63 protein-coding genes and 2 riboswitches (1 of these 65 cut by a window edge) are annotated in these 57671 nt (G+C 26.9%); of the genes, 53 read left to right on the top strand and 10 right to left on the bottom strand.

The features are described from left to right. Nucleotides 1–354: 354 nt before the first annotated feature. Nucleotides 355–1239 carry a mechanosensitive ion channel family protein gene (locus I1959_RS06155; RefSeq protein ID WP_330383719.1) on the top strand — a complete coding sequence of 295 codons (885 nt, stop codon included), beginning with the start codon at nt 355–357 and terminating at the stop codon, nt 1237–1239. Nucleotides 1240–1421: 182 nt separating this feature from the next. Continuing rightward, the gene (locus tag I1959_RS06160; RefSeq protein ID WP_195237444.1) at nt 1422–2015 is read left to right on the top strand and encodes a TVP38/TMEM64 family protein; all 594 of its coding nucleotides are present in this window, start codon (nt 1422–1424) and stop codon (nt 2013–2015) included. 37 nt (nt 2016–2052) lie between these two features. On the opposite strand, the gene I1959_RS06165 is transcribed toward I1959_RS06160, so the two are convergent. Both I1959_RS06165 and I1959_RS06170 read right to left on the bottom strand, forming a co-directional pair. Beyond that, on the bottom strand, nt 2053–2589 hold the full coding sequence (locus I1959_RS06165) for a metal-dependent hydrolase (protein ID WP_092924970.1): 537 nt from the start codon (nt 2587–2589) through the stop codon (nt 2053–2055). Nucleotides 2590–2736: 147 nt separating this feature from the next. Further along, nucleotides 2737–3429 carry a superoxide dismutase gene (locus I1959_RS06170; RefSeq protein ID WP_092924972.1) on the bottom strand — a complete coding sequence of 231 codons (693 nt, stop codon included), beginning with the start codon at nt 3427–3429 and terminating at the stop codon, nt 2737–2739. Between the two features lie 187 nt (nt 3430–3616). Then, nucleotides 3617–3792: riboswitch (Lysine riboswitch) on the top strand. A gap of 290 nt (nt 3793–4082) precedes the next feature. On the opposite strand from I1959_RS06170, the gene I1959_RS06175 reads away from it, so the two are divergent. Beyond that, on the top strand, nt 4083–5822 hold the full coding sequence (locus tag I1959_RS06175) for a Na+/H+ antiporter NhaC family protein (RefSeq protein WP_195237446.1): 1740 nt from the start codon (nt 4083–4085) through the stop codon (nt 5820–5822). A 131-nt stretch (nt 5823–5953) separates the two neighbouring features. Then, nucleotides 5954–7144, top strand: a complete 1191-nt coding sequence (locus tag I1959_RS06180) for a pentapeptide repeat-containing protein (protein WP_092924976.1) — start codon at nt 5954–5956, stop codon at nt 7142–7144. A gap of 50 nt (nt 7145–7194) precedes the next feature. Here the strand turns inward: I1959_RS06180 and I1959_RS06185 are convergent, their stop codons facing one another. Next, nucleotides 7195–8244, bottom strand: coding sequence for a PTS sugar transporter subunit IIC (locus I1959_RS06185; RefSeq protein WP_330383720.1), 1050 nt, complete (start codon nt 8242–8244; stop codon nt 7195–7197). Between the two features lie 400 nt (nt 8245–8644). On the opposite strand from I1959_RS06185, the gene I1959_RS06190 reads away from it, so the two are divergent. From I1959_RS06190 to I1959_RS06220, 7 genes are all read left to right on the top strand, one after another. Next, nucleotides 8645–9214 (top strand): DNA-binding protein, encoded by a 570-nt coding sequence (locus I1959_RS06190; RefSeq protein ID WP_195237448.1) that lies wholly within the window; start codon nt 8645–8647, stop codon nt 9212–9214. Between the two features lie 94 nt (nt 9215–9308). Continuing rightward, the gene (locus tag I1959_RS06195) at nt 9309–9488 is read left to right on the top strand and encodes a hypothetical protein (protein ID WP_092924980.1); all 180 of its coding nucleotides are present in this window, start codon (nt 9309–9311) and stop codon (nt 9486–9488) included. A 261-nt stretch (nt 9489–9749) separates the two neighbouring features. Further along, nucleotides 9750–10421 (top strand): response regulator transcription factor, encoded by a 672-nt coding sequence (locus tag I1959_RS06200; RefSeq protein ID WP_195237449.1) that lies wholly within the window; start codon nt 9750–9752, stop codon nt 10419–10421. Beyond that, the gene (locus I1959_RS06205; protein ID WP_092924984.1) at nt 10411–11631 is read left to right on the top strand and encodes a sensor histidine kinase; all 1221 of its coding nucleotides are present in this window, start codon (nt 10411–10413) and stop codon (nt 11629–11631) included. The genes I1959_RS06200 and I1959_RS06205 overlap by 11 nt, the downstream gene beginning before the upstream one ends. A gap of 120 nt (nt 11632–11751) precedes the next feature. Continuing rightward, entirely contained in the window at nt 11752–12066 is a 315-nt protein-coding gene (gene trxA, locus I1959_RS06210; protein WP_092924986.1) for a thioredoxin, read from the top strand. A gap of 17 nt (nt 12067–12083) precedes the next feature. Continuing rightward, nucleotides 12084–12977: an NAD(P)/FAD-dependent oxidoreductase gene (locus tag I1959_RS06215; protein WP_166505718.1), complete on the top strand. Its 894-nt coding sequence runs from the start codon at nt 12084–12086 to the stop codon at nt 12975–12977. A gap of 448 nt (nt 12978–13425) precedes the next feature. After that, complete coding sequence (locus I1959_RS06220; RefSeq protein ID WP_092924990.1) at nt 13426–14856, top strand: alanine/glycine:cation symporter family protein; 1431 nt, start codon at nt 13426–13428, stop codon at nt 14854–14856. 65 nt (nt 14857–14921) lie between these two features. Here the strand turns inward: I1959_RS06220 and I1959_RS06225 are convergent, their stop codons facing one another. After that, complete coding sequence (locus tag I1959_RS06225) at nt 14922–15326, bottom strand: hypothetical protein (protein WP_243240001.1); 405 nt, start codon at nt 15324–15326, stop codon at nt 14922–14924. Between the two features lie 255 nt (nt 15327–15581). On the opposite strand from I1959_RS06225, the gene recQ reads away from it, so the two are divergent. The 12 genes from recQ to I1959_RS06285 all read left to right on the top strand — a co-directional run bounded on the left by recQ (nt 15582) and on the right by I1959_RS06285 (nt 25468). Continuing rightward, nucleotides 15582–18041, top strand: a complete 2460-nt coding sequence (gene recQ / locus I1959_RS06230) for a DNA helicase RecQ (protein ID WP_195237450.1) — start codon at nt 15582–15584, stop codon at nt 18039–18041. A gap of 228 nt (nt 18042–18269) precedes the next feature. Continuing rightward, nucleotides 18270–19118, top strand: coding sequence for a DegV family protein (locus I1959_RS06235; protein ID WP_195237451.1), 849 nt, complete (start codon nt 18270–18272; stop codon nt 19116–19118). 212 nt (nt 19119–19330) lie between these two features. Further along, entirely contained in the window at nt 19331–20092 is a 762-nt protein-coding gene (locus I1959_RS06240) for a threonine/serine ThrE exporter family protein (RefSeq protein WP_092924998.1), read from the top strand. A gap of 1 nt (nt 20093) precedes the next feature. Continuing rightward, nucleotides 20094–20588, top strand: coding sequence for a threonine/serine exporter family protein (locus I1959_RS06245; RefSeq protein ID WP_092925000.1), 495 nt, complete (start codon nt 20094–20096; stop codon nt 20586–20588). Nucleotides 20589–20719: 131 nt separating this feature from the next. Next, nucleotides 20720–21037 carry a heavy metal-binding domain-containing protein gene (locus I1959_RS06250; protein WP_092925002.1) on the top strand — a complete coding sequence of 106 codons (318 nt, stop codon included), beginning with the start codon at nt 20720–20722 and terminating at the stop codon, nt 21035–21037. Further along, entirely contained in the window at nt 21030–21182 is a 153-nt protein-coding gene (locus tag I1959_RS06255) for a hypothetical protein (protein WP_176698662.1), read from the top strand. Before I1959_RS06250 ends, I1959_RS06255 begins: the two co-directional genes overlap by 8 nt. 204 nt (nt 21183–21386) lie before the next feature. Further along, on the top strand, nt 21387–22187 hold the full coding sequence (gene yqeB / locus I1959_RS06260) for a selenium-dependent molybdenum cofactor biosynthesis protein YqeB (protein WP_240275685.1): 801 nt from the start codon (nt 21387–21389) through the stop codon (nt 22185–22187). Between the two features lie 26 nt (nt 22188–22213). Next, entirely contained in the window at nt 22214–23014 is an 801-nt protein-coding gene (locus I1959_RS06265; RefSeq protein WP_195237452.1) for an XdhC family protein, read from the top strand. Nucleotides 23015–23034: 20 nt separating this feature from the next. Further along, nucleotides 23035–23544 (top strand): MogA/MoaB family molybdenum cofactor biosynthesis protein, encoded by a 510-nt coding sequence (locus tag I1959_RS06270; RefSeq protein WP_092925008.1) that lies wholly within the window; start codon nt 23035–23037, stop codon nt 23542–23544. Nucleotides 23545–23583: 39 nt separating this feature from the next. Continuing rightward, on the top strand, nt 23584–24537 hold the full coding sequence (moaA, locus tag I1959_RS06275; RefSeq protein WP_166505712.1) for a GTP 3',8-cyclase MoaA: 954 nt from the start codon (nt 23584–23586) through the stop codon (nt 24535–24537). Between the two features lies 1 nt (nt 24538). After that, complete coding sequence (gene moaC / locus I1959_RS06280) at nt 24539–25006, top strand: cyclic pyranopterin monophosphate synthase MoaC (protein ID WP_176579610.1); 468 nt, start codon at nt 24539–24541, stop codon at nt 25004–25006. A gap of 15 nt (nt 25007–25021) precedes the next feature. Further along, a complete protein-coding gene (locus I1959_RS06285; RefSeq protein ID WP_176579609.1) occupies nt 25022–25468 on the top strand; it encodes an MOSC domain-containing protein in 447 nt (148 codons plus the stop codon). Here I1959_RS06285 and I1959_RS06290 read toward each other — a convergent pair. Then, nucleotides 25465–26226: a lysophospholipid acyltransferase family protein gene (locus I1959_RS06290; RefSeq protein ID WP_195237453.1), complete on the bottom strand. Its 762-nt coding sequence runs from the start codon at nt 26224–26226 to the stop codon at nt 25465–25467. The two genes, I1959_RS06285 and I1959_RS06290, sit on opposite strands and share 4 nt — an antisense overlap. 231 nt (nt 26227–26457) lie before the next feature. Here I1959_RS06290 and I1959_RS06295 point away from each other — a divergent pair, with 231 nt between their 5' ends. The 4 genes from I1959_RS06295 to I1959_RS06310 all read left to right on the top strand — a co-directional run bounded on the left by I1959_RS06295 (nt 26458) and on the right by I1959_RS06310 (nt 29440). Next, nucleotides 26458–26733, top strand: coding sequence for a hypothetical protein (locus tag I1959_RS06295; protein ID WP_195237454.1), 276 nt, complete (start codon nt 26458–26460; stop codon nt 26731–26733). A 317-nt stretch (nt 26734–27050) separates the two neighbouring features. Continuing rightward, entirely contained in the window at nt 27051–28475 is a 1425-nt protein-coding gene (locus I1959_RS06300; RefSeq protein WP_195237456.1) for an SH3 domain-containing protein, read from the top strand. A 173-nt stretch (nt 28476–28648) separates the two neighbouring features. After that, the gene (locus tag I1959_RS06305; protein WP_092925022.1) at nt 28649–29185 is read left to right on the top strand and encodes a biotin transporter BioY; all 537 of its coding nucleotides are present in this window, start codon (nt 28649–28651) and stop codon (nt 29183–29185) included. 63 nt (nt 29186–29248) lie between these two features. Beyond that, nucleotides 29249–29440: a hypothetical protein gene (locus I1959_RS06310; RefSeq protein ID WP_092925024.1), complete on the top strand. Its 192-nt coding sequence runs from the start codon at nt 29249–29251 to the stop codon at nt 29438–29440. Between the two features lie 20 nt (nt 29441–29460). Here I1959_RS06310 and I1959_RS06315 read toward each other — a convergent pair whose 3' ends face one another. After that, nucleotides 29461–30006: a helix-turn-helix domain-containing protein gene (locus I1959_RS06315; RefSeq protein WP_092925026.1), complete on the bottom strand. Its 546-nt coding sequence runs from the start codon at nt 30004–30006 to the stop codon at nt 29461–29463. A 197-nt stretch (nt 30007–30203) separates the two neighbouring features. Between I1959_RS06315 and I1959_RS06320 the strand changes: the two genes are divergently transcribed. The 4 genes from I1959_RS06320 to I1959_RS06335 all read left to right on the top strand — a co-directional run bounded on the left by I1959_RS06320 (nt 30204) and on the right by I1959_RS06335 (nt 34141). Next, entirely contained in the window at nt 30204–31457 is a 1254-nt protein-coding gene (locus I1959_RS06320) for a GntP family permease (RefSeq protein WP_195237457.1), read from the top strand. 204 nt (nt 31458–31661) lie between these two features. After that, nucleotides 31662–32222, top strand: a complete 561-nt coding sequence (locus tag I1959_RS06325) for a hypothetical protein (protein WP_092925030.1) — start codon at nt 31662–31664, stop codon at nt 32220–32222. A gap of 21 nt (nt 32223–32243) precedes the next feature. After that, on the top strand, nt 32244–32666 hold the full coding sequence (locus tag I1959_RS06330; protein WP_092925032.1) for a MarR family winged helix-turn-helix transcriptional regulator: 423 nt from the start codon (nt 32244–32246) through the stop codon (nt 32664–32666). 218 nt (nt 32667–32884) lie between these two features. Beyond that, nucleotides 32885–34141, top strand: coding sequence for a cation:proton antiporter (locus I1959_RS06335; RefSeq protein WP_092925034.1), 1257 nt, complete (start codon nt 32885–32887; stop codon nt 34139–34141). A 173-nt stretch (nt 34142–34314) separates the two neighbouring features. On the opposite strand, the gene I1959_RS06340 is transcribed toward I1959_RS06335, so the two are convergent. The 3 genes from I1959_RS06340 to I1959_RS06350 form a co-directional block, all read right to left on the bottom strand. After that, nucleotides 34315–34620 carry a DUF1540 domain-containing protein gene (locus tag I1959_RS06340; protein WP_166505706.1) on the bottom strand — a complete coding sequence of 102 codons (306 nt, stop codon included), beginning with the start codon at nt 34618–34620 and terminating at the stop codon, nt 34315–34317. Between the two features lie 72 nt (nt 34621–34692). Further along, entirely contained in the window at nt 34693–35910 is a 1218-nt protein-coding gene (gltS, locus tag I1959_RS06345) for a sodium/glutamate symporter (RefSeq protein ID WP_240275690.1), read from the bottom strand. Between the two features lie 80 nt (nt 35911–35990). Then, the gene (locus I1959_RS06350) at nt 35991–36497 is read right to left on the bottom strand and encodes a thioredoxin family protein (protein WP_195237459.1); all 507 of its coding nucleotides are present in this window, start codon (nt 36495–36497) and stop codon (nt 35991–35993) included. Between the two features lie 147 nt (nt 36498–36644). Continuing rightward, nucleotides 36645–36703, top strand: a riboswitch (Fluoride riboswitch). Nucleotides 36704–36755: 52 nt separating this feature from the next. Here I1959_RS06350 and I1959_RS06355 point away from each other — a divergent pair. From I1959_RS06355 to I1959_RS06365, 3 genes are read left to right on the top strand one after another with little or no spacing between them, the layout of a single operon-like run. Next, complete coding sequence (locus I1959_RS06355) at nt 36756–38006, top strand: cation:proton antiporter (protein ID WP_195237461.1); 1251 nt, start codon at nt 36756–36758, stop codon at nt 38004–38006. 27 nt (nt 38007–38033) lie between these two features. Further along, nucleotides 38034–38783 (top strand): nitroreductase family protein, encoded by a 750-nt coding sequence (locus tag I1959_RS06360; protein WP_195237471.1) that lies wholly within the window; start codon nt 38034–38036, stop codon nt 38781–38783. 6 nt (nt 38784–38789) lie between these two features. Then, nucleotides 38790–39647, top strand: coding sequence for a potassium channel family protein (locus I1959_RS06365; RefSeq protein ID WP_092925044.1), 858 nt, complete (start codon nt 38790–38792; stop codon nt 39645–39647). Nucleotides 39648–39713: 66 nt separating this feature from the next. Here I1959_RS06365 and I1959_RS06370 read toward each other — a convergent pair whose 3' ends face one another. Beyond that, complete coding sequence (locus tag I1959_RS06370) at nt 39714–40778, bottom strand: hypothetical protein (protein WP_207733539.1); 1065 nt, start codon at nt 40776–40778, stop codon at nt 39714–39716. A 474-nt stretch (nt 40779–41252) separates the two neighbouring features. On the opposite strand from I1959_RS06370, the gene I1959_RS06375 reads away from it, so the two are divergent. The 19 genes from I1959_RS06375 to murJ all read left to right on the top strand — a co-directional run. Then, the gene (locus I1959_RS06375) at nt 41253–42197 is read left to right on the top strand and encodes a protein kinase domain-containing protein (RefSeq protein ID WP_195237478.1); all 945 of its coding nucleotides are present in this window, start codon (nt 41253–41255) and stop codon (nt 42195–42197) included. Between the two features lie 214 nt (nt 42198–42411). Continuing rightward, entirely contained in the window at nt 42412–42618 is a 207-nt protein-coding gene (locus I1959_RS06380; protein ID WP_092925050.1) for a TOBE domain-containing protein, read from the top strand. Nucleotides 42619–42633: 15 nt separating this feature from the next. Next, entirely contained in the window at nt 42634–43275 is a 642-nt protein-coding gene (locus I1959_RS06385; RefSeq protein ID WP_092925052.1) for an ABC transporter permease, read from the top strand. 9 nt (nt 43276–43284) lie between these two features. Further along, the gene (locus tag I1959_RS06390) at nt 43285–43971 is read left to right on the top strand and encodes an ATP-binding cassette domain-containing protein (RefSeq protein ID WP_166505700.1); all 687 of its coding nucleotides are present in this window, start codon (nt 43285–43287) and stop codon (nt 43969–43971) included. An 18-nt stretch (nt 43972–43989) separates the two neighbouring features. After that, the gene (locus I1959_RS06395) at nt 43990–44820 is read left to right on the top strand and encodes a substrate-binding domain-containing protein (protein WP_243240002.1); all 831 of its coding nucleotides are present in this window, start codon (nt 43990–43992) and stop codon (nt 44818–44820) included. Between the two features lie 250 nt (nt 44821–45070). After that, complete coding sequence (locus I1959_RS06400; RefSeq protein WP_092925056.1) at nt 45071–45658, top strand: 3D domain-containing protein; 588 nt, start codon at nt 45071–45073, stop codon at nt 45656–45658. Between the two features lie 140 nt (nt 45659–45798). Next, nucleotides 45799–46998 carry a D-alanyl-D-alanine carboxypeptidase family protein gene (locus I1959_RS06405; RefSeq protein WP_242977243.1) on the top strand — a complete coding sequence of 400 codons (1200 nt, stop codon included), beginning with the start codon at nt 45799–45801 and terminating at the stop codon, nt 46996–46998. A 249-nt stretch (nt 46999–47247) separates the two neighbouring features. Then, the gene (rpsB, locus tag I1959_RS06410) at nt 47248–47970 is read left to right on the top strand and encodes a 30S ribosomal protein S2 (RefSeq protein WP_092925060.1); all 723 of its coding nucleotides are present in this window, start codon (nt 47248–47250) and stop codon (nt 47968–47970) included. Between the two features lie 72 nt (nt 47971–48042). Continuing rightward, nucleotides 48043–48948, top strand: coding sequence for a translation elongation factor Ts (gene tsf / locus I1959_RS06415; RefSeq protein ID WP_092925062.1), 906 nt, complete (start codon nt 48043–48045; stop codon nt 48946–48948). Between the two features lie 139 nt (nt 48949–49087). Further along, entirely contained in the window at nt 49088–49792 is a 705-nt protein-coding gene (gene pyrH, locus I1959_RS06420; RefSeq protein ID WP_092925064.1) for a UMP kinase, read from the top strand. A gap of 86 nt (nt 49793–49878) precedes the next feature. Further along, nucleotides 49879–50436, top strand: a complete 558-nt coding sequence (gene frr, locus I1959_RS06425; RefSeq protein WP_092925066.1) for a ribosome recycling factor — start codon at nt 49879–49881, stop codon at nt 50434–50436. A 2-nt stretch (nt 50437–50438) separates the two neighbouring features. Further along, entirely contained in the window at nt 50439–50642 is a 204-nt protein-coding gene (locus I1959_RS06430) for a hypothetical protein (RefSeq protein ID WP_092925068.1), read from the top strand. A 29-nt stretch (nt 50643–50671) separates the two neighbouring features. Next, complete coding sequence (locus tag I1959_RS06435; RefSeq protein ID WP_092925070.1) at nt 50672–51394, top strand: isoprenyl transferase; 723 nt, start codon at nt 50672–50674, stop codon at nt 51392–51394. A gap of 12 nt (nt 51395–51406) precedes the next feature. Next, on the top strand, nt 51407–52186 hold the full coding sequence (locus I1959_RS06440) for a phosphatidate cytidylyltransferase (protein ID WP_195237484.1): 780 nt from the start codon (nt 51407–51409) through the stop codon (nt 52184–52186). A gap of 156 nt (nt 52187–52342) precedes the next feature. Next, nucleotides 52343–53494 carry a 1-deoxy-D-xylulose-5-phosphate reductoisomerase gene (locus tag I1959_RS06445; RefSeq protein WP_195237568.1) on the top strand — a complete coding sequence of 384 codons (1152 nt, stop codon included), beginning with the start codon at nt 52343–52345 and terminating at the stop codon, nt 53492–53494. A gap of 44 nt (nt 53495–53538) precedes the next feature. Further along, on the top strand, nt 53539–54552 hold the full coding sequence (gene rseP / locus I1959_RS06450; protein ID WP_166505696.1) for an RIP metalloprotease RseP: 1014 nt from the start codon (nt 53539–53541) through the stop codon (nt 54550–54552). A 110-nt stretch (nt 54553–54662) separates the two neighbouring features. Further along, nucleotides 54663–55715: a flavodoxin-dependent (E)-4-hydroxy-3-methylbut-2-enyl-diphosphate synthase gene (gene ispG / locus I1959_RS06455; protein ID WP_195237489.1), complete on the top strand. Its 1053-nt coding sequence runs from the start codon at nt 54663–54665 to the stop codon at nt 55713–55715. A 144-nt stretch (nt 55716–55859) separates the two neighbouring features. Then, entirely contained in the window at nt 55860–56312 is a 453-nt protein-coding gene (locus I1959_RS06460; protein ID WP_092925080.1) for a VanZ family protein, read from the top strand. A 364-nt stretch (nt 56313–56676) separates the two neighbouring features. Further along, nucleotides 56677–57671, top strand: partial view of a murein biosynthesis integral membrane protein MurJ gene (gene murJ, locus I1959_RS06465; protein WP_195237492.1) — the 5' portion only. 553 nt of this gene lie beyond the right edge of the window; the window shows 995 of its 1548 coding nt (coding positions 1–995); the start codon lies at nt 56677–56679; its stop codon lies off the right edge, out of view.

Here is a 57671-nt window from a genome sequence, read left to right on the forward strand (position 1 = left end):
TTGATGCTATACATGATACAGTACATGAAATGTGTAAAGATGAAGCAAGACATGGTAAAGCATTCTTAGGTTTATTACAAAGACATTTTGATGCTAAATAAATTATAATATATTTAAAGGTTGTCTAAACTTAGGCAACCTTTTTTTACGCTTAAGGAAATTATGATATTTTAAAAATGTGGATAAATATTGTAGTTAGGTAATATGTGAGTTAAAGTTACAATAGCTAATTAAAAGGACCTATAATTTTAAATAGTTATATTTTTGAAATAATTGTATTATATAGACATATTGCAAAAAATAAGGTAATATGTATGAGTAAAAAGTCGAAAGTTTTAAAAGAGGTGGTTATAAATGACAAATCCAGATGCAATAGCAAAAGAAGTGTCGAGTAAGGTACAACAAATGAGTAAAATGCCACTTGATACACTTATTGAAAAATTTATAGGATGGGTTACTGAATATGGAATAAAGCTTATAATAGGTCTTATAGTTATATCTATAGGATTAAAGATTATAAAAAAGGTAGTAAAACAATTTGGAGTATTTTTAGAAAAAAGAGATGTTGATATAACATTAAGAAGATTCATACAGTCATTAACAGCAGGTGTGTTAAAAGTTATATTATTTATAGGAATTCTTGGCTATTGGGATGTTAAATTGACAGGTCTTGCAGCGATTGTAGCTTCTGGTGGGGTTGCCATAGGTTTAGCCCTTCAAGGCAGTTTATCTAACTTTGCAGGTGGTTTTATAATATTATTACTTAGACCATTTAAAGTAGGGGATTATATACAAACTGGAGTTTATGAAGGTACAGTTGAAGAAATAGGGTTATTCTATACTAAATTGACAACTATAGACAATAAGTTAATATTAATACCAAATGGAACATTGTCAAATGGTAGTTTAATAAACTATTCAGCAAAGGAAGAAAGAAGAGTTGATTTAACATTTAGTGTAGGATATGAAAATAATATACTCCATGTTAAGGAAGTATTAACGGATATCGTAAAAAAACAAGAGTTTGTTTTAGATAATCCTAAACCATTTATAGGTGTTAGTGCTCATAGTCCAAGTTCTGTTGACTTTATAGTTAAAGTATGGTGTAAATCGGAACATTATTGGGATATACATTTTAGCCTATTAGAGAAGGTCAAATTAAGATTTGATGAAGAAAATATAAGCATACCTTATCCACAAATGGATTTACATGTGAAAAAGGAAGATTTAGGTCTATAAATAAAAGCTAATACGGAAGTTTATCTGTATTAGCTTTTATTTATTTTAATTAATATATTAGAAGGAGCTATTTAAAGGTTAAATGGCAGCAATTGTTATATGAAGTTTTAGTCAAAATATGGTGAATTTAAGTGAAAATAGTGTATACTATAATATATAATAGACATAAGGAGAAATAGATTATGGAATATATTCAAGAATTAAATCATTTTGCACAAAACTATTGGATTTTAACCATGATAATAGGATTACTAGCAAGCTTTATTGAAAGCTTTTTACCTATACTTCCTCTTATGGCTATAGTAGGAGCTAATGCACTTTTACTTGGGCTATTTGGAGGTCTTGTACTATCTTGGATAGGATCTGGTTTAGGTACTGCATTGCTATTTTTAATTATTAGTAGATTTAACGATAATAAGTTATTTAATAAATTTAGAAATAAAAAAGTAGATAAAGCAATAAAATGGATGGACAAAAAAGGATTTAAGTTACTATTTTTTGCTTATTCTTGTCCCTTTGTACCAAGTTTTTTAGTAACAATAGCATCTGCATTTTGTAAAGTGGATCCTAAATGTTTTATACCTGCAATGCTATCAGGAAAGTTTATAATGTTTTTATTTATAAGTTATCCAATGAGTGACATAAAAGGTTTTATAAACAGTCCTGTTAAAATATTAGTATTTTGTTTATTAGTATTTTTATCATGGACTATAGGTAATAAAGTTAAGAAAAGTTTAGAGAATCATGAAAAAGATAATGAAACTGAAAATGTATAGAATATATAAAATAACCCATCTAATATTAGGTGGGTTATTAAAGTAATATATAAAATCTATATCCTAGTAAAAATATAACTATAAAGTTTAAAGCTTTGCATATTAACTTTTCTGTCTTAGAATTAGTTTTTATAGGAAGGAATGAAAAATTAATGGTTATAGGGTAAAAAATCTCTATACCTTCCTTAGTTAGCAGATCTAAAACTAGATGAGATACATATCCTACTAAAAAGCCGCAAGATACACATATAAATACTATATTACTATCTGTAGATTTTATTAAAAAATTGAAACCATAAGCAAGTAAAGATATAAAAATTAGACTATGTGTAAAGCTCCTATGCCTAAATCTAGAACCAAAATATTTATATATAATAGGATATCTTTTACTTATATAAGAACCTCTCATATCGATATCAGGATATAATGAACCTATATATGCAAAATATGTGTATATTAAAAGCAAAATAGCTTTATAAAATACACTATAATTATTTAAAAATGTTTTATATAAATAAGGGAGCGCTAAAAGTGCAAATATATAGCCTCCCTTAGTATGAGTTTCTTTTACCATTAAACCTCCTAGGTGATAGTATAATATTATTGATAATTATATTTGTATTAATTATATAGTAAATTGTAAAAATTTTCAAAAACTATTTTTAAAATATAATTTTAAAAGGATTGAATATACTTAAAATCTACAAATTATTATAAATTTTTATTTTAGATTTTGAATATAGTTTTCTTCCGCTTTACTCCAATTTATAATATTAAACCAATTATTTATATATTCGGCCCTTTTATTTTGATACTTTAGATAGTAAGCATGTTCCCATACATCGATTCCAATTATAGGTTTTAAGTTTAATGTAATAGGAGTATTTTGATTTTGAGTAGTTATAATCGATAGATTTCCAGAGTCATCAGATACAAGCCATGCCCATCCAGATCCAAATACACTTAGTGAAGCTTTATTAAATTCATTTTTAAAATTATCAAAAGATTTAAAGTCTCTGTTTATGGCACTTTTTAATTTTCCATGTAATTTTTTCCTATTAGGAGACATTATTTCAAAGAAAAATTCATGATTATATACTCCTCCACCATTATCTTTTATAGTTTTAGCTATTTCACTAGGCAAACAATCTAGACAAGTTAATAAATCAGAAATACTACAAGCATAAAGGTCAGGGTATCCTTTTATGGCATTATTTAATTTATCTAAGTAAGATTTATAATGTTTATCATAATGTAAGATCATAGTCTCTTTGTCTATATAAGGTTCAAGAGAATCATAAGAATAAGGTAGAGGCATAGGTTCTTTGGGGGTATATATTGGAGATAAAGAGAAAATATTTTGTGGATTAAAAAATATAGTTAATAATAAAGTTATAAATAAAAATTTTTTCATAAAATCACCTCATAATTAGTATGTTTACTATTTATAAAAAAATTTACAAAAGGTATAATAATTTATAAATTTAAATATAAATAACAAAATTATTATATATTATTTATAAATGATATAAAAAAAATCTTTTATACTTGAAAATAAAAATAAAGGTATATATACTATTAATAATAAAAGTGAATAAAATAAAAAGGGTAGAGGTCGCAATATTTAAAAGTACTAATGAGGAGTTAAGCGCGTAGAATCATTAGGAAAGGAACTATTGCCGAAGGGTATAGCTGATGCTTTAAGGTTATATGCCTGGGGGTACATAAAATATATGTATCACTGTCACAATTTATTTTGTGAAGAGCTACATTTGAGAAAAATTTATACATAGGTATAGTTATATTGCTGTGTCTAAAAAGTTAATGTATAACTTTATGTAAAAATTTATAAGTCTTGAGTGTATACTCAAGACTTTTTTACGCTTTAGGAAAATATGATACTTTAAAGAATGTGGATAATTATTGAAGTTGAGTAATACCAATCAGTTTGCAGAGCGTAAAAAAGACATTTTGAGCAACGGACGAAGTCGTTGGCGACATGAGCGAAGCGAATTTTTTATACCCTTATATTCACTAGAGACTAAACAATTTTAAGGGGGAAGTTTTATGAGAAGCAAGAGAAATTTTAGGGTATTATTAATGACTATTATAATTTTTATGATGTCTATGCCATTAGTATTTGCAGGGGGGGATGATATATCAACTATAAATTCAGAAAGACTTAAGATGATAACTTTAATACCACCATTAGTTGCTATAGTTTTAGCATTTATAACTAAGAATGTAGTAATATCGTTATTTGTAGGTATATTTTCAGGAAGCTTTATAATAAACATGTCATCTGGAAATGTTATAGTTGCTTTTGTTAATGCATTTTTAGATATAGTAAATAGGGCATTAAATTCATTAGCAGATCCATGGAATGCAGGTATAATACTTCAAGTTTTAGCTATAGGTGGGGTTATAAGCCTAGTAGCTAGAATGGGTGGTGCAAAAGCTATAGCAGAGAGCCTAGCCAAAAGATCAAAGACCGCTAGAGGGACTCAACTTATAGCATGGTTTTTAGGATTATTAGTATTCTTTGATGATTATGCAAATTCATTAATAGTTGGTCCTATAGTTAGACCAGTAGCAGACAAAATGAAACTATCAAGAGAAAAACTAGCGTTTATAATAGATGCTACAGCTGCACCTATAGCTGGGCTTGCTATAATATCTACATGGATAGGTCTTGAAGTTGGACTTATAAATGATGCATTTAACGGTATAGGAGTAGAAGCTGATGCATTTGGAGTATTTTTAAATACCATACCATATAGATTTTATAATATATTAATATTAGCATTTATAGTTATATCAGCAGTTCTAGCTAAGGATTTTGGACCAATGAGAGAAGCTCAAATTAAAGCCCGAAGTGTTAATAAAAATAATAACAATTCAAACAATGTTAGTAATGATAATTCTGATTTAGAGCCAAAAGAAGGTATAAAATTAAGTTCATGGAATGCAATAATACCTATAGGAACATTAATAATAGCTGCGTTAATTTCTTTTTATTATAGCGGATACACAGCAGCTATGAACTCAGATAACCAAAATCTAATACAATTATTTACTAATTCTCCATATTCATTTGATGCTATAAGAGAGGCGTTTAGTGGAGCAGATGCTTCGGTTGCATTATTCCAGTCAGCTTTATTTGCAAGTATTGTAGGCATAGTTCTTGGAGTTAGTAAAAATATACTTACAATCTCTGAAGCTATAGATGCTTGGATAGATGGAATGAAGGGACTTATTATGACTGGGGTTATATTAATACTTGCATGGTCATTAAGTTCTGTTATAAAAGAACTAGGAACAGCTAAATACTTAGTAACATTATTATCTGGAACACTACCAAATTTTTTATTACCAAGTGTAGTATTTATACTTGGAGCCATAATATCATTTGCTACAGGAACAGCTTATGGAACAATGGGAATACTTATGCCTCTTGCAATACCACTAGCTCATTCTATAAACCCAGAAATGTCGTTTATAGTAGCTAGTACTAGTGCAGTACTAACAGGCGCTATATTTGGAGATCACTGCTCACCAATATCTGACACTACAATAATGTCATCAATGGGAGCTGGATGTAATCATATAGATCATGTTAATACACAGATGCCTTATGCATTATTTACAGCCGTAATAACAGTATTATTTGGATATATACCGGCAGGACTTGGTATACCTGTTTATATAGTATTACCAATAGCTTTATTAGCTACATTTATAGGTATACATGTATTAGGTAAGAAAACGTATGAAGAAGTTGATAATATTATTTATACTATGGATTAGTTTTATTTAAAATAATAGAGTTTGTATTATATAGAATAATAATTATAAAATAAGATAATAATAATTGTAAAAAAAGAAAACGTAAAATATATTTTACGTTTTCTTTTCATCTAAAAGCAAGGAGTTATTCTATGGGATATATAAATTTTGAAGAAGAAAAGGCCGTAGTGAATGAACAATTATCAAATAGAAAAAAAAATAACGAAACATTTTATAAAGATGCAACTACAAAAAAAATAGAACTAAATGATTATGATAATAATTCAAAATATAGCTATAATAAAATAAAAGATAAACTAATCGGCAAAGATGGTATATTTGACGAACAAGATTTTTATGAAATAGTAGAGCAAGATATAATTTGCGCTAAATTTAGAAAATGTGATTTTAAAAATATTAAATTCAAAGACTGCACATTTATAGGTTGTACTTTTAATGATTGCAATTTTAGCGGTGGAGGAGTTGTATTTGAAAATTGTATATTCATAAAAGAAGGAAGTGAAAAACGACCTTCTTTAAATAAAAAAGACAATATAGGGTGTAGTTTCTATAATTGTGATATATATGCAAAATTTTTAAATAGTGACTTATCATATTGTATTTTCGAAAAATGTAAGATTAGTAACACAAGTTTTGAATTAACATATTTAAAATCTTCAATTATAATAAATAGTGAAATTGATATGTTTGAGATTATAGATTGTGATCTTTCAGGCTTTAAAATTTCAAATACATATATACAAGATATAATGTTTGATGATAAATTTACAACTAAATTTGATGCTAAAACATTTTTTGATAAAATTGAACCTAGAGTTAAGGATAAAAATGAATATGAAGGTATATATATGACATATAAAACTTTGTCCGAAAAATTTAAGGAAAATAACTTGAATAATAATTTTGGAGAATATTATTATATAGGGAAATGTACACAAAGAAAATGTGTTAAATTTTTACCTAAAATAAATTCGTATATATATTGGTTAGCATGTGGGTATGGAGAAAGACCTTGGCTTTGTGTATTATCATCTTTAGTAATAATGATAATATTTGCATTTATATTTTTAGCAGTAGGTATTGAGTTAGATGGACAGGTTATAAAATATAGTTTAAGTAATATTGGTACATGGAACCTAAAACAGTTTATTAAAGATTTTAATGAGGTTATAAATTTAAGTGTAGGTATGTTTGGAGCTGTTGGGTTTAACAATTCAAAGCCCACAGAAGTAGCATACATGGTAGCAAATATTGAAATGCTTGTAGGAATCATTATGATGGGAGTAGGTATAGGAACTCTAACGAGAAAAGTTGTAAGATAGTAATATATATAAAAAGAACGTAGAATTATCTACGTTCTTTTTTTTATATATTATGCTGCAGAAGATTCTTCTGTTCCACGTATCTCATCAGCAGTAAGTATTTTTGTATTTTTGAATAATGTATGTCCTATTAAAGCACCTATTATACTAACTACTATACATCCAACAGCAGCTATTAAAGCAGGAGTTCCGTTTTGACCAACTGCAACAGCGAAACCAGCTATAGGAGTTGCCATACCAGGAACACTTATTGCAAGTGGTGCAACATAAGAACTTACTAATGCAACTACAACACCTGATAATGCTCCACCTATAAAGTTAGTAACAAATACTGGTATTGGGTTAGCAGTTATTATATCTGATTGAGTTAAAGGCTCTATAGCAACAGCTATTGTATCTTTCTTTGAACCAAATTTCATTTTTGAGAAGAATACGAAGTTCATGAAAGAAGAACCAAATACTGCTAATGCACCTATTGCCATTGGAAGACCTGTTAATCCTATTATAGATGTTAAAGCCATTGATGATAATGGAGCAGTAGCAACAACTGTTATTAAACCACCAAGTATTATACCCATTAATATTGGAGATGTAGTAGAAGCAGCTGTTAAAGCTTGTCCTATTTGCATTAATGTATCATTAACTATAGGATCCATAAATCCTGCTATTGCTCTTGTTAAAGGAGCAGCAATTAATATTATAACTATTAAATCAAGACCAGCAGGAGTTTTCTTTTCTAAGAACTTAACAACGAATGATATTAAGTATCCTGCAACGAATCCTGGAAGTATTCCAAATCCTGAAACTGTTAAACCAACTAATACAGCGTATACTGGAGATACACCTAATGCTAAAGGTACTAATATAGCAGCAGCTACACCACCTAAAGAACCGTTGGCAGCTCCGACTTTCTCTAAGAAAGATATACCAAATTGTTGTCCAAATAAAGAAGCGTGGAATGCCTCAACTAAGAAACTTGCGCAAGCAGCACTTGCTAATGCACCCATTGCCTTCATTCCGTGAGGTGCTTTGTAACTAAATAATGTGAATAATGCCAGTACAACTAATAATAATGCTGTACTCGTAAGTATTTGCATCATGCTAATTTTCCTCCTAAATATATAAATGTAATGTTTTTTTCTTAAGGTACTGTTTTCCTTAATGTCATATTAACTTAAAGAAATCTTAAGACAATTTTGATTATAAAGCACATTTCGACAATTGTAAATAGTTTTGTTAAAAAAATGATAAAATTAAAGAAAAAATGTACTGTTATTTTAAAAAATATAAGAAAGTTTACAGTAAATGTTAATTAAATTTTAAAAAATGAAAATATTAACTTTAAAGGATATTGAATATAGAAAGTATAATAAAAAAATAAATTGTTATTTTAAAATACAATAAAAATATATAATATAAACTATAACACATAATTTTGTCTAAATAAAACTCTTATGATAATATGTAGGTATAAATTAACTAAATTACAAGGAGAAAAAAATGACAGGAAACGAAAGAATAAAAATATTTATGCAACTACAAAATAAAAACTTAAAGTTTCAAGATATAGCAGATAAGATGGAGATAAAACCACAAACATTAAGAAGTTATTTAAATAAAAAAGGGTACAAATTAACAAATGGAAAGTACGAATTAAAAGATGACATAAAAGAAGAGAAAAAACAAATAGAATTTAATGAAATTAAAAACACTAAAGTAGAAAAAAAGGAAAATGTAAAAAAAAATAATACTAAAAGAAAAACACAAAAACCTAAAAGAGATAAGAAAGTAAATTTAACACCTGAGGATATGGACAAGTTATGTGAGGTATATGATTGGTACTTACAAGTTAGGGATGTTAAGGCAATAAAGCCTAAGACAAAAACTTCTAAAAAAGACATAGTAATAGAAAAAAATAATATAGATGAACTAAAATCAACTAGCATAAGGGTAGATAAAAAAATATGGGAAGATTTTGAAAGGTTATGTAGTAATTCAAGTTTTACTAAACAAGAAATAATAACTCAAGCATTAAAAAACTTTTTAAAGGAAAATAAACATTTACTATAAAGGGTTAAGTATACAAATAAAAAAGAGGGGATTGAAGTGAATAAATCGTATTTATATGATTAATAATAAGGTTAAATAAAAAGGGGTGGTAAACATGAATGAAAATAATTACAATAAAGAAGAGATAGACTTTGAAAAATTAAACTCAACATTAGCTAACCCTGATTTTGCAAATTGGTACTACAATGAGTTTATGGTAAAAGACAATGTCGTTTCTATTGATGAATTTGTAAACATAATAAATACTTATAATTCAAATAATATTCAAAGTTAATAAGTAAGGCTTTAAATAGACATTCCTATATTAGACAGTGTTAAAGATGTAAAAGTTATATACATTAAATATGAGGAAAAATAAAATTATGATTAAAAATGATGAAAAACCTATTGTTAAGTTTATATTATAAGCTATACAGTAGGTTTTTTTATTTAGTGACTGTAAATGTTTTAAAAATATATATATGTATTGTATAATTATTTATATTATATAGGAAATTAATAGTAATAAACTTAGATTAAAATTAAGGAGATTGGCATGAAGGTTTTAATTGTTGAGGATAATTCTAAACTTTTAGAAAGTCTAGAGGAGGAACTAAAAAATCATTTTGAAGTAGATTCATGTAGTTTTGGAGAAGAAGCCATATACAATATTAAACAAAATATATATGATTTAATTATACTAGACTTAATGTTACCTGATATATCAGGATTAGATATATTAAAGTCTATAAGAAAAGATGGAATAGATACATTAGTACTTATTTTAACTGCTAAAGAAAGTTTAAATGATAAGGTATCAGCATTTGAGATAGGAGCAAATGATTATCTAACAAAGCCATTTTATATGGAAGAATTAGTAGCAAGAGTATATGCAATGTTAAGGACTAATGGAAAAATAAAATCTAATAATAAAATTGTATTTAAAGATTTATATTTAGATACAAATAATAAAACTGCATCTATAAATGGTGAAGATTTAAATCTTCAAAATAAGCAGTTTAATTTAATTGAGTATTTTATAATAAATAAAGGAACAATACTTTTAAAGGAACAAATATATGATAGAATTTGGGGAATAGATTCAGATGCTACTATAGAAATAGTTGAAGTTTATGTTAGCAATTTAAGAAAGAAGCTTAGCAAGTACGGATATGATAACTATATAAAAACTAAAAGAAAAGTAGGTTATATATTTGATGATAAATAAAAATGTATTTAGTAAAACTAAAAATCGTTTAATAAAAATAAATATAGCTGTAGTAGTAGCATTTCTTATAATATTTTCTATATTTATATATTCTTACTTTAAAGGACTTACATATAGCAATATAGACAAAAATCTTAAAGCTGAATTAGAAAATATAACTATGCAACTTAATAATAGATCTATATTTTATCCAATAGTGTTAAAAGACCCAAGTAATATGGTCTATGTTTATGAAGGAAATAGAATAAGATATTACACAGAAAATGGCTATTTTAATGAACTATTACCAAGACCTAAAAATAATAAGAATGATACTTTCTTTACGTACACTGAAAATGGATATACTTTTAGAGAATTAAACATTGATATTGGTAAATATAAAATACAAATAATAAGAAATATAGATTCGGAAAGAAACTCGTTAAAACAACTTATATTTGTATTTATAATAGGAGTATTAGTAGCTGTAATAATAACATATTTTGTAGCACTTTATTTAACTAAAAAAGCACTAATACCAATAGAAACTGCTTGGAATAATCAAGCTAAATTTGTTCAGGATGCATCTCATGAGCTTAGAACTCCAATAGCCATAGTATCTTCAAAGTTAGAAAGCTTATTAAAGCATCCAGATAGTACTATATCTGATGAAGTTGAATCTATAGCTGATGCTATGAAAGAAACAAGAAGAATAAAGAAGATGATAAGTGATTTATTATCATTAAGTAAAGAAGATAGTACTAATGATATTATAAAAGAAAATGTAGATATAAATATAATGATAGATGAGATAAGTAAAAATTATGCAGATATAGCAGAGATTCAAGAAAAAGAATTTCATACTAATATTAAATTAAAGAATAAAAAAATATTTACAGATAAAAATAAGTTAAGACAGTTATTATTAATATTTATAGATAACTCTTTTAAATACACAAAAAGTGGGGATAGTATATCAATAAGTGCTTATGAACAAAATAACGATATTATAATATATATAAAAGATACTGGAATGGGTATAAAAAAAGAAGATATCGATTATATATTTGACAGATTTTTTAGAAGCAATAGTATAAGACATAAAGATATAGATGGCTCAGGAATAGGATTATCTATTGCAAAAATGATTGCTATAAATCTTGGTATAACAATAACTGTAGATTCTAAAGAAAATGAGTATACATATTTTAAACTAACGATCCCTAGATAAACAAATTGTTTAGTGATATATATAGGGGGTATATAAATAATATAAATTAATGTTACAAATAATAACTATATTGTAATATAATTCATATTATAGATAAGAGAGTATTTAGGAGGTAAGAAAATGGCTAAAATAATAAAAACATCACAATTTAAAGGGGAAGTAGAAGAAAGTAAAGGGGTAGTTGTAGTAGATTTCTTTGCAACTTGGTGTGGACCTTGTAAAATGTTAGCACCAGTATTTGAATCATTAGGAAATGAAATGGATGATGCAAAATTTATAAAAGTTGATATAGATCAAAGCTTAGAAATAGCTCAAAAATTTAATATATCTACTGTACCAACAATGATGATATTTAAAGATGGAAAACCAGTAGAATCATTAGTAGGATTTATGCCAAAAGAAGCAATTAAATCAAAAGTTAAGTCACATTTATAAAATGATAGGTGGTTAATATGAGATATGATATGGCAATAATTGGAAGTGGACCAGCAGGACTTTCTGCTGCAATAAATGCAAAAATAAGAAATAAAAATATAATAGTATTTGGAAATGATAATTTAAGTAATAAATTAGTAAAAGCTCCATCAATAGAGAATTATCTAGGATTTTATGATATAAGTGGAGAAGATTTAAGAGATAAATTTAAAGCACATATAGAAAGCATGGATATTGAAATAGTAGATAAAAAAATAAATAACGTATATGCTATGGGAGATTACTTTGCTTTAATGTCAGGGGATGAAATGTTTGAAGCTACTACAGTTATACTTGCAACAGGTGTAGAGTATGGTAAGCCAATAAAAGGTGAAGAAGAATTTCTAGGTAAAGGTGTAGGGTATTGTGCAACATGTGATGCTCCTTTATATAGAGATAAAAAAGTAGCTATAATAGGTTATAATAAAGAGTCTGAAGAAGAAGCTAACTTCTTAAGTGAAATAGCATCAAAGACTTACTTTATACCTATGTATAAAAGAGAAGGTCTTATGAGATCTTCAGATGGTTTAGATAGTTCTATAGAAGTTATAAATGATAGACCTGTTCAAATCCATGGAGAAAATTTAGTAAATAAAGTAGAATTAAAACAACAAGAAATAGACGTAGATGGAGTATTTGTAATAAAAGATAGTGCTTCGCCTAAATCATTAGTGCCAGGAATAGAGACAGAAGGACCACATATTAAGGTTGATATTAATATGAACACAAGTATAAATGGATGCTTTGCAGCAGGAGACTGTGTTGGTAAACCATATTCTTATATAAAGTCAGCTGGTCAAGGTCAAATAGCAGCATTAAATGCAGTAGCTTATTTAGATAAATTAAAAATAGAACAAAAAAAGAATAATTAATAAAAAAAGCACTTAGATTAAAATCTAAGTGCTTTTTTTATGCCATATTTCAATACATCTGTTATAAAAAATACTTTTACAATAAATGTAGATATGATACAAGCTAATATTAATAAAGAGATAAGTTAATAATTATATTAATAACTTACCTATAAAATAAATTAACATAATAAAATAAAATTAAAAGACACTTAGAAAAGTTAGTAAAATAACTAAAATCAATGGTTTAAGTTAAATTGAATTTATTGTAAAATTAGAAATTTGCAAATGGAAAAATTAATTATGCAAAAAATGACTTGAAAAGTATTGAAAATATAGTTATAATGAATAAAAAAGAAATATTAATTCAAAAATATTTATTAGCCAGTAATTTTTGAAATATATAATAATATTTTTAAAAAGGGCAATTATATAAAAGTATTTATAATTAATTTAGGAGGGATTGAAATTGGAAAATTTAAATAGCTTAATATTAAGCATTAACGATTTTATATGGACATATATATTAATAGCTATGTTAGTAACACTTGGAATTTACTTTAGTGTTAAGACTAAGTTTGTACAATTTAGATATTTTAAAGAAATGTTTAAGCTTTTAGGAGAAGGTGCATCTAAGGAAAATAAAAAAGAAGGACAGGTATCGTCGTTTCAAGCATTTTGTATAAGTACTTCATCTAGAGTTGGAACAGGTAACATTGCAGGGATTGCTATGGCTGTTGTAGTTGGAGGACCTGGTGCTATATTTTGGATGTGGATAACAGCATTAATAGGTTCTGCATCAAGTTTTGTTGAAAGTACATTAGCACAGATATTTAAGATAAAAGACAAAGATGGATTTAGAGGTGGACCTGCTTATTATATAGAACAAGGGCTAAACAAAAAATGGATGGGAATATTATTCTCTATTCTAATAACTATATGTTTTGGATTTGTATTTAATGCTGTTCAAGCTAATACAGTTTCACTTGCATTTAATTCAGCATTTGGAATTGATAGATTAACTATAGGGATAATAATTACAATACTTACAGCAATAGTTATATTTGGAGGAGTTCATAGAATAGCTAAAGTATCTGAGATAATAGTTCCAATATTTGCAGGACTTTATATATTAGTAGCGTTATTTGTAGTTGTAATAAATATAGGTGAAATACCAAATGTACTTAAGCTTATAGTTGAAAATGCCTTTAATTTTAGAGAAATGTCAGTAGGTACGACAGCAGGAATAATACTTACTGGAGTAAAAAGAGGACTATTCTCAAATGAAGCTGGTATGGGTAGTGCACCAAATGCAGCAGCAACTGCAGATACATCACATCCTGTTAAACAAGGATTAATACAAACACTTGGAGTATTTACAGATACTATCTTAATTTGTACATGTACAGCATTTATAGTACTTTTATATCCAGGATACTCAACTAGTGGATTAAGTGGAATAGAGTTAACTCAAGCAGCACTATCTTCTCATATAGGAAGTTTTGCACATATATTTATAGCTTTATGTATATTCTTATTTGCTTTTAGTTCAATAGTAGGTAACTATTACTATGGAGAATCAAATATAGAGTTTATGAATAGCAATAAAACTGTTTTAAATATATTTAGAGTGTTAGTTGTATGTATGGTTTTATTTGGTTCAGTAGTTCAAGTAGATGTAGTTTGGAATTTAGCAGATGTATTTATGGCCCTTATGGCTATAATAAACTTAATAGCAATAGCTCTTTTAGGAAAATATGCTTTTATAGCACTTGAAGATTATACTAATCAAAAGAAAAATGGAATTAAAAGTCCAGTATTTGATGCATCAAATATAAAAGGACTTGAAAATGTTCAGTGTTGGAACAATACTGAAATAAGAAAAACAAAGAGTATGTAATATTGAATAAATTTAAGTGCCTTTTAATTAAAAGGCACTTTTTTAGTTAAAATCATTAATTTTAATTATAATTCATAGCTTTCTAGGTATCTACAAAAATCATGAAACTCATCTATATTTTTAATTTCTTGTAAGTTTCTAATATCAATAATTACATTACTAGGAATATGCAACATAAACTCCATATCAAATAGCTCACACTCTATAAATCCTTTTTTGTAGTCATATTTATAAGGTATATATTTATTGAAATTTTTTTCAAAATACTTTATTTTAGCATAACATAACTTGTGTATATAAAATAATAAAGCTAGAGTTGAGTGATTTTTAGCAAACTTATTGGAAAAATATTTAACTTTAGGGTATTTCTTATGGTTTGATTCCCAATATAAATCATCATTTAATTGAAGGTTATATTTTTTTAGTAGATTATATTTTTCTTTAGAAAGATATTCGGTTTCTTTTAACATAAATTCCTCCAGTATTAAGAGAATTTAATATATTATTACTACTTAATAATATGAATATTGAAAATTTTAAATACATAATATAAGCTTTTTCTATAATGAAGTTAAATTATATATAGATATTAAATATATAAATTTTGTAGTTACTAAATAGTTAAAATTAAAATCTTGTGGTAAGATAAAGTAAATTAATAGAATTAAAATTAATTAAGATCTAAATACTCCAAAGGATATATTATGCAGTTAGGAGGGTTATAAATGAATATTACACCGTTAGATATATTAAATAGGTATTATGGATATACAAACTTTAGAAAAGGGCAAGAAGATATTATAAATTCTATAATTAATAATAACGATGTGCTTGCTATAATGCCAACAGGAGGAGGTAAATCCATATGTTATCAAATACCTGCCATGGTACTAGAGGGAATAACTATAGTTGTATCTCCTCTTATATCACTTATGAAAGACCAAGTAGATACACTAAAGGTTATGGGAATAGAAGCTGAGTACATAAATAGTTCTCTTTCAAATAGTGAATATGAAAAAGTACTTAACAATATAAAAAATGATAAATGCAAAATATTATATGTAGCACCAGAAAGGTTAGATAGTTCTGATTTTTTAACAGTAATATATGATAAAGTTGTATGTCAAGTTGCAATAGATGAGGCACACTGTGTATCACAATGGGGACATGATTTTAGAGTAAGTTATAAAAAAATACCATATTTTATAAATAACTTAAGAAATAGACCAATAGTAACGGCTTTTACAGCTACAGCAAGTGATGAAGTTAGAAAAGATATAGTAGAAGTACTTAATTTAAATAATCCAAAAGTATTTATATCAGGGTTTGATAGAGAAAATTTATCTATAAATATAATTAAATCCCCTGCTAAAAATAAATACTTATTAGATTATGTTAAAAATCATGAAAATGAATGTGGGATAATATATGCATCAACTAGAAAAGAAGTAGAAAATATACATGATGGACTTTTAAAAAGAGGTTATTTAGTATCTAAATATCATGCAGGTCTTAGTAATGAAATAAGAAAAGAAAATCAAGAAAAGTTTATAAATGATGATATTAAGATAATGGTAGCAACAAATGCTTTTGGTATGGGAATAGATAAACCAAATATAAGATGGGTAATTCATTATAATATGCCACAAAGTATAGAAAACTACTATCAAGAAATAGGTAGAGCAGGAAGAGATGGCGAAGAAAGTGAGTGTATATTATTATTTGCTCCACAAGATGTTCATACGCAAAAATATTTAGTGGAAGCGTCCATAGAAAATCCTCAAAGAAAGATAGCTAAATATACTAAACTTCAGCAAATGGTAGATTTAATATATACTAGTGATTGCTATAGAAAATGTATACTAGATTATTTTGGAGAAACTATGGAAGATGAATGCAATAACTGTAGCAACTGTTTAAATGATGGAGAGGTAGTAGATAAGACACTAGATGCTATGATGGTAATATCTTGTATTGCTAGAATGAAAAGAAGCTATGGAATAACCATGATAGTCGATGTTCTTAGGGGTTCTAAAAATAAAAAAGTATTAGAATTAGAATTTGATAAATTATCAACTTATGGTCTTATGAAAAAGTACTCTAGTGAAGATTTAAAAAACTTTATAAATACATTAGTATCACATGGATTTTTAGATATAGTAGAAAATTTAGGACATAGAGGAACATTTCCAACTATAAAATTAAATGAACAATCAATGAGAGTTATAAAAAAGGAAATAAAAGTTGAATTAAAAGAAGCTAAAGCAAGTAAGTCTAAGTATGTAGAAAATGAATTATACGAAGAATTAGTAAGCTTAAGAAGTAATATAGCAAGAGAAGAATCTATAGCTCCATATATGATATTTGGAGATGCAACTCTTAAAGGTATGGCAAGTATTTATGCTACATCAAAAGAAGAAATGCTTAGTGTATCTGGTATAGGCGAAGTAAAGTATGAAAAGTATGGTTCTAGATTTAAAGATGTAATAGAATCCTATATAAATAGAAACAATATTGATAAACAAAAAGTATTAGATAATAATACAAATAAAAAAGACAACACAAAAATTAAAGATGAATATTTTGAAGTTACTACAGATAAAGATCTATATAATATTTTAGATGATTTAAGAAAAGATATAGCAAAAAAGGAAAAGACTATACCTTATATGGTAATTAGCAAAAATTCTTTAAAAGAAATAAGTGGGAGGTATCCAACTACTAAAGAACAATTAAAAGATATAGGTGGTATGGGTCCAGTTAAAATAAATAGATACGGTGAAAGTATATTAGATGTAGTAAATTCATATATAAATGAAAAAAATATAAGACCAGAGTGGGAAGATAAAAAAAGACTTAAGCTTATAATAGATGGAGAAAATAGAAAAAATAATGAAATAGCCCTAGATTTATTGAATCAAGGGAATGATATAAAATATGTATGTGAAGAAATAGAAACATCTCTTTCTACAGTTTTAGGATATATATATGATTATATAAAAGAAGGAAATTGCATAAACTTTAATATAGATTTAGAGAGTATGTATGAACAAAAAGATAAAGCAATGATATTAGATGTATGTGAAAGGTTTTCTGAAGATAAGATAAGTGTAATAAAAAAGTCACTACCAGATTATATAAAGTATGAAAATATCAGAGCTGTAATACTTGAAAAATATATATAAAATATTGAATAAAAAATAGCTTGATGCTAAAAAGTATCAAGCTATTTTTTATGTTAAATTAAATTTTATGTAACTTAATGAATATTTTGGAAATAATCTAAAATATGTAAAAAATTAACTTTAAAATATTGAAATAAAAATATTATTATGCTAAGATATTAATACCTGGTATTAAAACTTAAAGTAATAACTTAGATATAAAAGAAGAGTTAAAAAGTTGGAGGAAAAATGAATAATATAAAAATAATATGTGATAGCTTATCGGATATACCTAAAGAATTTATTGATAAATATGATATAGAAGTAGTACCACTTAGCATAATTTTTAATGGTAGAGAATATATAGATGGAGTAGATCTAACTGAAGATGAATTTTATAAAATGCTAAGGGAAAATGAAAGTTTACCAAAAACATCTCAAGTTACGTATATGTCATTTAAAAATGCATTTGAAAAATACATAGATAAATATGAAGAGATTTTGTATATAGGAGGATCATCTAACGCATCTGGTACATATCAAAGTGCTGTTATGGCTAAAAATGATATAGAAAACAAAAATATACACACATTTGATACATTATCATTATCTATAGGAAGTACATGCTTAGTACTTAGTGCAGCTAAGTTAGCTAAAGAAGGCAAAAGTATAGAAGAGATAATAAAACATCTGACAAATTTAAAAAATAACTTATCTGTTTTATTTACAGTAGAAACGCTAGAGTATTTGCAAAAGGGTGGTAGAATGTCTTTAGCTAAGGCTACAATAGGAAATATGTTAAATATAAAGCCAATACTTCGTTTAGATGAAGGATTAGTTAAACATTTTTCACAAGCGAGAGGTAAAAAACAAGTAATAAACAATATAGTAGAAATTATAAAAGAACAACAAGGTGAAGATTTAACTAATAAGACTATAATAATTGGTTATGGAGATAATGAAGGAGATTTAAAAATATTAAAAAATAATTTATGTGAAAATCTAAAAGTAAAAGACATTGTTGTTGTAAATATAGGAAGCTGCATATGTGCACATACAGGACCTGGAGTGCTTGGAATTGCATGTTGTGATATATAATAATGAAGATAAACTATAAAAGTTATATAATTTAATTTTTATAGTTTATTTTTTTATTTAAAAACATAAATTAACGTATATTGCTTTAGTATTTACATTTAAAAATTCTAAATTTATCTAAAATTTTAATTATTATAAATATACAAAAACATAATATAAAAAATAAATATTATGTTATAATGGAATCTGTGTGAATTTAAGGGGGGTGTATTATGAACATTGATAGAATTTTAGATTTTTCATCCAATGCAGGAAGACTTATGCTTCAAAGTGGAGGAGAAACGTATAGAGTAGAGGAAACTATATCAAGGATCTGTCAGTCTTTTGATGTAGATGAAGTAGAAGTATTTGCAACACCTACAGCGGTAATGGTTTCTATATTTCTTAATGGTAAGATATATTCAGTAGTTAAAAGGATTAACTCAAGAGGTGTAAATTTAAATAGAGTTCATAATATAAATTCTCTTTCGAGAAAGATATATCATGATAAGTTAAGCATAGATGAATGTGAACTAGAACTAGAAAAAATATGTAAGGATGATATGTATAAGGATAATATAGTATTATTATTTTCAGGTATATCAACAGCTATGTTTACATTATTGTTTGGTGGTAATTTTAATGCTATTTTAGGATCTTTTATAATTGGTATCATAATAAAATATATATATAACAAATTAAGCAAATCATCATTAAATGAATTTTTTATAAATAGTTTATGTGGAGGAGTAGTAGCTATATTTTCTGTATTAATGTATGATATTGGTTTTATACATGAGATAGATAAAATAATAGCTGGAAGTATAATGCTTTTAGTTCCAGGCCTTGCACTTACAAATTCTATAAGAGATATTATGCAAGGAGAATTAATATCAGGGCTTACTAAGGTCGCAGAAGCTTTATTAATAGGTGTATCTATTGCAGTTGGCACAGGATTTGTAATAAGTATGTATCTTCAGATGGGAGGGATGTAGTATGATTATAGAATCAATAGCATCTTTTTTTATAGGAATAGGATTTGGAATTATATTTAATATAAAAGGAAAGCGACTAATAGTAGCAGGAATAGGTGGAGGCATAGCTTGGTTTTCATACAAATTTTCCCTACATTGTATAGGATCAGATGTAATATCATATTTTATATCTGCTATATGCTTTAGTATATACTGCGAAATATGTGCAAGAATATATAAAACACCAGCTACAACATTAAGTGTATGTTGCCTTATTCCTTTGGTTCCAGGATATGGAGTATATAATACAATGTATCAGTTTATAGTAGGAGATTATATGAAGGCTATAGAATATGGGGTAAATACATTAGCAATATCTGGTGCATTAGCATTAGGTATAATATTTGTATCTACTATATTTAGAAATATAAAGCTAGGAAAGTTTATAGGAAAAAGTACTAAAAATAAAAATAACTCTAGTATAAAATCAGGAGAAAATAATTTAGAAATAGTTTAAAGAATACCGATAATTTTTATCGGTATTTTTTTATATTAAAATAGTAAAGTTTATAGAATAAAATAGGTGAATAATATATACTCATTAGTAATAGGAAAATATTTTAGTATAAAATAAGATGGAGGATATATATGTTAATATTAACTACAGAGTGTATACCAGGTAAGAATATTATAGAAGTTAAGGGATTAGTAAAAGGAAGTACAATTAGAGCAAAGCATATAGGAAAAGATATAGGTGCAAGTTTTAAGCAATTAGTTGGTGGAGAACTTACAGGATACGATGAGATGTTAGCAGAAGCTAGAAAAATAGCAATAGCTAGAATGGTAGAAGATGCTAAAGCACAAGGTGCTAATGCGATAATTGGGTTTAGATTAACATCAGCAGCAGTTATGCAAGGAGCTGCTGAAATGTTAGCATATGGTACTGGAGTTGTTATTGATGAGTAATATAGGGCTCATAATAGCTTTAATACTTGCTATAGGAACACCTTTTGTTATTATAGTTGGAAGTATAGTACTTATTATAGTTAAAATAATAGAAAGAAAAAAAGAAAAGAAAAATGAAGATTTTGATAAGTATGATAAATATTAAACTAGAAAGTATAGCTATACTAATAGGTGTAGCTATACTTTTTTATTGTATAAAAGTTTATTTTATATAAAAATTAAAGCTTTTAATAAACATTATTATATAAAATATTTACGAATTATAATGTATTAAAAAATATAAATGTATTGTATAATACTATTAATAAAAATATTTATATTGATAAATGTTTGGAAGGGTGGTCGAAATATGATAGTAGTAAGAGGTGCAGGAGATTTAGCCAGTGGAGTAATACATAGATTAAATAGATGTGGGTTTGATGTGGTTTGTTTGGAAGTTGAAAAACCATTGGCAATAAGGCGAAATGTAAGTTTTAGTGAAGCTGTTTATGAAGGAGAATTTAGTGTTGAAGGTGTTTGTGCAAAGCTTTGTAATAATATAGAGGAGATAAAAAAAGCTATAAAAGATAAGAATGTAGCTTTAGTTGTTGATGAAAAAGGAGAGTATATAAAATATTTAAAACCGGATATAGTAATAGATTGTATTCTAGCTAAAAAAAATTTAGGGACAAATAAAGATATGGCTAAGCTTACTATTGCATTAGGTCCAGGATTTTGTGCGGGTAAAGATGTAGACATAGTAATTGAAACTATGAGGGGTCATAATTTAGGAAAAATCATAAATAGTGGATATGCTCTAAAAAATACATCTACACCAGGAGTTATAAATGGTATAGGAAAAGAAAGAGTCGGGTATGCAAAAGAAAGTGGTATTATAGAAAATATAGCTAGTATAGGAAGTGTAGTAAAAAAAGGAGAAGTACTAGCTTATATAATAAACAAAGATAATGAAAAAATTGATGTAAAAGCAAATATAGATGGAGTTTTAAGAGGAATTATAAGAAATAAGTCTAATATAGTAAAAGGATTAAAAATACTAGATATAGACCCAAGAATTGAAGAAGTTAATAATTGTTATACAATATCAGATAAAGCTAGATGTATAGCTGGAAGTGTTTTAGAGGAAGTTGTAAGATTTTATAATAAATAGTCAAAAGCTAGATAGGAGAAGTAATTATGGATGAGATGATATTAGACAGAATAAGTAAAGAAGTGAAAGGTGGAAATAAGGTAGCTTTTGCAACTATAACTGAAGTAAAAGGTTCTAGTCCAGGAAAAGTAGGTGCTACACTAGCGTACTTTAATGATAAAAGTATACTAGGAACTGTAGGCGGAGGAATATTAGAACACGAAGTAATAACTGAATGTAAAAAAGCATTAGATAGTGGGGGTGATAGAGTATTTAAACATGCTTTAGATGAAAACTCTAAAGATACTCCTATGCAGTGTGGTGGAAGAGTTTGTGGCTTTATAAAAGTATTTAAACCAAGACCAAGACTTTTAATAGTCGGAGGAGGACATGTAGGTTATAATATATATAAAATTGCAAATACATTAGACTTTTATAAAATAATAGTAGATGATAGAGTAGAATTTGCAAATAAAGAAAGATTTGAAAGTGCAGATGAAGTATATTCTGGAAATATAGATAATATATTAAATGATATAAATATAGATGAAAACACATACGTAATAATTGCAACTAGAGGATATGAAAAAGATTTAGAGGCATTAAGAGAAATAATAAAGAAAAATCCTTCTTATATAGGCATGATAGGAAGTAAGAAAAAGTGGAATACATTAAAAGGAGAACTTTTAAAAGAAGGTGTAGAAAAAGAATTATTAGATAAGGTATATGCACCTGTAGGTCTTAATATATCGTCAAATGATGTTTCAGAAATAGCCTTTGGTATAATGGCTGAATTATTATTAGTAAAAAATAAAGGGGAATTATCACATAGAAAACATACTAAATAATATAAAATTGGGAGGTAAATATGTTTAAAGTAGCTATAGTAACACTTAGTGATAAAGGATATATAGGAGAAAGAGAAGATATAACGGGAAAAAAGCTAAAAGAGTATATAGAAGAAAATAATGAATACAAAGTAGTACATTATAATCTGTTAAAAGATGATAAGGGCATGTTAAAAGAAGAACTTATAAATATTTGTGATAATAATATAGCTGATTTGGTACTTACTAATGGAGGAACAGGTTTTTCTAAAAGGGATACAACACCAGAAGCTACAAAAGAAGTTTTAGAAAGGGAAATTCCAGGTATAAGTGAATATATGAGATTAAAATCTAGTGAAATAACTAAAAAAGCAATACTTAGTAGAGGAATAAGTGGTATAAGAAACAATTCTATTATAATTAACTTGCCAGGAAGCCCTAAAGGTGCAATAGAAAATTTAGGGTTTGTGTTAGATGTATTACCTCATGGAATAGAAATATTAAAAGGTGAGGCAACAGAATGTGCCATTACAACTAAAAATAGTATATAATTAGTTATATAAAATAGGCAAAAAAGAGGGTAGCTAGTTATGATTGATAAATATGGAAGAAATATAAATTATGCACGTATTTCTTTAACTGAAAAATGCAATCTAAGATGTGTTTATTGTATGCCAGATGATGTAAGCTTTAATGAATACGAAAATACACTTAGTTTAAATGATTATAAATTTATTATAAATGGATTATCGCAAATAGGAATAACAAAAATTAGATTTACAGGAGGAGAACCTTTATTATATGAAGGTTTATCAGAAATTATAAGATACACTTATGAAGAATGTAATATAAAAGATGTAGCTATAACTACTAATGGAATAGGTCTTTATGATATGGCATATGAATTATATGAAAGTGGTCTTAGAACTGTAAATATAAGTCTAGATTCATTAAAAGAATATAAATATAAAAGTATTACTAGAAATGGAGATATAAAAGAAGTATTAAAATCTATATCTAGATGCTTAGAACTTGGAATGAAAGTTAAAATAAATTGTGTACTTATAAGTGGATTTAATGAAAATGAAATACCAGACTTTATACTTATGACAAAATTTAATAATATTGATGTAAGATTTATTGAACTTATGCCTTTAGGAGAGGCTAGTAAAATATATAGAAATGGATATGTTAATATACAAGATGTGATAAGTCAAATAGATGGATTATATAAAATAGAAAGTAGTGAAAATTCTACTGCTAAATACTACAAATTAGAAGATTCAATGGGAAGAGTTGGAATAATAACTCCTATGTCATGTTCGTTTTGTAGTGAGTGTAATAGGATAAGAATAACTCAAAATGGAACTATTAAATTATGTCTTCATTCAGAAGAAGAGTATGATATAAAATACTACTTAAATAAGCCATTAATTTTTAGAGAAGTATTAAAAGAGATAATATTAGACAAACCAGAAAGACATTACTTAAATGAAAATAAAGTTAGTGATACTAAAAGGAGTATGTATCAAATAGGAGGATAATATGCTAACTCATATAAATGAAAAGGGATATGCAAAAATGGTTGATGTAGGAGATAAAGAAAATACAAAAAGAACTGCAACTGCAAAAGCTAGCATATTAGTAAATAAAGAAATAATAGATAAGATATTAAATGGACAAGTTAAAAAAGGTGATGTATTATCAGTAGCACAGGTTGCAGGAATAATGGGTGCTAAAAATACACCAATGAATATTCCTATGTGTCATCAGATAAATTTAGTAGGTTGTGATTTAGATTTTAATATAGATGAAAAAGAGAATATAATAAATATATATGCAACGTGTAAATCAGTGGGAAAAACTGGTGTTGAAATGGAAGCTTTAAGTGCAGTAACAATAGCAGCACTTACAATATATGATATGTGCAAAGCTATAGATAAAAAAATGGTAATAAAGGATGTACATCTGCTAGAAAAAAGTGGTGGTAAGTCTGGAAATTTCAAATTTTAAAAAAGGATGGGGAGTATGGCTAAGATCGTATCTATAAATATAAGTGAAAAAAAAGGTGTAGTAAAAGTACCTGTAGATAAAGCTACTTTAAAAATAAATCATGGAATAGTTAATGATGCACATGCAGGAAATTGGCATAGACAAATATCGTTACTAGCAAAAGAAAGTATAGATAAAATGAGAGAAAGAGGATTTGATCATTTAAAATTTGGTGATTTTGCAGAAAATATAACAACAGAAGGAATAAATGTATACAAACTTCCTGTAGGAACTAGATTAACTCTAGGTGAATGTGAAGTAGAAGTAACTCAAATAGGTAAAAAATGCCATGGAGGATGTGAAATAAAAAGAACTACAGGTGACTGCGTTATGCCTAGAGAAGGTATATTTGTAAAAGTTATAAGTGAAGGAACTATAAATATAGGTGATGAAGTAAAAATATTAAAAGAGAGTATGGTTTAAGCCATACTCTTTTCTTCTTTATAGTTAAACTCTAACATTTTATCTTCCATTTTATTTTTTATATGGTCAGCTAATATACTAGATTTTAACTTAGTATTATCTATATGTTTGTATATAGGGTCTAAAAATTCAACCTCTATAGATTTTGAGTGAATTTTGCCAATAGGCTCATAACCATCATAAATACCTTGAGAGTTTTTTATAACTAAAGGAACTATAGGACAATTTGCCTTATAAGCTATTTTTAAAGCACCACTTCTAAAAGTTGATACTAAAGAATTAGGTTCTTTTACCCAAGTTAAATCTCCCTCTGGAAATATTGCCATACTGTGTCCTAAAGTTATATTTTTAGATGCTTGTATAATACTTTTTATGCCTTCTCTATTATTTTTTCTATTTATGTATACACATTTTATAAGTTTAGTCCAATCTCTTAGTATAGGAATATTTTTCCAAATAGGCTCATCTGCTATAACGCATCCAATAGGTCTATCTACACTAGATATTAGTATAAAACTATCTAACATACTAGAATGATTTACAACAAATAAAACTGGCTCATTAGGGATTTTTTCTTTTCCTAAAATATTTACATCTATATCAACTAACTTTAGTGATTTTAGAGCATGTGATTTTAATACATTAAATTGTTCATTTGATGAATATTTACCAGGATTATTTTTATATTTAAGCAACTTAGGCAAAGTTCCTAAAAAGCCAATGAACTGATAAATTGCAAATTTTATATAATTAAACAAAACTTTCATCCCCTTAAATATTATAATTAAAGATTTTATCATAAAATTATTATAAACTCAAAATAAAAAATATGTTCAATTAGTAATAAAAAAAGTATGTATAAAATATAGATTAAGTATAAGTTTTTATATTACATAAAAATTATATTCCCTTAAAGGATTTTAATAAACATAATTTTGGAAATATGTGATTAAAAATTTTAAGAAAATATATTAGTAAGGAGTATTTATATGGGGAAAAATATAAAAAGAGTATATGATGAAAAACTTTTAAGAGTAAAAGTCTTATCTCATAATGGAGATAAAATTCATATAAAATTACCCGTAAACTTTGTTAAAAAAATGATACAAAATAACGCATTAGACTTTTTTAATGACTTAGATGATATAATTGATGGTAAAAAACTTATAAGCTTAGCTACAAAAGCATTAGATGAAAATATAAGTGGCGAAGTTGCACACCTAGAAAGAAGTAATGGCGATATTATAAAAATAATATTAGATTGACACTAAGAATTTCTTAGTGTTTTATTTTTTTGTAAAAAATAATATAGGACTAAAAAGATAAATATAAAAAATAAAAAAAGTTAGAAATAATACTATAATCCGACAAAAATATATAGAAAATAATAAAAAAAGTTAATTAAAATTAAAAATCAAACAATATTATACCCATTTTTACTCAAAATAATAAAAAAATATAAAAAATGTAAAAAAATTCATAACAAATTTACAAATAAAGTATATAATATATATAAGAATTATTTTGAGAATAAAAACTTTAAATTATATATTGTATAAGAAATAAAAATGGGAGGTTAAAAATGTTAGATAGAAAAGTGGCAGTAGCAGTATGTGCTACTACAGTAGGACTAGCTATGGGGACTACAGGTGCATTTGCAGATGGAAAAACAGGAACTGTAACAGTTAGTACACTAAATATAAGAAGTGGACCTAGTACAAGTTATTCAATAGTAACAAAAGTTCATCAAGGAGATAAACTTGAAATATTAGAAAGCTCAAATGGATGGCATAAAGTAAAACTATCAAATGGAAAAATAGGATGGGGAAGTGGAAGCTATATAAGTATATCTGGTTCAAGCAGCAACAATAGCTCAAACCAAATAACAGGAAAGACAGGAACAATAACAACTGAAGCTTTAAATATAAGAAGTGGTGCATCTACATCTCATTCTATAGTAACTAAGGCTTATAAAGGAGATCAAGTAAAGATATTAGAAAGCTCAAATGGATGGCATAAAGTGCAACTTTCAAATGGTAAATCAGGATGGGGCCATGGTGGATACATAAGCTTATCTGATTCAAATGCAGGTTCAGGAAACAATGCAAATAATGGTGGAGAAACTTCTACACCAGTTACAGGAAAAACTGGAACAATATCAACAGCAGCTTTAAATATAAGAAGTGGCCCAAGTACTAGCTACGGTATAATAACTAAAGCTTATCAAGGTGACAGAGTAGATATATTAGAAAAAAGCTCAAATGGTTGGTACAAAGTAAAATTATCAAATGGAAAAATAGGATGGGGAAGTGGAAGCTATATAAGCTTATCTAACTCAAACACAGGTTCAGGAAATAATAATAGTGGAGAAATTTCTACACCTGTTACAGGTAAAAAAGGAACAATAACAACAGCAGCTTTAAATATAAGAAGTGGCCCAAGCACTAGCTATGGCGTAATAACTAAAGCTTATCAAGGTGATAGAGTAGATATATTAGAAAGCTCAAATGGATGGTATAAAGTAAAATTATCAAATGGAAAAGTAGGATGGGGAAGTTCAAGCTACATAAGCTTATCTAACTCAAATACAGGTTCAGGAAGTAATAGTAGTTCAGACAATGGACAAACATCTCAAAGCAAAGTACAAAAGGTATTAAGCACAGCTATGGCACAACTAGGAAAGCCATATGTATGGGGAGCAGAAGGACCTAATAGCTTTGACTGTTCAGGATTAACTTACTATGTATATAAGCAAGTTGGAATAACATTACCTAGAGTTTCAACAGCTCAATATAGTGTAGGTAGATCTGTAAGTTGGAATAACTTACAACCAGGAGACTTAATGTTCTCTAGTACTGATGGAAGTGGAAGAATAACTCATGTTGGTATATATATAGGTAATGGACAAATGATACATGCTCCAAAACCAGGAGATGTAGTTCAAAAGACTAGTATAAACAATAGTTACTGGAAAAATGCTCACGTAGGAGCTAAGAGAGTTTTATAATAAATAAGGCACCATAGCAAAATTGCTATGGTGTTTTTATTTAAAGTTATAAAAAATAGTTAAATAAAGATATAATAAAGAAAAGTTAGTAATATATAGTTTTAAAGGATTGTACTAAAATGTAGTTAATTTTGGTATAATACTTTTATAGTATAAATACTAAGGAGAAAAATATGAAATTATCAACTAAAGAATTAGTTATATGTTCTATATTTGCAAGTATAACAGCTATACTTGCTCAAATATCAATACCAATACCTTTTACAACTGTACCACTTACTATGCAGATGTTTTCTGTTATGATTTGTGGAATATTACTTGGTCCTAGGTTAGGTTTTTTATCTCAAGTTATATATTTAAGCCTTGGACTAATAGGTATACCTGTATTTTCTCAAATGGGTGGAGGAATAGGTGTATTAGTTGGACCTACAGGAGGTTTCTTAATATCATTTCCTATAGTTTCATATATTGTTGGATATTTTTTTGAAAAATATAAAAATAATATATTACTTTTACTTTCAATGTTAATAGCACTTTTTATAAGCTATATAATAGGTACTTTTCAATTTAGCTTAATAGCAGGAGTAAGTTTTTTTAAAGGTCTACTAACTTGTGTAGTACCATTTTTAATTGTAGATTTTATAAAAGTAGGATTAGCGTATATACTTGGAAAATGTATAAGAAAAAGGATAAACTTTAAAAATATATAAACAGAGATAGTAAAATATATTAATGGGTATATAAGTGGTAAATACTTATAGGGGGAGATTTATTTGGAAAGAGTTTTAGAATTGATAGAAAGAAAATTTTTAAAAGATAGTGAGTTATTAGAATTAGAAGATAGTGAATTTGTAATAAACTTAAAATATAAACAGCCTTATAATGCACACTATAACGAGTATTTAATAACTATAAATATAAATGAAACAATAAAAGAATATAGTGTATATTTAAAACATAGATAAAAAGAGCCATTAGGCTCTTTTTATAATATAACGGCAAATATTACTTTAGTATCATTATTTGTTATATTTTCCCAACGATGTCTAGAACCAATAGGAACTTTAACGCTATCACCTTCATATAAAGTAAATTTATCTTCATCTATGTATAGGTTAGCTTCACCACTTAATATATAAGCTATCTCATATCCTTTATGTTCTATAAAATTAGTACAAGAGCTAGTGTTAGGAGATAGGTTCATTATAGCAAATTCAAAATTATCATTAATTTCTGGAGATAATACTTCATAGACTACATCATTATTTCCAGGAAGAATAACTTTTTTTCTATTATCTTTTCTGACTATTAAATTTCTTTTATCAACTTCAGACATAAAGAAAGTAAATAATGGAACATTTAAAGCAGAGGCTATAGATTTTAATGAATTAACTGAAGGATTAGCAAGCCCTCTTTCTATTTGGCTTAGTAAAGATGGTGTAACACCTGCTAGTTTAGCTAAGTCTCTTATGCTTAAATCTTGTTTTTTTCTTATTTCACAGATTTTAATACCAATATTTAAATCATTCATAATTAATCACCTTAGTTAAAATTTTTATAAAACTTAAACAATATATTTATTATAGCATAAAATGCATATTAATAAATGTTAAATAGAATTTAATTAATTAATATATAGTTGACAAAATAGTAGTAAAAACATAAAATTATATTAAACTTATTAAATAAAATTTAATTAGTTTAATATAATTTAACAGGGGGATTTGTATGCAGATAACAACTTTTGGGGCAATATTTGGACTTTTTACAGCTATAATTCTTATAATTAAGAAATTTCAACCTGTGTATAGTTTAATGTTAGGAGCTTTAGTTGGTGGATTGATTGGAGGTTGTCATTTATCACAAACTGTAGAGTATATGATAAATGGAGCAAAAGATATATCACCATCTATATTAAGAGTTTTAGCATCAGGAGTATTAGCAGGATGTTTGATAAAAACAGGATCAGTAAATAAGATATCTGAAGAAATAATTAAGTTATTAGGAACAGATAAAGCAATTTTAGGAATAGCTATATCAACTATGGTTTTAGCAGGAGTTGGGGTTAACTTAGATGTAGCTATTATAACTGTTGCACCTATAGGTATGTACATAGGAAATAAGTTATCTTATTCTAAAATATCTATACTTTTAGCTTTAGCTGGAGGAGGAAAGGCTGGAAATATAATATCACCAAATCCAAACACTTTAGCAGTATCAGAAAATTTTAATATAACTTTATCAAATGTAATGGCATCAAATATAGTGCCTGCTATATGTGGAATATTTATAACTGTAATATTAACTAAGTTGATTATAGATAAAGGTAGCAAGTTTGAACAAAGTAATATATTACAAGAAAAAAAGGAAATGCCTACTTTATTTAGATCTTTGATAGGGCCTTTAGTATCTATATGGTTATTATTTCTAGGTAATATATCTAGTGTTTCCATAGATCCATTAATAGCACTACCTTTAGGAGGAATAGTTTGTGTAATTGCAACAGGAAATATTAAAAAGTTAAATAACTATTTAGCCTATGGAGTTAGCCAAATGCAAGGAGTATGTATATTATTAATAGGAACAGGAACACTTGCAGGTATTATACAAATGTCTAATCTTCAAAATAGTACAATAACTGTACTTGAAGTATTAAGCGTACCACAATTTTTATTAGCACCAATATCTGGGATGCTAATGTCTTTAGCAACGGCATCATCAACAGCAGGAGCAACTATAGCATCATCAACTTTTAAAGAAGCTATAATAAGTTCAGGATTTTCAGCTTTAAATGGAGCAAGCATTGTAAATGCAGGTTCTAGTGCTTTTGAGCAGTTACCTCATGGATCATTATTTCATACAAGTGCAAAGAGTGTAAATATGGGTATAAAAGAGAGATTTACATTACTTCCTTATGAGATTATGGTAGGGTTTAGTATGACAGTAGTATCGACTTTAATAAATATTATGTTTTTTAAATAAATATATTAATTAAATTGTCTAAATAAAAAAGGTGAATATAAATTCACCTTTTTTATCTAAAAAATGATAATATAAATAATAGCAATATATTACATAAGTATAAAAGTAATAAAGAAATATTTTTCAATTGGTAGAAAAAATAAAAATGGGGTATAAATATCAATAAAAATTATTGATTGTATCAACTAAAAAGGAGGAATATGTATGAATGTATTAGAAATGTTTGTAAAAAATTTATGTGGAGTATTTAATAATGATAAACAAATACATAAACAAAAACAAGAAGGTAATTTAACTCACCCAAAAGCTAAGCATATAAATGGTATAGCAAATGATAAAATAATAAATTTACCAAAAGACTTTAAAGGATATTTTATAATAGAAGAAAGCTATTATGAAATGGGAGAGAGAAAAAATATATTACCTCATTTATTTTTATTTGAATTAAATGAAAATAATCAAGTAGTATTAAAATCATATGAAATACCTAATAATATATCAAAAGAAGATTTTAGAAATGATAACTTAGATTTAAAATTAGATTATAATACTCTAGAAGAATCTAACAAATTTACACCTATGGTATACTTTGAAAAAGACGGAGTATTTGAAGGAGAAAGTGTTAGTTATTTTTCAAAAGAGGTAAAATTTGTGTTAAAAGAGAGAATAGAAAAAGATACATTATATGTAAGTGAAGTTTTTTACAAAAACTCAAAAATAACATTTGGATTTATAGATCCTATCATATATAATAGAGTGAACTAGTAATTTTATAGAGGTGAAAAGGTGGAAATTGAGTTAGTAAATAAGTATAAAATGGAAATAAATAAAGATTTTAGAAAGTATGCAGAAAATGCGTTAAAAGATTATGATTTTGCTATATCAAATTTAAGATACTTACTTTTAATAGAAAGACGTAGTGGAATAAGTTTAAATGAAATAGCTATAGAACTTAATATAGATAAGGCTATGGTAACAAGAGGAATAAAAAAACTTGTAGAACTTGGCTATGTAAATAAAGAACAAGATAAAATAGATACTAGAGTATATAGGCTGACACTAAGCAAAAAAGGTGAGGAAGCTTTAGGTTCATTAAGTGGTATATTTAAAGAATGGTTTGATAAAGTAACTCATGATTTTGATGAAGAAGAAAAAGATATATATATGAAATTAATTAAAAAAGTATATGAAAATAGAGTATATAAATAATTAAAAAGTGTTAAGGTAGATAAATACCTTAACACTTTTTTTGAAAATAACTAAAGTGACTTTAGATATATAAGCTTTTGATAAAATAAAAGGTTAGAAATATTAATATAATAAATTAAATTAATTTTTGTATAAAAAGGTTGACTGCATCAATTTGCGGTAATATAATTAGAATTGTCGACAAAAAACTTACAAAAACGACAAAGGGAGATGATATTATGGAAAATACATTAGAAGCAATTGCAACTAATAGATTGTTACTAATATTTGCTGCAATTGCAATAACAGGTATTGTACTTGGAAAAGTGAGTGAAATAATAAAAGTACCTGATGTTATATTATACTTAATAGCAGGGATAATAATAGGACCAGCAGTCTTAAACCTAATTAGTATAGAATCTTTTCCTATTGAAAATAATTTAATACTTACATTTGGATCTGCATTTATATTATATGAAGGTGGTAGAGAAGTTAAATTAAAAGTACTTAACAAGGTCAAGATAAGTGTAGGAATGCTTGCAACTATTGGAGTCTTAATATCTACTGTAGTTGTAGGAGTATTTGCAGGAAAAATATTTAATATAGAAATTATGACAGCTCTTTTAATGGGAGCAGTTATAGCATCAACAGACCCAGCAGCACTTATACCAGTATTTAAACAAGTTACTATAAAAAATAAAATAAAGCAAACTGTAGTTAGTGAATCAGCATTTAATGATGCTGTAGGAGCTATAATAGTTTCAACTTTACTTGGAATAATAACTAGTGGAGAATTTTCTCTTGGCAAAAGTGCAGGTGAATTATTAATATCTGCATTAGGTGGGGTTGTTGTTGGTGTGGCAGTTGGATATATATTCTCATTATTAATATCAGACAAAAAATGGGGAATATTCCATTCATATGCACCAATAATGTCAGTACTTAAAGTTGCATTAGCTTATGAAGTAGCTACATTATTACATGGTAGTGGATATATGGCAGTATTTATAGCAGGTCTTATAGCAGGAAATAAAAAAATATTTGGACTTTGGGTACCAGAACATGACTTCCATTCAGAGCACTTATTTAGAGAGAGTATAGGAGCATTATGTCGTATGGCGATATTTGTAGTACTAGGAACACAAGTTGATTTAACATCACTTTCTGCTTATTGGAAGGAATCTTTAATAGTTGTATTAGTATTAATGTTTATAGCAAGACCACTTGTAGTTTTAATATGTACAGCATTTGATAAAGAGGCTAAATGGAAATTTAAAGAAAGATTATTTATGATGTGGGTTAGAGAAACAGGAGTAATACCAGCAGCATTATCAGGGATAATAGTATCAATGAAACTTCCTGGATACGAAATAATATCTTCAGTAGTATTTATGACAATACTTGTAACTCTTATAGTTCAAGCAAGTACAACAAAACTAGTAGCTAAGAAACTAGGGGTACTAGAAGAAGTTGAAGAATTAAAACAAGTAGCATAAAAAAAGGGTAGATTGATAAAATCTATCCTTTTTTTACATTAAAGGAAATTACATTAAGCATAAAACTGTTGATGACTCATGAAAATAATATATATCAATAGGTTTGAAAATGTAAAAAATGATATTTTGAGCAACGGACAAAGTCGTTGGCGACATGAGCGAAGCGAATTTTGTTATTTTGTAATAAAAGTTTCGCAGTTAGCATTTTGTGGATTTATCTGAACAAAAGAAGCACTACATCCACCACTTATATTATATTTGCAGTTATCAGCACTGCATGAAATATTTTGAGTACTTGTTAAGGATATATTTCCACCATAATTTGACAAACTAAAAGAAGAAGAGTCTCTAAATGTATCACAATAAGTTTCAGGTGTTATGTAAGCATCATATCCTTCTACTTTTATATGAGAAGCATAGCAGCTACCAGATTTATTGAAAGCACATTCTTTTTCTAGACATAGTAAATTAGTTTCCATATTATTACCTCCTATAGCAAATTATATTTATAGTATGGCAATACTTAAAAATTTTTAATCATTTAAATAAATTTAAGAAAAGATATTTATAAAAAATAATATACAAGGCATAGTAAATACATCAAGTAAGAATGCAGCAACTAAAGGAACTATTAAAAATGCTTTTTTTGATTCACCATATATTTGACATACAGAACTCATATTAGCTAATGCATTTGGAGTAGCACCAAGCCCATGTCCTATAAGCCCACTTACCATAATAGCAGCATCTAAATTTTTACCTAAAACTTTATATACTACAAATATTGCAAATAACACTATAAAAATTGCTTGAGATACAACAATAATTATTATAGGGCCAAATAAACTAGATAGCTTAAATAAATCAATACTCATAAGTGCCATGGTCAAAAATATTCCCAAGGAAATATCACTAAGTAAATTTAAAATATCAAAATCAAGATTTAAAATTTTAAATTTATCATTAGAGTTTCTAAATATTACGGCAATAAATATGCATACACTTATAGTAGGGATTAATATATTAGTAGATGTATATATTATATTAGAAATAAGTTCACCAATATTTATACAAAGAAAAACAACTAAAATTTGTTCTAAGAATGAAGTAGAATTTAAAGTAGAAGTACTTCTAGTTAAAGATATGTTTTTTGTGTATGTTTTTATTAAAGAAGTATTAATATTATTATATTTTAGGTTATTTTTTTCTATAAGAAATTTTCCGACAGGTCCACCTAAAAGCCCTGCAAATATTAGACCAAAGGTAGCTGATGCTATTCCAACACTAGATGCATTTGAAATTCCAAGAGATTCTATAGTAAAGCCAAAGGATGCAGCATATCCATGTCCACCTTCCATTGATATAGTCCCACACATAAGGCCAAGTAAGGGATGTATACCAGTAAATTTAGCTAAAACTACTGCCAGTAGGTTTTGACAAAATGATAATATACCACAGAGTATCCAATATTTAAATAAGTCCTTGCCTCCTTTTTTTATTAATGAAAAGCTAAAAGAAAGACCAACTATAGTAAAGAAAAAAGAAATAAAAAAGCTCATTAAACTAGTATTCATAGTTATAGTACATATATTAAAGAATTTTAAAAGTAAGTTTAATATACAAAATAAAAGACCTCCAACAACGGGAGAAGGTATACAAAATTTATCTAAAATTCTTACTTTATCTTTAATAATACTACCCATTAAAAGCATAAAAACAGCTAATATTAATGTTTGTAAAATATTTAATTCTATAATAATAAAAAACACCCCCTAAATAGTACTAATATAGCTAAAAGATAAGCCATTTATTAAAATATATTAGTACTAGCTAGGAAATATAATAAAAATTATATATTACATATTATATCAAGCAAATCATTAACGCTATCTAGTATATATTTTCCTTTATAGTAATCAAGTTTTATATCATCAAAGTTTTTTACATCTTTAACAGCTTTTGGTCTTTCTTCAAAGTATCCTATAATATTAAAATTTTTATCTAAAACTACTATAGTAGGACCTTTAAAATTTTCTTTATCAATATTTAATATAGGAGATAGAAATTTTTTACCACGAGCCATAGTTATAACAGATATATTAAAGTTTGGATTTAAATCACAAAACTTTTTAAGTATTGTTGTATTTATTTGAAAATCAGGACACCATATTTCTCCTGAGATCAAAAAATTTAATTCTAAATCAATATTCATTATTTTTGATTCAATTTCTTTAGGTAAATTTATTCTAGCATAATTTTTCGGTATTCTAGCTCTTTCTGATTTAGTACCTTCCCCTACAGCACTTTCAAAACTTACTCCTACATCAAAAAGTTCCTTTATAGTCATTTCAATCATAACTAACCCCCCTAGTAATAGTATATAAATATAGTATCACAACAAGCTAATATAAAAAATATATTAAACATTTAAACTAAAGATAATATAAAGTATTATAAAAACAATTTACTATAAAAACATTGTATGATATCATATATAAGTATTAATTAAATAGGCGATGGAGTTCGCCATTAAATGCGAAAGCTAATGACTCCTACTCTTTTTATAAGGGTAGGAGTCTATTTTTTTGCAAATTACAAAATAAAGGAGGAAGTTATGATTATATTAATTAGTTTGGTAATAATAGGGATATTAGCAAATATAAGTGGAAAACTAGTAGAAAAGGTAAAGCTACCATCTTTAATAGGAATGATGGTATTAGGGATGGTGATAGGTCCATCTATATTTAATTTAGTTCCAAAAGAAACACTAGAAGTATCTTCAGGTATAAAAGATATAGCATTAGTTACAGTATTATTTATAGGTGGACTTGGGATAAATGTATCTCAAATAAAGCAAATAGGAAGACCAGCAGTACTACTTAGTATAATACCTGCAACACTAGAAGGATTTACAATAGCATTTTTGTGTACCATATTTTTAGATTTTACTTTTATACAAGGAGCTATACTTGGATTTATAATAGCAGCAGTAAGCCCTGCTGTGCTTATTCCAGCTATGGTATCACTAATTGAGAGAAATTTAGGCCAAGATAAGGCTATACCACAGATGTTACTTGTGGGAGCAAGTTGTGATGATACAGTAGCTATAACATTATTTACAACATTTTTAACACTATATACTAAAAGCTTTACAGGAGAAAGTGTATCTATATTTAATCAAATTATAATGATACCTCTTACTATAATAATAAGCTTAGTATTAAGTTTTTTAATATTTAAAATAAGTAAGTTTATAATATCTAAAGTTGACAATAAAAATATAAAAGTAATAATAGCATTTTTAACATGTATAGGTATGAGATTTATAGAGAAAAATTTACATGTAGAGGTATTTAATTCACTACTTGCTGTTATGATTTATGGATTCTTAATAAGAAACTACATGAAAGATGTTTCTAAAGAAATACTAGACACAATGAATCGACTTTGGAAAATAGGAAAGCTTTATTTATTCACATTTGTAGGAATGGATATAAATCCTACATTAGTAGGAAAATATTTTATAGTAGGAGTTATAATACTTACAATATCATTAAGTGTTCGTTCAATAGGAGTATTTATATCTTTAATAGGAACTAATCTAACTATAAGAGAAAAAGTATTTTGTATGATAGCATATCTTCCAAAAGCAACAGTTCAGTCAGCAAAATCTTCTATACCTTTAGAAATGGGAATAGTAGGTGGTGAGATTATGCAAGCTATTGCAATTTTAAGTGTACTTATAACCGCACCAATAGGAGCTATAGGTATAAATATGACTTGTGATAAAATACTTCATAAAGGTGATAGTAAAGATTTAAAAAAGAGTATAAATATAAAAGAAAAGAATATACAAACTATATAATAAGTTTATATAGAAAGGAGATATTATATGGAAATTAGAAAAGCTTGGATAGAAGCTGTGGATAAAAGAATATCTAGAAGAACTTTTAGCCATAGAGAAATAAGTGATAGTGATATATTAACATTAATTAATTTAATAGATGAGATAAATAAAGAGTCTTCACTTAATATACAGTTTATAAAAAATGGAGATGAAGGTTTAAATGGATTTAAGGCATCTTATGGACTTATAAGTGGTGCTAAATCTTATGTAGCTTTAGTTGGAAATAGTAAAAATTTAAATTATAAGCAAAAAATAGGGTACTATGGAGAAATGATAGTACTTCAAGCTGTAGCTATGGGACTTTCAACTTGTTGGATTGGAGGTACATATGATAAAAAAGAGTGTGAAAAACACATTAAATTTAATGATAAAGAAGAACTAGTGTGCATAATAGCTATAGGTCATTCACCTAAAGAACTTTCTGTAAAAGAGAAGGTTGTAAAATCTATAAGTAGAGGTAAAAATTCACATATTATAATAGAAAAAGATGAAGAATTACCGGATTGGGTTTTAAATGGTATAAATTTTGCTGAAAAATCTCCAAGTGCTTTAAATAAAAAAGAAATAGGATATGAATTAAAAAATAAAAAAGTAAAAGCAGTAATAAAAGAAAAAAATCATAACTATGAAGATGTGGATTTAGGAATATCAATGCTTCATTTTGAAATAGGAGCATATGAAAAAGGCTATAAGGGAAATTGGCACTTTGAAAATGGAAGTTATTTATACTATTAATAATATATGAGACGAAAATATATTGCATATAATCTGGCTATGGCTATTTTATCTATAGTTATAGCTATAATATTAATATTAGAACTTACATTAGATTTAAGTTATCAAATTAGATTAGTATTTCAAATTATAGATTTCATAGTTTGGTCAATATTTGTAATAGATTATTTTACTAGACTTTATAAAAGTAAAAATAAGAAAAAATTCTTTAAGAAAAACTTAATAGATTTAATATCTATAATACCTCTTTACTCTATATTTAAAGTCTTTAGAGCTTTAGATATACTAAAAGTAGGAAGGGTAACAAGAGTATCAGAGATAACTCGAGTTATAAGACTACTTGCTATAATAAAACGTACTAATAATGAACTATCAGAATTTATGAAAACTAATAACTTTAATTACACTATAGGTATAGCAATAATTATTGTGCTAATAAGTGCAACCGTAATGTCATCTGTTGAAAATATGAGTTTAGGAGCTGCCCTTTGGTGGAGTATAGTTACATTTACAACAGTTGGATATGGAGATGTATATCCAATAAGTACATTAGGTAAATTAACTGCATCTATACTTATGATAATGGGAATTGGTTTTATAGGTTCTGTTACATCTACACTATCAACTTACTTTATAAAAAAAGAGGTAAGAAAAAGAAAAGCAGAAATGATTAAAAAAAATAGTAAATTGATTAAAAAAAGCCTTGGAAAATCTAAAATTATTTATACTGATAATGTAATATATAGTAAAGAAAATTATAAAAATGAGTTAATAAAAGATATTGTAAAAAGGTTATCTAAGTTTGATGATTTATCTAAAGAAGAGATAAATACAATGTGTAAGGTTTTATTATCATTAAAATGATATGGTGGCTAAAAATAACCCCTCTATAAATATAGAGGGGATTAAATTAGGGTATATAATTGATGCTTAAGGGTATAAGTTTAATGTTTTTTCCAAAAAATTTATACTAACATCTTTTAAAGATGAAGCTTGCGGATTAAAATTTAACTTTCTTAAATATCTATAAAAATCTAAATCATAAACATATATGTTTTCTTCATAAACCCCTTGAAAGTATCTATAGTTTAAGAATTTAGAAAAACCTTCTATTAAGTTTTCTGAGCAAAAGCCTTTATAATTATAAGCATATTTTCCTACTTTATCATACATTTTAGTTAGCTTTTTATCATCTTTTAATTTTTCATAAGCATCTAAAAACTCATCACTATTAACAAAGTATTCAAATATTATATGAGAAAACTCATGAAGAGGAATACTTATTATATCTTTATAAGGCGTATTTTTAGGTATTGTTGATATTAATTTTTTATTGCTTTTAAATCCTTGTGATTCAACAGGATTTAAAGAATAGTAAAATGTATATGAGTAACCATTATCAATATCTAATCCTGATGAACTTTCTATAAAATTTATAATATCTACTTCTTTAGATGCTAAAAGATTATTTATATCATTAGCTTTTTTTTCATAGGAAGCTTTGTTTTTATAAAAATAAGACTTAAAATAATCTTCATAAAAAGATGTAAAAAAATTATCAAACTCCTTACAAAAAGAAGGAGATAAATTTAAATAATCATCATTTAATATAGTTTTAATTATATCTTCTAAAGATGAATTATCATCTAAGCCTATAACGGCATTAGAGTAGCTCCATGAATCATTTGTAGTAAATATATCATAAAGAGAATTTTTCAAATCATCATCCATATCATTATAAGTATCTTTTAACCATATATAATGCTTATAAGCATCGTAAGAAGTACTTTTATATAAATCTTCATTAAACTCTTTTGGATTTTTTACATTGACATTATATAACTCATAAGCTGTTTGAATAAGAGATACTTTAAGTGTTATTCCCTTGACAACTATATCAGACTTGTAATTAGAAGAAGTTGAGTTATTAAAGCCTAAAGCAAAAAAGCTAAAAAAGGTAATTATAGGAATTAGTATTTTTTTTATTAAAATCACCACACTTTATAAGAGTATATATAAGTATTAAATTTTATATTTTAAATTCCTTTTATAACAGTTCAACAGTAAATTATTATAAATTATGTTAAAATATACCTAAAAATATCTAAATATAAAACAAAGTAAAGATAAAGATTATAAAAGAGTAAAATTAATTATATAAATACTTTATAATTTGTAAGAAATAGTACATAAATAAGTAAAATAAATTTTAAATATGTATACAAAAAAATACTTAAGTAGATTTTATAATTATTAAATATTTATATATAAAATATAAAAACATTATTAAAATAATTGTATTAAAAGAAAATAAATAATAAGAAAATTTAAGTTACACTAAAAAATATCAAAATTCCTCCGAATAATATAAAAAATCATATGAATATATAACATATGGAAAAAGGATACAAATGTTGATATAATTAAACATATAATATTAATAGCAGAATTTAGAAAGGGGGGGAATATGTGACTTTTATAGGCAATAGATATGAACTTTTAAACTGCGATGGGCAACTTGAATTAAATAAAATATATAAAGCAAGAGATGTATTTGACAATAAAAAAGTACTTATAAAGGTAGTTGAACATAATGAGTATATGGAAAGTAATTTTATAACTAACTTAATAGACGAAACTACTATGATAAATAACATACACTCAAAGTACATATCAAAAACCATCGATGTAGGTGTTCACTGTACAGAACTTACAACACTTTATTATATGGTAAGTGAATATTATAATGGAATAACCTTAGTAAATATGATAAATGGGAACTATTTACACCTAGAAGCTATAATAAATATAGCAACTCAGATTGTAAAAGCATTAGAAATACTTCACGAAAATAATGTGTATCATGGAAATTTAAACCCAACTAATATACTTGTAGATAAAGATTATAATATACGCTTATTAAACTTCCAAACAACAAAAGCTAATAATGGAATAAATATAAGAGCTGGGGGAGAGTTTAGATATTTATGTCCACATCAGCTATGCATAAATTTCACTGACTTAGATAGTGATTTATTTTCCTTAGGAATAATACTATTTGAATCTATATTTAAAAAGCTTCCTTTTGAAGAAGGTAAAAATGAAGAAGAAATGCTAAAAAACATAGATAAAGGTATTAATTGGAACCAAAATATAGCGATCAATGGCAATGATAAATTTATAAATATTATAAAAAAATTATTAAGTAGAAATGAAAAATATGAATATTTACAAGATATATTAATAGATTTAAGTAATGTAATGTATGAAAAAGCAGATATAATAGATACTGAGGAAATTAATGAAGATATAGAAGAAACAATAGAAAGGCCCAAAAAAATTAAAAAATGTAAAATATTATTAGCAGTATCAATGATTAGTTTAGTATTTATAACAATACTTAGTATATTATAAGACCACAAAAAGTGGTCTTTTTTATATGTTTAAATGCAAAAATAAAATTATATAAAAATTAAAATTATAAAAAATTAATTTGTAGTAAAAAAAGTAATAATAAAACAGAAAAAACGATGAAAAAGATGAACGAAACTATATTGTTGTAAAAAAAGGTAGATGATATACTTTCAAAGTGAATATAATAAAGTAGCAAATGAGGGGGCAAATAAAAATGAAACTAAGTGCACGTAACCAATTAAAAGGAATAGTAAAGGAAATAAAAATGGGCGCTATAAATGCCAAAGTAACAATAGATATAAATGGTCAAATGTTAACATCTGTTGTTACAATAGATGCTATTGAAGATCTAGGCATTAAAGTTGGAGATGAAGTAACAAGTGTTATAAAATCAAGTTCTGTTATGTTAATGGTTGATTAAGACAATTTAGATAATATGGAAGTAAATGATATAATTCAAATAATTAGCTTATCATTAATAGTAACAACAACCGCAACTATGATAGCTATGATAATTGCAATAGTATTAAGTATAGTTATATACTTAAAAAACTTTAGATTTAAAAAATATATAATAACATTTGTAAATGCACTAATGAGTACACCGCCAGTTATAATGGGGCTTTTAGTGTTTTTAATGTTATCAAGACAAGGACCTTTAGGAGAATTTAAATTATTATTTACACCTGTAGCTATGATAATAGCACAAGCTATGCTTTTGATACCTATGGCTATGAGTTTAATAATAGATTTACTAAATAAATTTGGAGGAGATATTTTAACAACGTGCAAGGTACTTCAAATAGAAGACAAAAATATACCAAAAATATTTTTAAAGGAAATAAAGTATCATCTATTAACAGTTTGTATAACTACATTTAGTAGAGGAATTTCAGAAGTTGGCGCTGTTATGTTAGTTGGTGGAAATATAAAGGGCTCAACTAGGGTTATGACAACATATATAGCACTTTCAACTTCTATGGGGGATTTTGATGAATCTTTGGTAATAGCATTTATACTATTAACAATATCCACAATATCTACAATTATTATAAAGAAATTGCAGTCGGTTATATAAGGAGTAAAGATGATAAGTATTTATGGATTAAAAAAACAAATAGAAAATCAAGGTGTATTAACTGTAGACAATATAAATTTTCAAAAAGGTAAGATATATTCCATAGTTGGACACAATGGAAGTGGGAAAAGCACATTAATAAAAATAATCTACAATATAGAAAATTTTCAAGATGGAAGTATAACTATAAATGATGAATATATAGATAATGAATGTATGAATAATAAAAATATATATAAATATTTATCATATACACCACAAGAAAGTAGATTTTTAAGTGGGAGCTTAATGGATAATTTTAATTACATATATGAATATGGTAAAGAACAATTTATAAAAGACAAATCCTATCTTTATAAATTGATAGATAAGTTTGACTTAAATAAAAAATTAAGTACCAATGTAAAAAAGTTATCTGGTGGAGAAATAGCAAAAGCTCAGTTTATAAGAAGCTTAATAATGAATAAAGAGTATAATTTGCTAGATGAACCTATGGCTAACATGGATTTAAACACTATAAAAAAAGCAGAAAAAGAGATACTAAAATTAAAAGAAGAAGGAAAAACTGTAATATTAGTAACACACGATTTTATGCAAGCAAAAAAAATAAGTGATTACATAGTATTTATGGAAAACTTAAAACATATAGACACTTATGAATCGGATGTATTTTTTAATGGGGTAATGAAATTTTAAAGATTAAGGGGAGCAAAAATGAATAAAAAAATAACCAAATTATTAATGGTAGGTATACTTAGTTTATCTATGGTAGCATGTTCATCTACAGACACAAAAGAAAGTGAAACTCCAAAAGATATAAAATTAGTTACAACAACAAGTTTAGATGATACAGGATTTTTAGAAGAAACTTTAAAAGATTTTGAAAAAGAAAATAATGTAGATGTTAAAGTTGTAGCAAAGGGAACTGGAGAAGCTTTAGAATTAGGAAAGAGAAAAGATGCAGATGTATTATTTGTACATGCTAAGTCTAAAGAAGAAGAGTTTATAAAGGAAGGTTATGGAGATTCTAGACATGAAATAATGTATAACTACTTTGTAGTAGTAGGTCCAAAAGATGGAAAACATAATGAAAAGATAAGCAAAATGAGTGTAGAAGATGCTTTTAAATATATTAAAGAAAATAATCTAAACTTTGTATCTAGAGGAGATAAATCAGGAACACATACAAAAGAATTATCTATATGGGAAAATATAGGACAAGAAAATTCATTTGAGAACTACAAAGAAGTAGGTAAGGGTATGGCATCTACTTTACAAACTGCTAGTGAAATGGGTGCATATACATTAACAGATATAGGAACTTACTTAGCAACTAAGGAAAATTTAGATTTAAGTTTAGTAAAAGGTGCTGATGAAAGTTTAAAAAATGTATATAGTATAGTTACAATAAATGGGTTAGAAGAAAATATGAAAGAAATAACAGATAAATTAGTTGATTATTATAAGTCAGAAGATGTACAAAAATCTATAAAAGAGTATGGAAAAGATAAATATGGAAAGTCATTATTTTATACTTTTAAATAGATAAAAATAAAGCTATCTAAAATAGGTTTTAAACTATAAAATAGTTAATATTACCTAAGTTTTAGGTAGCTTTTAATTTATTATAAATAAAAATTTTTTATTAAGTAGACCTTTTTAAAATTCTAAAAATGTAACTTATTTGTAAATAATTTCCTAAAAATAGTTTACAAATGGATAATAGTTAGCTACTATATAAATATAAAGTTACAAAATAGTTACAAATTAATTTTATAAATGGGGGAATGCTTCTATGAAAAATAAAAAGATAATATTGGGTTTTCTATTTAGTATATGTATATTTGCACTAGGAATGACTAATACATTTGCAGATACACTAGGAGTAGTAACAACTTCAAGATTAAATGTAAGAAGTGGTCCATCAACAAAATATAGGGTAGTTGATAAAGTAGTAAGAAATGAAAAAGTAACAATACTTCAAAACAGCAATGGGTGGTATAAAGTAAAATTACATGATGGAAAAATAGGGTGGTCAAGTACTCGTTATATAAAAGCAAATCAAAATCAATCAAACAATAATCAAAACAACAACGCATCAACAGGAACAACAAATAAAAAAATGAATGTTGTAGCAACTGCTTATACAGGGTATGGTATAACATCAACAGGGCAAAAACCAGTATGGGGAACAATAGCAGTTGATCCTAAAGTAATACCATATGGAACAAAAGTATATATACCTTATTTTAATAAAACATTTATAGCAAATAATTGTGGTGGAGCTATAAAAGGAAATAAAATAGATATATATATGAATAGTAAAAGTGAATGTTATAACTGGGGAAGAAGAACAATTGAAATTCAAATACTAGGAAAATAAATACTACAAAAAAGCAAACAGAAAATTTTTAGTTTTCTGTTTGCTTTTTTTTTGAAAAATTTATTATGTAAAATAATAACTGATATATTATTTTCAAAATAGGAAAAAAATAATATAGACTTATTAATCAATATAAGAAGGTGAAGTTATTGAAAAAAGGAGTAAAAAAATTAATTGTAAGTATTGTCATCTGTGCATTTTTAACTCCTACTTTTAGTTATTCTGATGACAACAATAGAGTAGATAAGTTTTCAAAATCATCAATACTTATAGACCAGTTAACTGGAAGAGTATTGTATGAAAAAGAAGCAGATGCTAAAAGACCACTAGCAAGTTTAAGTAAGATGATGACCTTTTTACTAGCTATAGAAGCTATAGAAGAAGGAAAGGTTAAAAAAGATGATATTATAACTGTAGACAAATCTATAGCTAAAGTAAGAGGATCTAGTTATCATTTAAAAGAAGGTGAAAAAATACCTTTAATTGAACTTATGAAAGGTCTAATGATAGTATCAGGAAATGATGCAGCAGTGGCAATAGCAAAACATATAAAAGGAAGTGAAGAGGAATTTGTAAAGTCTATGAATGAAAAGTGTATAGAATTAGGTATGACAAATACTCACTTTGTAAATCCACATGGACTTCCTATATATGATCTTAATGATAAAACAAAGCCACCAAAAGAAAATATATCAAGCGCAAGAGACATTGCAAAGCTTGGAAAGTTTATGTTTGATAATTATGAAAAACAAGTTGTAAGTATAACTAATATGAGAACATATAGTTATCCAGAAAGAGATTTTTGTAAAAATAACACAAACTCAGCATTAATGAGTACATCACCAAATGTAGATGGAATTAAAACAGGATATACAGGAAATGCTGGATATTGTTTATCTTTTTCTATGATGGTAAAAGAAGATAACAATAATGAAAAAGAGCATAGACTAATAGGAGTAACACTAGGTGCAAATCATAAGCAAAAAAGATTATCAGCAGCTCTTAGTATGCTAAACTATGGAAAAGAAAATTTTAGCACCAAAAAGGTAATGGACAAAAATAAATTAATAGGTAAAAAGTATATAAAAGGTATAGATGAACTAGAAATTAAATTAGTAACAAACAAAGAATTATATACAATATTATCTAAAGAAGAAAAGCTAAAATCTCAAATAACTTTTAAAGAAATAAAATACCCAGTTAAAAAGGGAGATGTATTAGGGGTTATAAAATATTTTACAGATAGTGGTGAAGTATTAGGTAGTGTAAATATAGTAAGTGATAATGATATAGATAAAGTAAGCTTTAAAAATAGAATAAAGATGATATTTGCTGACTAATAAAATGTATAGAATATATAAAAATAAAGAATAATTTATAATAGAAGAAATAGAAATTTTCAAACAAAAACAAATGAAAAAAATAAACATAAAATCAATCATAAAATATATTGTATTTTAAAATTTGATATGATATACTACTAAAGGTAAAAAAATAAAATCACACACGGCAATGGGATCCTAAAAAGGTGCCTAATAGGTTTTTTTGGGAGTTGATCATGCCGGAGGTTAAAAACCAGGAGGAAAAAAATGTCAGTAATATCAATGAAACAATTACTTGAAGCTGGTGTTCACTTCGGACATCAAACAAGAAGATGGAACCCTAAAATGTCTAAATTTATATTCACAGAAAGAAACGGAATATATATAATAGACTTACAAAAAACTGTAAAGAAAGCTGAAGAAGCTTACAAAGCTATGAAAGAAATAGCTGAAAGCGGAAAGCCAGTTTTATTCGTAGGAACTAAGAAGCAAGCTCAAGATGCTATAAAAGAAGAAGCTGAAAGATGTGGAATGTTCTACGTTAACGAAAGATGGTTAGGTGGAATGTTAACAAACCACAAAACTATACAAACAAGAATAAACAAATTAAGAGAATTAGAAAAAATGGAAAACGAAGGTGTATTCGACGTTTTACCTAAAAAAGAAGTTATAAAATTAAGAGCTGAAAAAGAAAAGCTTGAAAAATACTTAAACGGTATGAAAGATATGCCTGAATTACCAGGAGCTATGTTCGTAGTAGACCCAAGAAAAGAAAACATAGCTATACAAGAAGCTCACAGATTAGGAATCCCAGTATTCGGTATAGTAGATACTAACTGTGATCCAGATGAATTAGATTACGCTATACCTGGTAACGATGATGCTATAAGAGCAGTTAAATTAATAACTGGAGCTATGGCTAACGCTATAATAGAAGGTAGACAAGGTGCTGAAGAAGAAGTAGAAGAAGAAGCACAAGATCAAGAATAATCTAAATCTAATCTACAAAATTAAAAGGTAAGGGTCACCCTTACCTTTACTAGTATATAGGAGGAACTCAAAATGGCTATAACTGCACAAATGGTTAAAGAATTAAGAGAATCTACAGGCGCAGGAATGATGGACTGTAAAAAAGCTTTACAAGAAGCTGAAGGAAATATGGAAAGAGCTATAGATATACTAAGAGAAAAAGGTTTATCTAAAGCTGCTAAGAAAGCTGATAGAATAGCTGCTGAAGGTTTAGTTGCTATAGAAATAAATGAAGATAACACTGTTGCTTCAATAGTAGAAGTAAACTCAGAAACTGACTTCGTTGCTAAAAACGAAGATTTCAAAACTTTCGTTAAAGATGTTGCTTTAATGGCTTTAGCTACAGAAAACACAGAAGTTGCTGAATTATTAGCTGAAAATCATGCTGAAGGTGTACTTTCTGAAGTATTAAACAACAGAATAGCTACAATAGGAGAAAAATTAGACGTAAGAAGATTCGCTAAGATATCTACTAACGGACAAGTTGCTGGATACATCCACGGTGGAGGAAAAATAGGTGTTTTAGTTGAAATGATAACTCCATGCAGAGATGCAGAAGTTATAGCAATGGGAAGAGATATAGCAATGCAAGCTGCTGCTATGAACCCAAAATACGTTTCAAGAGATGACGTAGATCCAGAATACATAGCACATGAAACAGAAATATTAACTCAACAAGCTTTAAACGAAGGAAAGCCAGCTAACATAGTTGAGAAGATGATAAAAGGAAGACTTGAAAAGCAATTAAAAGAAGTTTGCTTATTAGAGCAACCTTTCGTTAAAAACGGAGATTTAACTATAAAGCAATTAGTTGCTGAAACTGCTAAGAAGTTAGGAACTGAAATAGCTTTAGGAAACGTAGTTAGATTCGAAGTTGGAGAAGGTATAGAGAAGAAAGAAGAAAACTTTGCAGAAGAAGTTGCTAAGCAACTTAAGTAATGACCAAAGGAGAACACTTAAGTGTTCTCCTTTTTTTAAGGAAAAGACATTATATTAAGCTAAAAGCTTTATATAATGTTAAAAAAATACAAAAACAATAGCAAAATAAGATAAATGTAAATTTAGGGAGGATTTTCTAATGATCGAGCCAAAATACAAAAGAGTACTACTAAAACTTAGTGGAGAAGCATTATCTGGTGATAGAGGATTTGGAATAAATAACGATATAGTAAATGATATAGCACTTGCTATAAAGAAAATAAGAGAAATAGGTGTAGAGGTATCTGTAGTTGTAGGTGGAGGAAACTTCTGGAGAGGAAGAACTTCTGAAGGAATGGATAGAACTACTGCAGATTACATAGGAATGTTAGCTACAGTTATGAACTCTATGGCACTTCAAGATGCACTAGAAAATATGGATGTACAAACTAGAGTACAAACTGCTATAGAAATGAGACAAATAGCAGAACCATATATAAGAAGAAAAGCTGTTAGACACTTAGAAAAAGAAAGAGTAGTAATATTTGGTGCAGGAACTGGAAATCCATATTTCTCAACTGACACAGCAGCAGCACTTAGAGCAGCAGAAATGGAAGCTGAAGTAATATTACTTGCTAAAAATGTTGATGCAGTATATGATAAAGATCCAAAGGTTCATGCTGATGCAGTTAAATTTGATGAATTAACTTACTTAGATGTACTTCAAAAAGAATTAAAAGTAATGGACTCAACTGCTACATCTTTATGTATGGATAATCAAATACCTATAAAAGTATTTGAATTATCAACAGAAAACATAATGAAGGCAGTTATGGGAGAAAATATAGGTACAACAGTAAAATAGAAACTAAAATTATGGCTAAAGTATTTTATATAATGTAAAATTAGCATATAATGTTTATATAGATAAAAATATTTAGGAGGAAAAATATGAAATTAGATATACATAAGAACTTAGAAGCTAAAATGGCTAAGACAATAGAAGCATTAAAATATGAATACACTACAATAAGAACAGGAAGAGCTAATGCTCAAATGTTAGATAAAATAAGAGTTGACTACTATGGAACACCAACTCCAATAAACCAAATGGCAGCAGTATCTGTTCCAGAAGCTAGAACTTTAATGATAAATGCTTGGGACAAATCTTCTATGGCTGAAATAGAAAAAGCTATAAGAAACTCTGATTTAGGACTTAACCCAACAAATGATGGTGAAGTTATAAGAATATCAGTACCAGCATTAACAGAAGAAAGAAGAAAAGAGTTAGCTAAAAAAGCTCATAAAACAGCTGAAGATTTCAAAGTAAGACTTAGAAATGAAAGAAGAGATGCTAACGATAATTTAAAGAAAATGGAAAAAGATGGAGAATTAACTGCTGATGAACTTAAAAAAGCACAAGATGAAGTTCAAAAGATAACAGATAAATTCATAAAAGAAGTAGATGTTGTTGCAGCTGCTAAAGAAAAGGATATAATGGAGGTATAATATTGGAAAAATATTATAACCTATTAGGCCTTCACTTAAATGATGTTTTAGACACATTTAAAGACAAAAACATAAAATATACCATAGAAGAGATAAAGGGTAAAAAAGATCAAGAAGCTTTAATCGTTCCTAAGGTCATAAAAATATCTGAGACTTCTGAAGGTGTAAAAATATTAGTAACATACTTTTCTGACTCCTTAAAATAGGAGTCAGATTCGTATTTAGGAGGTACAATATGCATTATGATATAGATTTAGACAGAGTACCTAATCATATAGCTATAATAATGGATGGAAATGGAAGATGGGCAAAGGCTAGATTTCTACCAAGAACAGCAGGACATAAAGCTGGTGTAGAAACTATTAGAAAAGTGCTAAAAGAATGTAATAGACTAGGGGTAAAAACTTTAACATTATATGCATTTTCAACTGAAAATTGGAAAAGACCAAAGCTTGAAGTTGATACTTTAATGACCCTACTTTCAACATATCTAAAAAATGAAGTAAGGGAACTTCACAAAAATAATGTTAAAATAACAACAATAGGTGATACATCTAAACTTCCAAAGGCATGCATAGATGAATTAGAAAGAGCATATGAATTAACTAAGTACAATACTGGAGTTAATCTAAACTTAGCACTTAATTATGGTGCAAGAAATGATATAAAAGATGCTTTAGTAAATATACTAAAAGATGAAAAATGTGGTAAACTAAGTATAGATGAAATAACAGAAGATACAATATCTAGTTATTTAAGTACAAAGTCTATAAGTGATCCAGATCTTATAATAAGAACTAGTGGAGAAGAGAGATTAAGTAACTTCTTATTATGGGAAGCAGCATATTCTGAATTTTACTTTACAGATGTTCACTGGCCAGACTTTAACGAAAAACAACTACAAAAAGCCATATATGAGTACCAAAAAAGAGACAGAAGATTTGGTGGCCTAAAGTAAGGAGATTAATTTATGCGTACAAGAATTATTGCAGGTTTAGCATTAGTACCATTATTTATATTCATTATAATTGGGGGAATACCACTATATTTAGCAGAACTTTTAGTAGTATCTATTGCACTTAATGAATTTTATAAAGCTTTTAAATCAAAGGAAATACATCCAATTTATTATATAGGATATATATTTTCTATATACTTGACATTTAAAAATATATTTAATTTAAGATTAGAGTATACATATGCAGTAGCATTTATATTATTTTTAATATCAATAATTAGTTTATTAAGATGTAAAAATAACATTATAGATATAGCTATAACTTTTATGGGTATTATATACATAGCAATATTTTTAGATTTTATAGTATTAACATTTAAAGATTTTGAATTTGGAAATTTATATGTATGGTTAATATTTATAATATCATTTGCAACAGATACATTTGCATACTTCAGTGGATATTTATTTGGTAAGCACAAGCTTATACCAAAAGTAAGTCCTAAAAAAACCATAGAAGGAAGCATAGGTGGAATACTTGGAAGCACAATTTGTTGTATAGTATTTGGATATATATTTAATATAAATATATTACCATTAGTTATAATTGGGAGTGTAGGAAGTATAGTAGCACAATTTGGAGATTTATTTGCATCTTCAATAAAAAGATACGTAGGAATAAAAGACTATGGTAAACTAATACCAGGTCATGGTGGAGTATTAGATAGATTTGATAGTGTTATACTAGTAGCACCATTTATATACTATGCAATATCATTCTTTATAATATAATGAATTTTAGCAAAGCGAATTTTTTATAATATAAGTCTTAGTTAAATACTAAGGCTTATTTTTTATAGTTGAAAATATATTCAAATTAGATAAAAATTATATAAATAGTGTTATAATATAATAATGAATAAAGTAAATTATAGAAAGGGAAGCAAAATGAAGAAAATATCAATACTAGGGTCAACTGGATCAATAGGTAAACAAACACTAGACGTAGTAAGACAACATAAAGATAAATTTGAAGTAGTAGCAATAAGTGCAAATAGTAGTGTAGACTCATTACTAGAACAAATAAAAGAATTTAAACCAAAATACGTAGCAGTATACAACGAAAGTTCTTACATAAAGTTAAAATCTATGATACCATCAGACCTAAATATAGAAGTATTATGTGGTATGGAAGGACTAAAAACTATATCATCACTTCCTGAAATAGATGTATTATTAACTGCGATAGTAGGAATGATAGGACTAGTTCCTACACTAGAAGCAATAAAAGCTGGAAAAGATATAGCACTAGCTAACAAAGAAACATTAGTATGTGCAGGAGATTTAGTAATGAGTGAAGCTAAAAAAATGGGAGTAAGTATACTTCCAGTAGATAGCGAGCACAGTGCAATATTCCAATGCTTAAATGGAGAAAATAACAAAGAAATAGAAAAAATAATACTAACAGCATCAGGTGGACCATTTAGAGGAAAAACTAAAGAAGAACTTGTAAATGTAACTAAAAATCAAGCACTAAAACATCCTAACTGGTCAATGGGTAGAAAGATAAGTATAGACTCATCAACACTAATGAACAAAGGACTTGAAGTAATAGAAGCAAAATGGCTATTTGGTGTAGAACATGACAAAATAGATGTAGTAGTACATCCACAAAGTATAATACATTCAATGGTACAATTTATAGATAGTTCAGTAATAGCACAACTAGGATGCCCTGATATGAGACTACCTATACAATATGCACTATCATATCCAAATAGAATAGAATGTGACTTTGAAAGATTAGATTTAGCAAAAATAGCTACATTAACATTTGAAAATCCAGACATGGATACATTCCCATGCTTAAAACTAGCATATGAAACATTAAAAATGGGTGGAACATATTCAGCTGTATTAAATAGTGCTAATGAAATATTAGTTAGTGAATTTTTAGAAGACAAAATAGGGTTTTACGATATACCAAAATACATAGAAAAGACCCTAGAAGCACACACTAGCATAGAAAAGCCAACTCTAGAACAAATATTAGATATAGATAAATGGGCTAGAGAATATGTAAGCGGCTTAATAAAATAGGCTTAACAAATAATTTTAATTAAATATAAAAAAGAGGTGGTAAATTGACTATAATAGCAGCAATACTATTATTTGGTGTAATAGTATTTATACACGAATTAGGACATTTCCTGTTTGCTAAAAAAGCAGGGGTAACAATACATGAATTTTCAATAGGTATGGGACCTAAAATATACAGTAAAACTAAAAACAATACAATGTATTCAATAAGATTACTTCCATTAGGTGGATATGTAAGTATGGAAGGGGAAGATGGAGAAACAAATGACCCTAATGCCTTTGGTAAAAAAACATTACTACAAAGGGCAAGTATATTATTTGCAGGGCCATTTTTTAACATAATATTTACAGTAATATTATTAATACCAGTATTTATGTTTATAGGGACACCAACTAATTCAAATGTATTAGGAGAAATATCTCAAAATAGTCCGGCACAAAAGGCAGGACTTATGGCTAATGATAAAATATTAGACATAAATGGTAAAAAAATAAATTCATGGGAAGATATATTAAATACACTTCAAACTACAGATGGTAAAAAAATAAATATAACAGTAGATAGAGACGGTAAGACTAAAGACTTTAATATACAACCCCAAAAAAATGAACAAGGAAGATATGTAATAGGAATAGCACCAGAAAGAGATAAAAGTATACTAAATGCAATACCAAGTGCATTTACTGGAACATATGAAATGCTTAAGCAAATGGTATTATTCTTAGGACAATTAGTAACAAATTCAGTACCTGGAGGAGCTGCAAATGCTGTAGCAGGACCAGTTGGAGTAATAGGAATAGTTTCAGATGCAGCAAAAATGGGTATACCAAATCTTATGTACATAGGAGCAATGATAAGTCTAAACTTAGGAGTGCTTAATCTACTTCCAATACCAGCACTAGATGGAGGAAGATTAGTAATGCTAGGAATAGAAGGTCTAAGAGGTGGGAAAAAACTAGACCCAAACAAAGAAGCTATGATACATACAGCAGGCTTTATGTTATTAATGGGACTTATGCTATTTGTAACATACAAAGACATACTTAGATTATTCTAAAATAAATAGTATAATAAATAGGAGGTGGGTGGATAGATACAAATCTATAATCCACCTCTTTAATACTATATAGGGCTAAATAATACATAAAATACTAAAGAGGTGAAGACATGTATAAAAGAAGACAATGTAGAGAAGTAAGCGTTGGAAATGTAAAAATAGGTGGGAATAACCCAATAAGTATACAATCAATGACAAACAGTGATACAAGAGATGCAAATGCCACAATAGCACAAATAAAAAGATTAGAAGAAGTAGGATGCGATATAGTAAGAGTGGCAGTACCAGATATGATTGCAGCAAAAAACATAGGTGAAATAAAGAGAAATGTAAACATACCAGTAATAGCAGATATACACTTTGACCATAGATTAGCTATAGAAGCAATAGACCAAGGAGTAGATGGAGTTAGAATAAACCCAGGTAATATTGGTAGCATAGAAAAAGTAAAAGAAGTAGTAAATAAATGTAAAGAGAAAAACTTAAAAATAAGAATAGGTGTAAATGGTGGTTCACTTGAAAAAGAATTACTTCAAAAATACGGAAGTGCAACAGCAGAGGCACTAGTTGAAAGTGCAATGGGTCATGTTAAAATATTAGAAGACTTAGATTTTAGAAATATAGTAATATCATTAAAATCATCAGATATATACAAAACACTAGAAGCATATGAATTAATATCTAAAAAAGTAGACTATCCACTTCATATAGGTATAACAGAATCAGGAAGTGTTAAAAAAGGAACTATAAAATCATCAATAGGAGTAGGAGCATTACTTCTTAAAGGTATAGGAGATACTGTAAGAATATCACTAACAGGAGATCCATGTGAAGAAGTAGTAGTTGGAAAAGAAATACTAAGAAGCTTAGACTTATTAAATGATAAGATAAAAGTAGTATCTTGCCCAACATGTGGAAGATGTAATATAGACTTAATAAGCGTGGTAAATGAAGTAGAAGAAAAAATAAGCAAAATGGATAAAGATATAACAGTAGCTATAATGGGATGTGCAGTAAATGGTCCAGGAGAAGCAAGAGAAGCTGATATTGGAATAGCTGGTGGAAAAGGTGAAGGACTATTATTTAAAAAAGGTGAAATAGTTAGAAAAATAAAAGGCGATGATTTAGTAAAAGAGCTAATGGATGAAATAGATAAATATTAATAATAGGAGGGTACTTGAAAAAGTACTCTTTTTTTATTAGTATTATTAGTTTTATTAGTTTTATTTTTAATCTTTTAAGTATACTTTTTTAATATTTTAATATATGCTATCATATAACTATTATTTTATAGATTGGAGGAGGTTATGAGGAAGAAAATATTTTTAACCTTAGCTATATTATGGATGTGTGTAATCTTTTATATGTCTAATCAACCATCTCACATATCATCAGCTCAGTCTAGTGGTGTTATAAACGCCCTTAGCAATGTACCTGTAATAGGCGCTGCTATAGATATTATGATGGTCAATGGTATTGCTCAGTTTGTTATTAGAAAAAGTGCCCATATGTTTTCATATGCAATTCTTGCTATACTTTGGTTTATGAGTATATATGAAAGTAACAAATATATTAAAAAGACATTTATTACATCTTTATTTTTTACTTTTATATATGCTTGTACTGATGAAGTTCATCAATTATTTATACCAGGTAGAAGTGGTGAGATTAGAGATATTTTAGTAGATTCTACAGGGGCTATTATTGGACTTTGTGTTTTAGTATTAATTATAAAATTTGTTAATAAAAAAAAGCTATAAATTAGTATAGTCTTTTATTTTATACGTATAAGCTCATTATGGAAACTTATTTTTTTAAAGAAATTGATACTATATACTATCATATAACTCTACAGCTATTTTAATTACCTATTATCTATTTTTTAGCAATTTCTTTTACTTATATCTATATAGTAATTAAAACTTTAGATTATTATAGGATACATAAGTGCATAAATTATGATTTTTATAAAAATAATTTTTAAGTTAAAGATTAGTTAAATTGGAATATTTGTATAAATATAATAAAATTATTTTCAAATCATTAAACTAGTGATATACTAGGAATATTGACGATGAAAAATGATTTAATATCATTTTCAATATAAGCTTCATGGAGGATTTTATGAGTAATAATTTAGCAAAATCGGCATTTTGGCTTATGGTAGTTACTATGCTATCAAAGATACTAGGATTTACAAGAGATATAGTCCTAATGTATTTTTATGGAACTAGTGCTTATAGTGATGTATATATAACAGCTATGAATATACCTGTTGTAGTGTTTGCTGCTGTTGGGGTAGCACTTTCTACTACATTTATACCACTATATCAAGAAGCACTTGAAAATGGCGGAGAAAAAAGAGCGCAAAATTTTGCAAACAATATATTATGTATAGTTAGTATAATAAGTATAATTTTAAGTATATTTGGTTATATATTTGCCGAGCCTATAGTAAAATTATTTGCTATTAGTTTTAATGGTGAAAAATTAGCACTAACTGTTGAATTTGTAAGAATAATAATAGTAGGTGTTTTATTTATAGGTCTTAGTAATATAATGACAGCTTACTTACAAATACAAGGAAACTTCACTATACCAGGTATGGTACAGCTTCCAAATAATATTATAATAATTATATCTATGATAATAGGTGCAGTTACTGAAAACTTTGATATATTAGCAATAGGGGCACTTATTGGTATGGCTTCACAGTTTTTATTCCAAGTACCTTTTGCTATAAAGCATGGGTATAAATTTAAGCCTATTGTCAATTTTAAAGATAGATATCTTAAAAAGATGATATGGCTAATACTTCCTGTTTTAATAGGGGTTGCAGTTAACCAAGTAAATGCTATGGCAGATAGAAGTTTGGCTTCAAGCTTAGGTGATGGTGTTATAGCAGCTTTAAATAGTGCTAATAAGCTTAATTTCTTTGTTTTAGGATTATTTATAACTACTATAGGTTCTGTTATATATCCTACACTAGCAAAGCTATCTACTACTAATGACCAGAGAAAATTTGCAGAAGCAGTATCAACGAGTGTAAACTGTGTAAGTTTAATAATATTACCTATAACTGTTGGAGCAATAGTACTTGCTACTCCTATAGTTAGAAT

This window comes from Romboutsia sp. 1001285H_161024_C4 (genome assembly GCF_015550185.1).
Classification (GTDB): Bacteria; Bacillota; Clostridia; order Peptostreptococcales; family Peptostreptococcaceae; genus Romboutsia_C; species Romboutsia_C hominis.

Coding starts and splice junctions, on each gene's coding strand:
- I1959_RS06155 (WP_330383719.1), top strand. CDS start 355: ATGACAAATCCAGATGCAATAGCAAAAGAAGTGTCGAGTAAGGTACAA.
- moaA (WP_166505712.1), top strand. CDS start 23,584: ATGATTGATAAATATGGAAGAAATATAAATTATGCACGTATTTCTTTA.
- I1959_RS06270 (WP_092925008.1), top strand. CDS start 23,035: ATGTTTAAAGTAGCTATAGTAACACTTAGTGATAAAGGATATATAGGA.
- frr (WP_092925066.1), top strand. CDS start 49,879: ATGAAATTAGATATACATAAGAACTTAGAAGCTAAAATGGCTAAGACA.
- I1959_RS06295 (WP_195237454.1), top strand. CDS start 26,458: ATGGGGAAAAATATAAAAAGAGTATATGATGAAAAACTTTTAAGAGTA.
- I1959_RS06175 (WP_195237446.1), top strand. CDS start 4,083: ATGAGAAGCAAGAGAAATTTTAGGGTATTATTAATGACTATTATAATT.
- pyrH (WP_092925064.1), top strand. CDS start 49,088: ATGATCGAGCCAAAATACAAAAGAGTACTACTAAAACTTAGTGGAGAA.
- I1959_RS06440 (WP_195237484.1), top strand. CDS start 51,407: ATGCGTACAAGAATTATTGCAGGTTTAGCATTAGTACCATTATTTATA.
- I1959_RS06300 (WP_195237456.1), top strand. CDS start 27,051: ATGTTAGATAGAAAAGTGGCAGTAGCAGTATGTGCTACTACAGTAGGA.
- I1959_RS06240 (WP_092924998.1), top strand. CDS start 19,331: ATGAACATTGATAGAATTTTAGATTTTTCATCCAATGCAGGAAGACTT.
- I1959_RS06235 (WP_195237451.1), top strand. CDS start 18,270: ATGAATAATATAAAAATAATATGTGATAGCTTATCGGATATACCTAAA.
- I1959_RS06360 (WP_195237471.1), top strand. CDS start 38,034: ATGGAAATTAGAAAAGCTTGGATAGAAGCTGTGGATAAAAGAATATCT.
- I1959_RS06315 (WP_092925026.1), bottom strand. CDS start 30,006: ATGAATGATTTAAATATTGGTATTAAAATCTGTGAAATAAGAAAAAAA.
- I1959_RS06385 (WP_092925052.1), top strand. CDS start 42,634: ATGGAAGTAAATGATATAATTCAAATAATTAGCTTATCATTAATAGTA.
- I1959_RS06355 (WP_195237461.1), top strand. CDS start 36,756: ATGATTATATTAATTAGTTTGGTAATAATAGGGATATTAGCAAATATA.
- I1959_RS06215 (WP_166505718.1), top strand. CDS start 12,084: ATGAGATATGATATGGCAATAATTGGAAGTGGACCAGCAGGACTTTCT.
- recQ (WP_195237450.1), top strand. CDS start 15,582: ATGAATATTACACCGTTAGATATATTAAATAGGTATTATGGATATACA.
- I1959_RS06190 (WP_195237448.1), top strand. CDS start 8,645: ATGACAGGAAACGAAAGAATAAAAATATTTATGCAACTACAAAATAAA.
- I1959_RS06320 (WP_195237457.1), top strand. CDS start 30,204: ATGCAGATAACAACTTTTGGGGCAATATTTGGACTTTTTACAGCTATA.
- I1959_RS06395 (WP_243240002.1), top strand. CDS start 43,990: ATGAATAAAAAAATAACCAAATTATTAATGGTAGGTATACTTAGTTTA.
- I1959_RS06265 (WP_195237452.1), top strand. CDS start 22,214: ATGGATGAGATGATATTAGACAGAATAAGTAAAGAAGTGAAAGGTGGA.
- I1959_RS06435 (WP_092925070.1), top strand. CDS start 50,672: ATGCATTATGATATAGATTTAGACAGAGTACCTAATCATATAGCTATA.
- I1959_RS06195 (WP_092924980.1), top strand. CDS start 9,309: ATGAATGAAAATAATTACAATAAAGAAGAGATAGACTTTGAAAAATTA.
- I1959_RS06205 (WP_092924984.1), top strand. CDS start 10,411: ATGATAAATAAAAATGTATTTAGTAAAACTAAAAATCGTTTAATAAAA.
- I1959_RS06365 (WP_092925044.1), top strand. CDS start 38,790: ATGAGACGAAAATATATTGCATATAATCTGGCTATGGCTATTTTATCT.
- I1959_RS06390 (WP_166505700.1), top strand. CDS start 43,285: ATGATAAGTATTTATGGATTAAAAAAACAAATAGAAAATCAAGGTGTA.
- I1959_RS06340 (WP_166505706.1), bottom strand. CDS start 34,620: ATGGAAACTAATTTACTATGTCTAGAAAAAGAATGTGCTTTCAATAAA.
- yqeB (WP_240275685.1), top strand. CDS start 21,387: ATGATAGTAGTAAGAGGTGCAGGAGATTTAGCCAGTGGAGTAATACAT.
- I1959_RS06225 (WP_243240001.1), bottom strand. CDS start 15,326: ATGTTAAAAGAAACCGAATATCTTTCTAAAGAAAAATATAATCTACTA.
- I1959_RS06160 (WP_195237444.1), top strand. CDS start 1,422: ATGGAATATATTCAAGAATTAAATCATTTTGCACAAAACTATTGGATT.
- trxA (WP_092924986.1), top strand. CDS start 11,752: ATGGCTAAAATAATAAAAACATCACAATTTAAAGGGGAAGTAGAAGAA.
- I1959_RS06460 (WP_092925080.1), top strand. CDS start 55,860: ATGAGGAAGAAAATATTTTTAACCTTAGCTATATTATGGATGTGTGTA.
- I1959_RS06180 (WP_092924976.1), top strand. CDS start 5,954: ATGGGATATATAAATTTTGAAGAAGAAAAGGCCGTAGTGAATGAACAA.
- ispG (WP_195237489.1), top strand. CDS start 54,663: ATGTATAAAAGAAGACAATGTAGAGAAGTAAGCGTTGGAAATGTAAAA.
- I1959_RS06400 (WP_092925056.1), top strand. CDS start 45,071: ATGAAAAATAAAAAGATAATATTGGGTTTTCTATTTAGTATATGTATA.
- I1959_RS06185 (WP_330383720.1), bottom strand. CDS start 8,244: ATGATGCAAATACTTACGAGTACAGCATTATTATTAGTTGTACTGGCA.
- I1959_RS06170 (WP_092924972.1), bottom strand. CDS start 3,429: ATGAAAAAATTTTTATTTATAACTTTATTATTAACTATATTTTTTAAT.
- I1959_RS06325 (WP_092925030.1), top strand. CDS start 31,662: ATGAATGTATTAGAAATGTTTGTAAAAAATTTATGTGGAGTATTTAAT.
- I1959_RS06350 (WP_195237459.1), bottom strand. CDS start 36,497: ATGATTGAAATGACTATAAAGGAACTTTTTGATGTAGGAGTAAGTTTT.
- I1959_RS06200 (WP_195237449.1), top strand. CDS start 9,750: ATGAAGGTTTTAATTGTTGAGGATAATTCTAAACTTTTAGAAAGTCTA.
- I1959_RS06255 (WP_176698662.1), top strand. CDS start 21,030: ATGAGTAATATAGGGCTCATAATAGCTTTAATACTTGCTATAGGAACA.
- moaC (WP_176579610.1), top strand. CDS start 24,539: ATGCTAACTCATATAAATGAAAAGGGATATGCAAAAATGGTTGATGTA.
- I1959_RS06380 (WP_092925050.1), top strand. CDS start 42,412: ATGAAACTAAGTGCACGTAACCAATTAAAAGGAATAGTAAAGGAAATA.
- I1959_RS06250 (WP_092925002.1), top strand. CDS start 20,720: ATGTTAATATTAACTACAGAGTGTATACCAGGTAAGAATATTATAGAA.
- I1959_RS06285 (WP_176579609.1), top strand. CDS start 25,022: ATGGCTAAGATCGTATCTATAAATATAAGTGAAAAAAAAGGTGTAGTA.
- I1959_RS06305 (WP_092925022.1), top strand. CDS start 28,649: ATGAAATTATCAACTAAAGAATTAGTTATATGTTCTATATTTGCAAGT.
- I1959_RS06165 (WP_092924970.1), bottom strand. CDS start 2,589: ATGGTAAAAGAAACTCATACTAAGGGAGGCTATATATTTGCACTTTTA.
- I1959_RS06245 (WP_092925000.1), top strand. CDS start 20,094: ATGATTATAGAATCAATAGCATCTTTTTTTATAGGAATAGGATTTGGA.
- tsf (WP_092925062.1), top strand. CDS start 48,043: ATGGCTATAACTGCACAAATGGTTAAAGAATTAAGAGAATCTACAGGC.
- I1959_RS06445 (WP_195237568.1), top strand. CDS start 52,343: ATGAAGAAAATATCAATACTAGGGTCAACTGGATCAATAGGTAAACAA.
- I1959_RS06335 (WP_092925034.1), top strand. CDS start 32,885: ATGGAAAATACATTAGAAGCAATTGCAACTAATAGATTGTTACTAATA.
- rpsB (WP_092925060.1), top strand. CDS start 47,248: ATGTCAGTAATATCAATGAAACAATTACTTGAAGCTGGTGTTCACTTC.